Origin of the sequence: Leifsonia xyli subsp. cynodontis DSM 46306, assembly GCF_000470775.1 — a bacterium.
GTDB classification, from domain to species: Bacteria; Actinomycetota; Actinomycetes; order Actinomycetales; family Microbacteriaceae; genus Leifsonia; species Leifsonia cynodontis.
Genome location: NC_022438.1, coordinates 171185 through 227624 on the forward strand (window position 1 = coordinate 171185; position 56440 = coordinate 227624).

44 protein-coding genes, 3 tRNA genes and 14 pseudogenes (1 of these 61 only partly in view) are annotated in these 56440 nt (G+C 69.1%); 35 read left to right on the forward strand and 26 right to left on the reverse strand.

What is annotated here, in order from left to right; all coding sequences use genetic code 11:
- The 3 genes and pseudogenes from O159_RS00805 to argG all read left to right on the forward strand — a co-directional run.
- A protein-coding gene (locus O159_RS00805; protein WP_021753884.1) for an agmatine deiminase family protein crosses the window boundary here: on the forward strand, positions 1-1022 show its 3' portion. Its footprint begins 13 nt before the window's first position; only the last 1022 of its 1035 coding nucleotides appear in the window; its start codon lies beyond the left edge, outside the window; the stop codon is at positions 1020-1022.
- Positions 1022-2669, forward strand: a pseudogene (locus O159_RS00810) (amidase). Before O159_RS00805 ends, O159_RS00810 begins: the two are co-directional and overlap by 1 nt.
- 154 nt (positions 2670-2823) lie before the next feature.
- On the forward strand, positions 2824-4260 hold the full coding sequence (gene argG / locus O159_RS00815) for an argininosuccinate synthase (RefSeq protein WP_021753886.1): 1437 nt from the start codon (positions 2824-2826) through the stop codon (positions 4258-4260).
- A 255-nt stretch (positions 4261-4515) separates the two neighbouring features.
- Here argG and O159_RS15175 read toward each other — a convergent pair.
- A pseudogene (locus O159_RS15175) lies at positions 4516-4614 on the reverse strand (response regulator transcription factor); the annotation flags it as partial.
- A 135-nt stretch (positions 4615-4749) separates the two neighbouring features.
- On the opposite strand from O159_RS15175, the gene O159_RS00825 reads away from it, so the two are divergent.
- Genes O159_RS00825 through O159_RS00840 form a run of 6 tightly spaced genes read left to right on the forward strand, consistent with a single transcriptional unit; the run spans position 4750 to position 8225 of the window.
- Complete coding sequence (locus O159_RS00825) at positions 4750-5220, forward strand: hypothetical protein (protein ID WP_021753888.1); 471 nt, start codon at positions 4750-4752, stop codon at positions 5218-5220.
- Entirely contained in the window at positions 5217-5588 is a 372-nt protein-coding gene (locus O159_RS13000) for a hypothetical protein (protein WP_021753889.1), read from the forward strand. The genes O159_RS00825 and O159_RS13000 overlap by 4 nt, the downstream gene beginning before the upstream one ends.
- Before the next feature lie 8 nt (positions 5589-5596).
- A complete protein-coding gene (locus O159_RS13005; RefSeq protein ID WP_021753890.1) occupies positions 5597-5980 on the forward strand; it encodes a peptidoglycan-binding domain-containing protein in 384 nt (127 codons plus the stop codon).
- A gap of 60 nt (positions 5981-6040) precedes the next feature.
- Complete coding sequence (locus O159_RS13010) at positions 6041-6328, forward strand: efflux RND transporter periplasmic adaptor subunit (RefSeq protein WP_021753891.1); 288 nt, start codon at positions 6041-6043, stop codon at positions 6326-6328.
- Entirely contained in the window at positions 6325-7026 is a 702-nt protein-coding gene (locus tag O159_RS00835; protein WP_021753892.1) for an ABC transporter ATP-binding protein, read from the forward strand. The genes O159_RS13010 and O159_RS00835 overlap by 4 nt, the downstream gene beginning before the upstream one ends.
- Positions 7023-8225, forward strand: a complete 1203-nt coding sequence (locus O159_RS00840) for an ABC transporter permease (RefSeq protein WP_021753893.1) — start codon at positions 7023-7025, stop codon at positions 8223-8225. Before O159_RS00835 ends, O159_RS00840 begins: the two co-directional genes overlap by 4 nt.
- A 129-nt stretch (positions 8226-8354) precedes the next feature.
- On the opposite strand, the gene O159_RS00845 is transcribed toward O159_RS00840, so the two are convergent.
- The 3 genes and pseudogenes from O159_RS00845 to O159_RS00855 form a co-directional block, all read right to left on the reverse strand.
- Positions 8355-9737 (reverse strand): pyridoxal phosphate-dependent decarboxylase family protein, encoded by a 1383-nt coding sequence (locus O159_RS00845; RefSeq protein WP_021753894.1) that lies wholly within the window; start codon positions 9735-9737, stop codon positions 8355-8357.
- A gap of 1185 nt (positions 9738-10922) precedes the next feature.
- A pseudogene (locus O159_RS00850) lies at positions 10923-11921 on the reverse strand (IS481 family transposase).
- A gap of 112 nt (positions 11922-12033) precedes the next feature.
- Positions 12034-13743 (reverse strand): DEAD/DEAH box helicase, encoded by a 1710-nt coding sequence (locus O159_RS00855; protein ID WP_021753895.1) that lies wholly within the window; start codon positions 13741-13743, stop codon positions 12034-12036.
- A 248-nt stretch (positions 13744-13991) separates the two neighbouring features.
- Between O159_RS00855 and O159_RS00860 the strand changes: the two genes are divergently transcribed.
- Positions 13992-15461, forward strand: coding sequence for a phytoene desaturase family protein (locus tag O159_RS00860; protein ID WP_021753896.1), 1470 nt, complete (start codon positions 13992-13994; stop codon positions 15459-15461).
- A gap of 174 nt (positions 15462-15635) precedes the next feature.
- Here the strand turns inward: O159_RS00860 and O159_RS00865 are convergent, their stop codons facing one another.
- The 4 genes from O159_RS00865 to O159_RS00880 all read right to left on the reverse strand — a co-directional run bounded on the left by O159_RS00865 (position 15636) and on the right by O159_RS00880 (position 19290).
- A complete protein-coding gene (locus tag O159_RS00865) occupies positions 15636-15977 on the reverse strand; it encodes a hypothetical protein (RefSeq protein WP_021753897.1) in 342 nt (113 codons plus the stop codon).
- Between the two features lie 286 nt (positions 15978-16263).
- Positions 16264-17853 (reverse strand): alpha/beta hydrolase, encoded by a 1590-nt coding sequence (locus tag O159_RS00870; protein WP_021753898.1) that lies wholly within the window; start codon positions 17851-17853, stop codon positions 16264-16266.
- Entirely contained in the window at positions 17828-18394 is a 567-nt protein-coding gene (locus O159_RS00875; protein ID WP_021753899.1) for a hypothetical protein, read from the reverse strand. The genes O159_RS00870 and O159_RS00875 overlap by 26 nt, the downstream gene beginning before the upstream one ends.
- Positions 18395-18531: 137 nt before the next feature.
- On the reverse strand, positions 18532-19290 hold the full coding sequence (locus O159_RS00880) for an IclR family transcriptional regulator (protein ID WP_021753900.1): 759 nt from the start codon (positions 19288-19290) through the stop codon (positions 18532-18534).
- A 92-nt stretch (positions 19291-19382) separates the two neighbouring features.
- On the opposite strand from O159_RS00880, the pseudogene hutH reads away from it, so the two are divergent.
- The 4 genes and pseudogenes from hutH (at position 19383) to O159_RS00900 (ending at position 26191) form a co-directional block, all read left to right on the forward strand.
- Positions 19383-20947 (forward strand): annotated as a pseudogene (gene hutH / locus O159_RS00885) (histidine ammonia-lyase).
- A gap of 135 nt (positions 20948-21082) precedes the next feature.
- A pseudogene (gene hutU, locus O159_RS00890) lies at positions 21083-22751 on the forward strand (urocanate hydratase).
- Positions 22751-24462 (forward strand): annotated as a pseudogene (hutI, locus tag O159_RS15420) (imidazolonepropionase). Before hutU ends, hutI begins: the two co-directional pseudogenes overlap by 1 nt.
- Positions 24463-24631: 169 nt before the next feature.
- Positions 24632-26191, forward strand: a complete 1560-nt coding sequence (locus O159_RS00900; RefSeq protein ID WP_043993869.1) for a sugar ABC transporter ATP-binding protein — start codon at positions 24632-24634, stop codon at positions 26189-26191.
- Here O159_RS00900 and O159_RS13615 read toward each other — a convergent pair.
- The 3 genes and pseudogenes from O159_RS13615 to upp form a co-directional block, all read right to left on the reverse strand.
- A pseudogene (locus O159_RS13615) lies at positions 26163-26738 on the reverse strand (helix-turn-helix domain-containing protein); the annotation flags it as partial. The gene O159_RS00900 and the pseudogene O159_RS13615 overlap by 29 nt on opposite strands.
- Positions 26739-26850: 112 nt before the next feature.
- Positions 26851-27543, reverse strand: a complete 693-nt coding sequence (locus O159_RS00910; RefSeq protein WP_021753905.1) for a winged helix-turn-helix domain-containing protein — start codon at positions 27541-27543, stop codon at positions 26851-26853.
- A gap of 408 nt (positions 27544-27951) precedes the next feature.
- Positions 27952-28585, reverse strand: a pseudogene (gene upp, locus O159_RS00915) (uracil phosphoribosyltransferase).
- 38 nt (positions 28586-28623) lie between these two features.
- Between upp and tadA the strand changes: the two are divergent.
- Complete coding sequence (gene tadA, locus O159_RS00920; protein WP_021753907.1) at positions 28624-29091, forward strand: tRNA adenosine(34) deaminase TadA; 468 nt, start codon at positions 28624-28626, stop codon at positions 29089-29091.
- Positions 29092-29165: 74 nt separating this feature from the next.
- Here the strand turns inward: tadA and O159_RS00925 are convergent, their stop codons facing one another.
- Positions 29166-30128 (reverse strand): cation diffusion facilitator family transporter, encoded by a 963-nt coding sequence (locus tag O159_RS00925; RefSeq protein WP_021753908.1) that lies wholly within the window; start codon positions 30126-30128, stop codon positions 29166-29168.
- A 22-nt stretch (positions 30129-30150) separates the two neighbouring features.
- Between O159_RS00925 and proC the strand changes: the two genes are divergently transcribed.
- Positions 30151-30999 (forward strand): pyrroline-5-carboxylate reductase, encoded by an 849-nt coding sequence (gene proC, locus O159_RS00930; RefSeq protein WP_021753909.1) that lies wholly within the window; start codon positions 30151-30153, stop codon positions 30997-30999.
- Positions 31000-31051: 52 nt separating this feature from the next.
- Here proC and O159_RS00935 read toward each other — a convergent pair whose 3' ends face one another.
- The 3 genes from O159_RS00935 to O159_RS00945 form a co-directional block, all read right to left on the reverse strand.
- Complete coding sequence (locus tag O159_RS00935) at positions 31052-31840, reverse strand: dimethylarginine dimethylaminohydrolase (RefSeq protein ID WP_021753910.1); 789 nt, start codon at positions 31838-31840, stop codon at positions 31052-31054.
- A 536-nt stretch (positions 31841-32376) separates the two neighbouring features.
- Positions 32377-33048: a potassium channel family protein gene (locus O159_RS00940; protein ID WP_021753911.1), complete on the reverse strand. Its 672-nt coding sequence runs from the start codon at positions 33046-33048 to the stop codon at positions 32377-32379.
- Positions 33041-34471, reverse strand: a complete 1431-nt coding sequence (locus O159_RS00945) for a TrkH family potassium uptake protein (RefSeq protein ID WP_043993870.1) — start codon at positions 34469-34471, stop codon at positions 33041-33043. The genes O159_RS00940 and O159_RS00945 overlap by 8 nt, the downstream gene beginning before the upstream one ends.
- A 72-nt stretch (positions 34472-34543) precedes the next feature.
- On the opposite strand from O159_RS00945, the gene O159_RS00950 reads away from it, so the two are divergent.
- From O159_RS00950 to O159_RS00970, 6 genes and pseudogenes are all read left to right on the forward strand, one after another.
- Positions 34544-34966 (forward strand): ArsR/SmtB family transcription factor, encoded by a 423-nt coding sequence (locus O159_RS00950; RefSeq protein WP_021753913.1) that lies wholly within the window; start codon positions 34544-34546, stop codon positions 34964-34966.
- 101 nt (positions 34967-35067) lie between these two features.
- Positions 35068-35904 (forward strand): annotated as a pseudogene (locus O159_RS13620) (IS5 family transposase); the annotation flags it as partial.
- Between the two features lie 62 nt (positions 35905-35966).
- Positions 35967-36176 (forward strand): helix-turn-helix domain-containing protein, encoded by a 210-nt coding sequence (locus O159_RS00960; protein WP_021753914.1) that lies wholly within the window; start codon positions 35967-35969, stop codon positions 36174-36176.
- 70 nt (positions 36177-36246) lie between these two features.
- Complete coding sequence (locus O159_RS13625; RefSeq protein ID WP_003792170.1) at positions 36247-36345, forward strand: 30S ribosomal protein bS22; 99 nt, start codon at positions 36247-36249, stop codon at positions 36343-36345.
- A gap of 117 nt (positions 36346-36462) precedes the next feature.
- Positions 36463-36732: a glutaredoxin family protein gene (locus O159_RS00965; RefSeq protein WP_021753915.1), complete on the forward strand. Its 270-nt coding sequence runs from the start codon at positions 36463-36465 to the stop codon at positions 36730-36732.
- Positions 36729-37031 carry a Dabb family protein gene (locus O159_RS00970; RefSeq protein WP_021753916.1) on the forward strand — a complete coding sequence of 101 codons (303 nt, stop codon included), beginning with the start codon at positions 36729-36731 and terminating at the stop codon, positions 37029-37031. Before O159_RS00965 ends, O159_RS00970 begins: the two co-directional genes overlap by 4 nt.
- Positions 37032-37101: 70 nt before the next feature.
- Here O159_RS00970 and O159_RS00975 read toward each other — a convergent pair whose 3' ends face one another.
- Both O159_RS00975 and O159_RS00980 read right to left on the reverse strand, forming a co-directional pair.
- Positions 37102-37803 carry a GntR family transcriptional regulator gene (locus O159_RS00975; protein ID WP_021753917.1) on the reverse strand — a complete coding sequence of 234 codons (702 nt, stop codon included), beginning with the start codon at positions 37801-37803 and terminating at the stop codon, positions 37102-37104.
- Complete coding sequence (locus O159_RS00980) at positions 37803-38477, reverse strand: GntR family transcriptional regulator (RefSeq protein WP_021753918.1); 675 nt, start codon at positions 38475-38477, stop codon at positions 37803-37805. The genes O159_RS00975 and O159_RS00980 overlap by 1 nt, the downstream gene beginning before the upstream one ends.
- Positions 38478-38609: 132 nt before the next feature.
- On the opposite strand from O159_RS00980, the gene O159_RS00985 reads away from it, so the two are divergent.
- Positions 38610-39023 carry a hypothetical protein gene (locus O159_RS00985; RefSeq protein ID WP_021753919.1) on the forward strand — a complete coding sequence of 138 codons (414 nt, stop codon included), beginning with the start codon at positions 38610-38612 and terminating at the stop codon, positions 39021-39023.
- A 55-nt stretch (positions 39024-39078) separates the two neighbouring features.
- On the opposite strand, the gene O159_RS00990 is transcribed toward O159_RS00985, so the two are convergent.
- Positions 39079-40389 (reverse strand): isochorismate synthase, encoded by a 1311-nt coding sequence (locus O159_RS00990; protein ID WP_236609511.1) that lies wholly within the window; start codon positions 40387-40389, stop codon positions 39079-39081.
- 112 nt (positions 40390-40501) lie between these two features.
- On the opposite strand from O159_RS00990, the pseudogene O159_RS00995 reads away from it, so the two are divergent.
- From O159_RS00995 to O159_RS01005, 3 genes and pseudogenes are all read left to right on the forward strand, one after another.
- Positions 40502-41287 (forward strand): annotated as a pseudogene (locus O159_RS00995) (demethylmenaquinone methyltransferase); the annotation flags it as partial.
- A gap of 380 nt (positions 41288-41667) precedes the next feature.
- Entirely contained in the window at positions 41668-42747 is a 1080-nt protein-coding gene (locus O159_RS01000) for a polyprenyl synthetase family protein (protein WP_021753922.1), read from the forward strand.
- Positions 42748-42765: 18 nt separating this feature from the next.
- On the forward strand, positions 42766-44136 hold the full coding sequence (locus O159_RS01005; RefSeq protein ID WP_021753923.1) for an FAD-dependent oxidoreductase: 1371 nt from the start codon (positions 42766-42768) through the stop codon (positions 44134-44136).
- Between the two features lie 62 nt (positions 44137-44198).
- On the opposite strand, the gene O159_RS01010 is transcribed toward O159_RS01005, so the two are convergent.
- The 3 genes and pseudogenes from O159_RS01010 to O159_RS16155 form a co-directional block, all read right to left on the reverse strand.
- Entirely contained in the window at positions 44199-44480 is a 282-nt protein-coding gene (locus tag O159_RS01010) for a hypothetical protein (protein WP_021753924.1), read from the reverse strand.
- Positions 44477-45280 carry an SGNH hydrolase domain-containing protein gene (locus O159_RS16150; protein ID WP_330216851.1) on the reverse strand — a complete coding sequence of 268 codons (804 nt, stop codon included), beginning with the start codon at positions 45278-45280 and terminating at the stop codon, positions 44477-44479. Before O159_RS16150 ends, O159_RS01010 begins: the two co-directional genes overlap by 4 nt.
- 96 nt (positions 45281-45376) lie before the next feature.
- Positions 45377-45874, reverse strand: a pseudogene (locus O159_RS16155) (acyltransferase family protein); the annotation flags it as partial.
- 128 nt (positions 45875-46002) lie between these two features.
- Between O159_RS16155 and O159_RS13630 the strand changes: the two are divergent.
- Positions 46003-46793 (forward strand): annotated as a pseudogene (locus O159_RS13630) (IS5 family transposase); the annotation flags it as partial.
- Here O159_RS13630 and O159_RS01025 read toward each other — a convergent pair.
- The 3 genes from O159_RS01025 to O159_RS14845 all read right to left on the reverse strand — a co-directional run bounded on the left by O159_RS01025 (position 46787) and on the right by O159_RS14845 (position 48309).
- Complete coding sequence (locus O159_RS01025) at positions 46787-47188, reverse strand: acyltransferase family protein (protein ID WP_021753927.1); 402 nt, start codon at positions 47186-47188, stop codon at positions 46787-46789. The pseudogene O159_RS13630 and the gene O159_RS01025 overlap by 7 nt on opposite strands.
- 431 nt (positions 47189-47619) lie before the next feature.
- Positions 47620-48108, reverse strand: coding sequence for a YajQ family cyclic di-GMP-binding protein (locus O159_RS01030; protein WP_021753928.1), 489 nt, complete (start codon positions 48106-48108; stop codon positions 47620-47622).
- A 57-nt stretch (positions 48109-48165) separates the two neighbouring features.
- On the reverse strand, positions 48166-48309 hold the full coding sequence (locus O159_RS14845) for a hypothetical protein (RefSeq protein WP_169725631.1): 144 nt from the start codon (positions 48307-48309) through the stop codon (positions 48166-48168).
- Between the two features lie 175 nt (positions 48310-48484).
- Between O159_RS14845 and O159_RS01035 the strand changes: the two genes are divergently transcribed.
- The 4 genes and pseudogenes from O159_RS01035 (at position 48485) to O159_RS01055 (ending at position 51489) form a co-directional block, all read left to right on the forward strand.
- Positions 48485-48566 (forward strand) — tRNA-Tyr (locus O159_RS01035).
- Between the two features lie 564 nt (positions 48567-49130).
- On the forward strand, positions 49131-49388 hold the full coding sequence (locus tag O159_RS01045) for a hypothetical protein (protein WP_169725643.1): 258 nt from the start codon (positions 49131-49133) through the stop codon (positions 49386-49388).
- Between the two features lie 441 nt (positions 49389-49829).
- Positions 49830-50641: pseudogene (locus tag O159_RS01050) on the forward strand (inositol monophosphatase family protein).
- Positions 50642-50853: 212 nt separating this feature from the next.
- Positions 50854-51489, forward strand: coding sequence for a M23 family metallopeptidase (locus tag O159_RS01055; protein WP_021753930.1), 636 nt, complete (start codon positions 50854-50856; stop codon positions 51487-51489).
- A 35-nt stretch (positions 51490-51524) separates the two neighbouring features.
- Here the strand turns inward: O159_RS01055 and O159_RS01060 are convergent, their stop codons facing one another.
- Positions 51525-53255: a glycoside hydrolase family 13 protein gene (locus O159_RS01060; protein WP_043993874.1), complete on the reverse strand. Its 1731-nt coding sequence runs from the start codon at positions 53253-53255 to the stop codon at positions 51525-51527.
- A 231-nt stretch (positions 53256-53486) separates the two neighbouring features.
- Between O159_RS01060 and O159_RS01065 the strand changes: the two genes are divergently transcribed.
- From O159_RS01065 to O159_RS01080, 4 genes and pseudogenes are all read left to right on the forward strand, one after another.
- A tRNA-Thr gene (locus O159_RS01065) sits at positions 53487-53558 on the forward strand.
- Between the two features lie 37 nt (positions 53559-53595).
- A tRNA-Met gene (locus O159_RS01070) sits at positions 53596-53669 on the forward strand.
- A gap of 372 nt (positions 53670-54041) precedes the next feature.
- The gene (locus O159_RS01075) at positions 54042-54926 is read left to right on the forward strand and encodes an ROK family protein (protein WP_021753932.1); all 885 of its coding nucleotides are present in this window, start codon (positions 54042-54044) and stop codon (positions 54924-54926) included.
- A 327-nt stretch (positions 54927-55253) separates the two neighbouring features.
- Positions 55254-56252 (forward strand): annotated as a pseudogene (locus O159_RS01080) (IS481 family transposase).
- Here the strand turns inward: O159_RS01080 and O159_RS15425 are convergent.
- Entirely contained in the window at positions 56249-56440 is a 192-nt protein-coding gene (locus O159_RS15425) for a hypothetical protein (RefSeq protein WP_021753933.1), read from the reverse strand. The pseudogene O159_RS01080 and the gene O159_RS15425 sit on opposite strands and share 4 nt — an antisense overlap.

Genomic DNA, 56440 nt, shown 5'->3' on the forward strand with positions numbered 1-56440 from the left:
TGCCCGCTGAGACCGCAGCGCACGAGCGCACCTGGATGGCCTTCCCGCGCGCCGGGATCACGCTCGGCGAGAACGACGCTTCCGCCGAGGAGGCGTACGCCGCCTGGACGGCCGTCGCCCACGCGGTGGCCGAGTTCGAGCCGGTCGCCATGGTGGTCGACCCGTCCGAGAGCGAACGCGCCGCCCGGATGCTCGGCTCCCACATCGACCGGGTCGAGGCGCCGCTGGACGAGTTCTGGATGCGCGATGTCGGCCCCACCTTCGTCGTGGACGACGAACGCCCCGGTGTGCTCGGCGCGGTCGACTGGACCTTCAACGGCTGGGGCAGCCCCGCCTGGTCGCAGTGGCGGGCGTCAGCGGAGATCGCCCGGTTCCTCGCGGAGCGGATCGGGGCTGAGCTCATCAGCTCCGTGCTGGTGAACGAGGGCGGCGGCATCCACGTCGATGGCGAGGGCACCGTGCTGCTGACCGAGACGGTGCAGCTCGACCCGCGCCGCAACCCGTATGCCGACAAAGCCCGCGTGGAGGCCGAACTCGCCCGGACCATCGGCGCGACGCACGCGGTCTGGCTGCCCCGCGGCCTGACCCGGGACTACAGCGCGTTCGGCACGAACGGGCATGTGGACATCGTGGCGGCCATCCCCTCGCCCGGCCGCCTGCTGCTGCACACACAGCGGAACCCCGGGCACCCCGATTTCGTGGTGTCGCGCGAGCTGCGCGCCTTCCTCGCGGGCACGAGCGACGCGGCCGGCCGGCCTTGGGAGATCGTGGAGCTGCCCGCCCCCGAGACCCTCCGCGACGAGGAGGGCTTCGTGGACTGGAGCTATGTCAACCACCTCGTGGTCAACGACGGCATCGTGGCCTGCGGTTTCAGGGAGGGGCGCGCCGACGCAGAGGCGACCGCGATCCTCGAGGCCGCGTATCCGGGCCGGCGGGTGAGGATGGTCGACTCGCGGCCGATCTTCGCGCGGGGCGGCGGCATCCACTGCATCACCCAGCAGCAGCCGGCGGTGACGGGCTGATGGCCGAGGTCGCCGAGGCCTCGATCGCCGAGTTGCGGAGGATGCTGCGAAGCGGAGAGACGACGGCCGTGGAGCTGGTGGATGCCTACCTCGCTCGCATCGACGCCTACGACAGCGCCGGGCCACGGCTCAACGCGGTCGTCGTCCGGAACCCCGAGGCCCGCGTCGAGGCCTGCGCCTCCGACGAGCGCCGGTCCCGCGGGGTGACGCTCGGACCACTCGACGGCATCCCCTACACCGCCAAGGACAGCTACCTCGCCCGCGGCCTGACCGCCGCCGCCGGATCGCCGGCGTTCGAGCGTTTGGTGGCCCAGCGCGACTCGTTCGCGATCGAGCGTCTGCGCGCGGGCGGCGCGATCCTGCTCGGCCTCACGAATATGCCGCCGATGGCGACTATCTGACCGCCGCCTTCGGCTCGGGGTCGTCCAACGGCTCCGGCACCGCGACAGCGGCGAGCTTCGCGGCCTTCGGCCTGGCTGAGGAGACCTGGTCGTCGGGCCGCGCGCCCGCCTCCAACAACGCTCTCTGCGCCTACACGCCGTCGCGGAGCGTCATCTCGGTGCGCGGCAACTGGCCGCTGGTGCCGACGATGGATGTGGTGGTCCCGCACACCCGCACGATGGCGGACCTCTTCGACGTCCTCGACGTGATCGTCGCCGACGATGCCGAGCAGCGCGGGGACTTCTGGCGCGCGCAGCCCTGGGTCGCGATCCCGCGCGCGTCGGAGATCCGCCCGCCGTCGTATCCGGCGCTCGGGGTGGGCGCGTCCTTGGCGGGGAAGCGTGTCGGCGTGCCGCGCATGTACATCGACGCCGACCCCCTGGCCGGCACCGCCCCGAATCCGGGCATCGGCGGCCCGACCGGACAGCGCATCCACACCCGCGCCTCGGTGCTGGCGCTCTGGGAGGCCGCCCGGCGCGACCTGGAGGCCGCGGGCGCGAGCGTGGTCGAGACGGACTTCCCGGTCGTGTCGAACTACGAGGGCGACCGCCCGGGCGCGCCGACCATCGCCACCCGCGGCCTCGTCAGCCCGGAGTATCTGCGCCGCGAGATCGTGGACCTCGCGGCCTGGGCCTGGGACGATTTCCTGGCCGCCAACGCCGGCCCCGCCCTGAACACGCTCGTGAACGTCGACGGCGCGCGCCTCTTCCCCCGCCCGCCGGCGCGCTCCCGGACCGCTACGACGGCTTCGAGGACGACATCGCGGAATACCCGGCCTGGGTGCGCGCGCACCCGGGAACCTCGCTGACCGACATCCCGCAGCTGGCCGACGGCGTGCGCGCGCTCGAAGAGACCCGCCGCATCGACCTTGAGGAGTGGCTGCGCGCCCTCGGTCTCGACGCCGTCGCGTTCCCCGCCGTCGCGGACGTCGGCCGGGCCAACATGGACATCGACCCCGCCTCCGCCGACCTCGGCTGGCGCAACGGCGTCTGGGTAGCGAACGGGAACCTCGTTCCGCGCCACCTCGGCATCCCGACCGTGACCGTGCCGATGGGCACGATGGCAGACACGGGCATGCCGGTGGGACTGACCTTCGCGGGGCGGGCCTACGACGACACCGCTCTGCTGACGCTGGCGGCGGCCTTCGAGGCGACCGGGGCGCGCCGGACGGAACCGCGGCGGACGCCGCGGCTTGTCCGCCCGTGAGCCCCCGCCTTTTCCCCCGATAAAGCGGATGGAAACGGAGGGGAATCCGACAGAAGAACACCACGCTATCCTCCTTTTCCTGCCGATAAGGGACGTGTCGTCTCTCATCCCCTCCTTTTCCGCCCCTCTCAACGGAACCTCTAAGCTGGAGGGCGTGTCCAAAGTCTTGAGCAGTCTTCCGGTCGGTGAGCGAGTCGGCATCGCGTTCTCGGGGGGTCTCGACACCTCTTGCGCGGTCGCCTGGATGCGCGAGAAGGGCGCCGTGCCCTGCACCTACACGGCAGACATCGGCCAGTACGACGAGCCGAACATCGAGGAGGTCCCCGGCCGTGCCACCGAGTACGGCGCGGAGATCGCCCGGCTCGTGGACGCCAAGCGCGCACTGGTGGAGGAGGGCCTGATCGCGCTGCAGTGCGGCGCCTTCCACACCCGTTCCGGCGGGAAGACCTACTTTAACACCACCCCGCTCGGCCGGGCGGTCACCGGCGTCATGCTGGTGCGCGCGATGAGGGACGACGATGTCGAGATCTGGGGCGACGGCTCCACCTACAAGGGCAACGACATCGAGCGCTTCTACCGCTACGGCCTCATCGCCAACCCGCGCCTGCGCATTTACAAGCCGTGGCTCGACGCCGCCTTCGTGGAGGAGCTCGGCGGCCGCAAGGAGATGAGCGAGTGGCTCGTCGCGCGCGGCTTCCCTTACCGCGACGCGACCGAGAAGGCGTACTCGACCGATGCGAACATCTGGGGCGCGACGCACGAGGCGAAGCGTCTGGAGGAGCTGGCCGCGGGTCTGGACATCGTGGAGCCGATCATGGGCGTCGCCGCCTGGCGCGAGGACATCGAGGTCGCCCCCGAGACGGTGAGCGTGCGCTTCGAGTCCGGCCGCCCGGTCGCGCTCAACGGGATCGAGTTCGCCGACCCGGTCGCCCTGGTGCTGGAAGCGAACGCCATCGGCGGACGCCACGGCCTCGGCGCGTCCGACCAGATCGAGAACCGCATCATCGAGGCGAAGAGCCGCGGCATCTATGAAGCGCCGGGCATGGCCCTTCTGCACATCGCCTACGAGCGACTCCTCAACGCCGTCCACAACGAGGACACCGTCGCCAACTACCACACCGAAGGCCGCCGCCTCGGCCGCCTGATGTACGAGGGCCGCTGGCTCGACCCGCAGTCGCTCATGCTGCGCGAGTCCCTGCAACGCTGGGTCGGCTCCGCCATCACCGGCGAGGTCACCCTGCGCCTGCGCCGCGGCGACGACTACACGATCCTCGACACCACGGGCCCGGCGCTCAGCTACCACCCGGACAAGCTGTCGATGGAGCGCGTCGGCAACGCTGCGTTCGGCCCGGCGGACCGCATCGGCCAGCTGACCATGCGCAACCTGGACATCGCAGACTCGCGCTCCCGGCTCGAGCAGTATGCCGCCGCCGGCCTCATCGGCGGGCCCACCGCCGAACTCGTCGGCAGCCTGGAGACCGGAAGCGCACGAGCCATCCTGGAAGGGGACGTCTCCCCCGCCGCCGACGCCCTCTCCCGCGAGATCGACGCTTCCTCCGAGGGAGCCGCCTTCGACGCCGGGACCGACTGACCGGCCCCGTTTCGCCCCTTCAGCGCGTCGGCGGTCGCCCTCGCCGTCGGGGTGCTGGTCGCCGGGGTGGGAGCGGTTCCGGCTCAGGCGACGAAGCCGGGCGTCGTGCCCATCGAAACGGTGAAGGGCGACTTCGGCTCGAAAACGCACTTCTTGTATTCCGAGTCCCTGAAGAAGGATGGGAAGAAGATCGATGCAGGACTGGGGGATCTCATCACCGCAGAGAACGGGACGTTCGCCAAGACCGCGAAAGCCGCCGCCGTGGACCACATCCGCCGCGATGGTCTCCAGGCGCAGCCCGGTCTTGATCGCGTCGGCGAGATACGGCTCGTCTTCGACCACCAGGACGCGCATCCGTCACCCTCCTCATCCGCAGGCGACCATTCCAGCACAGCGGGCATAAAGAAAAGGTGAAGGTTTCTGTGAACGCGACGGCAACATCCCTCCCTGTGGACTGGGGCCATCACAACCGAACGCAAGGAGAAAACTGTGATCACACGACGGGGAACCAAGAACTCGATCTTCCTCACCGCCGCGGCCATCGTCTCGGCCGTGGGGCTGCTCTCCGGATGCTCGGCGGCCGCACCGAAAGCGACGCCGAAGGCAGACGCGAAGCTCTCCGCCGAGGAGTACTCGATCGCTCTGAAGAAGTGCATGAGCAAAGAAGGCGTCGAGACGAAATCGATCAGTGGCGGCAAGGCGATCCGCATGGACTCCGGTGCGGAAGCCGCCATGGAGACCTGCACGAAGAAGCTGGGCACGCCGCCGCAGGCGGAGAACACGCAGAGCCCCGAAAAGACCAAGGAGGAGACACTCAAGACGGCGAAGTGCCTGCGCGAGAACGGGGTGGATGTCGAGATGAAAGGCGACTCATTCACCATCAAGAGCGACCTGCCCGAGGAGGCCGCCAAGAAGTGCCTCGGCGACGTCCCGGGCGCTCCGGCGGGAGCAGTCAAGTGACCCCGGCGGAGACCACGACCAGAGCCAGCGACCCGGCCACGAGACCCCGCCTGCGCCGGCGCGGCCTGCTGATCGGCGGAGCGGGCATCGTGACGGCCGTCCTCTGCGCGGGCGGGGTGGACGCGTTCGCCGGCACCAGCGGAGGCGACGCCCCCGCGGCGAAAGCGGCGCCCGCCCACACGGCGCCGATCGAACGCGGGACGCTGCAGGGGTCGGTGAAGGCGACCGGGACGCTGTCCTTCGGCGGGGGCCGGACGATCGGCGCCGCGGCCGGTGGGACCGTGACCGAACTGCCCGCGCCCGGTACGAGACCGTCGACACCGGCGGCAAGCTCTTCGCCATCGACAACAAGCCGACGTTCCTGCTGACCGGCGAGATGCCGGCCTTCCAGAGCTTCGAGTCCGGGATGACGAACGGCCCCGATATCGCAGCCCTCGAGGCCAGCCTCAAGAAGCTGGGATTCCTCACGCGGGAGCCGGGCAACCGGTTCACCGGGTCGACAGCCGAGGCGATCAAACGCTGGCAGAAGGCGACCGGCCAGGAGACGACCGGAGCCATCCCGTTCGGCACGGTCGTGTTCGCATCCGGTCCGGTGCGCGTCGGGGAGGCGAAAGCGCACCTCGGCGACCAGGTCGGCGGAGGCGGCGCGCTGCTCGACGTGACGGACACCGCCAAACGCGTGGATGTCGATGTGAAGCTCAGCGACCAGAGCGTCGCGGCGGTCGGCGGAAAGGTCGGGGTCGACCTGCCGGGCGGCTAGACCACGACCGGCACCATCACGTCCGTCGGCGTTCCTGTCGAGCGCGGGGAAGAGAAGAAGATGGTCGTGCCTGTCGTGGTCGCGCTGGACGACCCCGGAGCGACGGGAACGCTGCAGCGGGCGTCCGTGACGGTCTCGTTCCCCTCCGAGAAGCGCGAGAATGTCCTCTCCGTTCCGGTGTCGGCACTGCTGGCGCTGCGGGGCGACACCTTCGGCGTGGAGGTCGTCGTCAAGAACGGGACGACGAAGCGCGTCCCGGTCAAGACCGGCGCCTTCATCGACGGCCGGGTCGAGATCTCCGGCGACGACATCGCGGACGGCGAGAGAGTCGTGGTGCCGTCGCTATGAACGAGATCGTCTCCCTGAACGGCGTCGAGCGCAGCTACGGCCAGCCGCCCGTACGGGCCTGCGCCGGGGTCAGCCTCTCCATCCAGCGCGGTGAGCTGGTGGCGATCGTCGGGCCGAGCGGCTCGGGCAAGTCGACGCTGCTCAACCTGATCGGCACCCTCGACCGGCCGACCGCCGGCAGCGCCCGCATCGACGGCCGGGAGGTCGCAGATCTCTCCGACCGCGAGCTCTCGGCCCTCCGCGCCCACCGCATCGGGTTCGTGTTCCAGCAGTTCCACCTCACCGAGGGCGTCACCGCGTTGGAGAACGTGGCGACAGGGCTGCTCTACCTCGGAATCCCGGCGCGGAAGCGCCGTGCCCTCGCCGAGAGGGCGCTGCGCCGGGTCGGGCTCGGCCACCGCCTCGACCACCTGCCCAACCAGCTCTCCGGCGGCGAGCGCCAGCGCGTCGCCATCGCACGGGCCGTCGTCGCCGATCCGCCGCTACTGCTGGCGGACGAGCCGACGGGCAACCTCGACAGCGCCGCGGGCGAGCGGATCATGGAGCTGCTGCGGGAGCTGAACGCGCAGGGGACGACCATCCTGGTCATCACCCATGACGCGGACATCGCGCAGCAGCTGCCCCGGCAGATCGCCATCCGCGACGGCCGCGTGGTCGCCGACTCCGCCTCGGACCGCCGGGCGGGGGTGGCCGCATGAGCGCCGCAGAGACGACTTCTCTGCCCGCCTCCCGGCTCCTGCCGGGCGATGTGCTGCGGCTGGGCACAGCCGGTCTCCGAGCGCGGCCGGTGCGCGCGGTGCTCTCCGCCCTCGGAATCGCCATCGGAATCGCCGCGATGGTCGCTGTCGTCGGCCTCTCGGCCTCAGCCCAGGCGAAGGTCGGCCAGCAGCTCACCGCGCTCGGCACCAACCTGCTGAGCGTCCAGCCCGGCGAATCGTTCTTCGGCGAGAAGAGCAAGCTGCCACGGGAGTCGGCCGGGAAAGTGGGGATGATCCCCGGCGTGGAGGCCGTGGGTGGCGTGTCCACGCTGAGCGGGGACACCTACCGGAGCCGGCTCATCTCGCCGGGCGAAGGGGTCGGGGTCGCGCCCACGGCCGCGGACATCGGCCTGCTGAAGGTCCTCCGCGGCACCGTGCGCTCCGGCGCCTGGCTGAACGAAGCCACCGGAGCGTTCCCGGCCGTGGTCCTCGGCTCCACCGCGGCCGAGCGGCTCGGTGTCGTGACGCCCGGCGCCCAGATCTGGATGGGCGGGCGCACGTTCACGGTCGTCGGCATCCTGAACCCGCTCCCGCTCGCCCCCGAGCTGGACACCGCGGCGCTGATCGGCAAGCGAGTGGCCGCGGACGTCTTCGGATACCGCGGCAATCCAACGACGGTCTACGAGCGCTCCAGCGACGCGTCCATCTCCGCGGTTCGCTCCGTTCTCGGCCGCACAGTGAGTCCGCAGGCGCCCAACGAGATCAAAGTCTCCCGCCCCTCCGACGCCCTCCATGCCAAGAGCGCCGTCGACGCGGCGTTTACCGGGCTGCTCGTGAGCCTCGGCGCGGTCGCGCTGCTCGTCGGCGGCATCGGGGTGGCCAACACGATGATCATCTCGGTGCTGGAACGGCGGCGCGAGATCGGGCCGCGGCGGGCGCTCGGGGCGACGCACAGCCACATCCGCTCGCAGTTCCTGGCCGAGGCTCTACTGCTGTCGCTGCTGGGCGGCGTGGCGGGCACCGCGCTCGGCGCCGCGGTCATCGCCGCGATGTCGGGGGTGAACGGCACACCGTTCGTCCTGCCGGCAGAGGCTGTTGGGGTGGCGATCGGCGCGACGCTGGTGATCGGCGCTCTCGCCGGTCTGTACCCGGCGATCCGGGCGGCGCGCACGCCCCCGACCGCGGCGCTCAGCTCCTGACGCCGGCACGGGAGGAGGCCGCTTTCTCCAGAGGAACCGCTCCCCGGAGCGGGACAGACTTTTCCGTCCCGCTCCGGGAGTGGTTCGCTCCTTCCGCGGGGACCCTCTCTGCGCTCCCCGGGGCGCCGGTCACATGCTGTCGAGGATGTCCACCAGGTCTTCGTACGTCGTCAGCGGGTTGAGCACCGCGAACCGCGTGTTCGGCAGGCCGGCGTGGGAGCTCGGCGTGACGAACGCGCGCTGTCCGTCCAGCAGCCGCGCCGACCACAGGGCGTAGTCCTGCTTGGTCCAGCCCTCGCGCTCGAACACGACGATCGACAGCTGCGGGCGGCGCACGAGGCGGAAGCCGTCGCGCCGCTCGATCTCCGCCGCGATCCGCTGCGCGAGCCGGAGGGACGCGGTCACAGCCTCCCGGTACGCGGCGGCCCCGTGGCTGGCGAGCGAGAACCAGAGCGGTAGGCCACGCGCCCGCCGGGTAAGGTGCGCCGCGTAGTCGGACGGGCTCCAGGAGGAATCCTCGGTCAGCGTGTCCAGGTACTCGGCGTGCTGCGTGTGCGCGCGGCGGCCCGCCTCCGGGTCGCGGTAGATCAGCGCGCACGCGTCGAACGGCGCGAACAGCCACTTGTGCGGGTCCACGATCACCGAGTCCGCGCGCTCGACGCCGGCGAAGCGCGGCCGACCGAGCGGGGAGAGCATCCCGGCCAGCCCGTACGCGCCGTCGACATGCAGCCAGAAGCGGAACTCGTCTTTCAGGGCGGCGATCGAGGCGATGTCGTCGACGATGCCGAAGTTGGTGGAGCCGCCCGTCGCAACGACCGCGAACACGGCGTCCCCGTGCTCCTGAAGCGCCCGGCCCACCGCCTCGCCGCTGAGCACGCCGGACTCGCCGGGCGGGACCGCGACCACCTCGACATCCATCACCCGCGCCGCCGAGGCGACCGAGGAGTGCGCCTCCGCGCTGCACACGATCGCCCACCGGCCAGGCGGGTCGCCCCGCTCGCTCCGGGCGTGATCGCGGGCGGCGACCAGCGCGGAGAGGTTGCCGAGGGTGCCGCCCTGCACGAACGCCCCGCCCGCGCCCTCCGGCAGCCCGAACTCGGCCGCGAGCCAGGTGAGCACCTGGTTCTCCGCGTAGACCGCGCCCGACCCCTCCAGCCACGACCCGCCGTAGACCGCGGTGGCGGACACCACCAGATCGAAAGCCGTGGCCGCTTTGGTCGGCGCTGTCGGGATGAAGGAGAGGTACCGGGGGTGGTCGGTCGTGATGCACGCCGGCGCCAGCACATCCTCGAACAGCGCGAGCGCCCGCTCGGCCCCCATCCCCTCCTCGGAGAGGGTACGCCCGGCCCGGCGCAGCAGCTCCGACTCCGGGAGCGGTTTGTCCAGGGGGGTGTCGGTGCTCAGGATGCGGCGGCGCGAGTAGTCGAGCACCAGATCCACCAGCGCGCGCGTCTCCGGGGTGACGGCGTGCATCCGGGCGGCGTCGGTGCGGGAACCGGCGATGTGGGACATGAAGACCTCCGCACGGAATCTTCGCACAGGCATTCGGCGAGAATGGGGAATCGCCCCGCGGACGGGCCGATCACACGGACGGCCCGGGGGTGGATGGCGCAGACTGCGCGCTGAACCTCGCACCTGGTCATACGGCAGCTGAGGAGAGAAGCCGAGCCTGATGAGGGCGAGGAAGAAATTTGCTCCGATTGATTTCTGATGGAAATATACCGGAAGAACGACATGGTATCGTTCGCTAGGTGTTGTTGCCGGGTTCTGCGCTTGGTGCTTGTTGAAGAATGAGGAAGACCCGCCGAGTGAAGACTATCCTTTTCGATGAAGCGACTGCGGACCGGCTCATCCAATACCTTGCGGGACGTGGCTCAGCAGTTGCGGAGCATGGGGTGGGACCGGTGGAACGCGGTGTCTCAGGCGATGAGCGATTTCTCTGGCGGGTACGCGAAACGCTTCGAGGCGGCCTGTGCGACCGAATCCACAGATCGTGGCGCTCTTGCGAGAGCTCTCGACGCGCTCGCTGACGACGTTGAGGGTGCGAAAGCCCAGGCACGGCTCGAGCGGGAGCGGATCGCCGCTCACGAGGCGTGGCAGGAACGCGTAGCCGAATGTGAGCGGGTGGAGAAGTTCGCTTTCTCCGGGGGCTTCCCGTCACTGGCCGTTTTTCCGGGCCTCGAGCCCAGCACGAGACCTCGTCGGCCGCCGGAGATCTCCGCCTCGTTCGGGCCTGGAATCAGAAACCGGTATGCAGGTGGCGGTGATGCAGGCGGGACGACTTCGGCGGCGCCGGCGAGCCTGCGGAGCTTTGTGTCGCGGTCACGAGCGCTGACGTCACGGATGAGCGCTGGCCGGTCCGATGTGCGCGGTGCGGTGGCCGCGTATACAGGAGCGTGTTCGTGGGCGCCGCTGTCCGTTTCGGCGCTGCTCACCGGATTCTCCCGGCTGATCGAGGAGAACCGGGCTGACGAAATCTGGATCGAAGATGTGGCTTCTGCGTTCGAAGCCGCCGGGAAGGGCGCGCTGGGCGACTTCGATGTGATGCTGGTGGTGAACGCCAGGCATCCCGAGGAGCTCAGTAAGCTGCTCCTGAGCGGAACGTTGACACAGGCTCAGATCGCGGCGACCTGGGCGGCCCTGACGAAGAGCGCGGACTTCGACGCCGAGAAGTTCATCAAGAAGCATTCATTCGAGCTAGGTGTGTTTCTCAGGGACGTTGGTCAATCTGCTGATGGGTGGCTGGCTGCCGATGGCGGTGTGGGGCCTGTGGTGATTGTAGGAGTGCAGCCAGGCCGGGAGTGCGTTGCGGCGGGCTGATTCGGAGTTGTAGTGCCGGGCGTATGCCCAGCCGTCGGCGAGGGTGCGGTGGAAGCGTTCGATCTTGCCGTTCGTCTGCGGATGGTAGGGCCGGGTGCGTTTCGGTTGGATGCTGAGCTCGGCGCAAGCGTCGCGCCAGGCGTATGAGCGGTATGCGGAGCCGTTGTCGGAGAGCACCTGTTCGACGGTGACGCCACGGCTGGCGAACCAGCCGACCGCTCGACGCAGAACAGCGATTGCAGTGGCGGCGGTTTCGTCGTCGTGGATCTCGGCGTAAGCGACACGGGAGTGATCGTCGATGACGGTATGAACGAACGCTGTGCCGGTGATCATGTCGCCGGTGATCCCGTGTTTCCCGGTCCGCTTCGCGGTGATGGCCTTGTTCCGCTCTCCCTGGAGACGTCCGACGTAGCGCCAGCCGCCACCGTCGGGGATGTTGCCGAGTTTCTTGATGTCGACGTGGATCATCGATCCGGGATGCTCGTGCTCGTAGCGGCGGGCGGGTTCGCCGGTGCGGACGTCGACGTGGCTGGGCCGATTGATCCGGCACCGGGAGAGGACCGTGTGAACGGTCGAGGCGGGCATGCCGAGCTGGGCGCCGATACCGACTGGTCCCAGCCGCTTCTTCCACCGCAGATGCACGACCTTGCGGACCAGTCTTCGCGGGGTCTTGTTCGGGCTGTGATGCGGCCGTGACGAACGGTCCAGCATTCCCGCCTCGCCCATCTCCACGTAACGACGAGCCCATCGGTCCGCGGTGCGTCAGGACACTCGGAAGTAGGTCGCCGCCGCAGCAACGGACCAGCCGTCGTCGACGACTTGGCGGGCCAGGCGGAGGCATTCGCGAGGAGTCAAAGCAGCATTAGCGTGGGTCACGAGGACCTCCTAAGTCATCGAGTGCAGGGAAACTAGACAGCCCCACTCTCGACCGGGAGGTCCTCACCCATCTATCGCGTCACACCTCAACCAACGTCCCTGAGCAGCACACCTAGCGCGCGCCAGACTCGCCCTGCGCGATGGCGAACAGGATGCCGTCGCCGGGAGCGGCCGGGACGAAGTCCGCCTCGATCTCGGCGCGCTGCAACAGCTCGCCCATTCGGCGCTGGCGCTGGCGCGGGATGAGAGTGACGACGGTGCCGCGCTTGCCCGCGCGACCGGTGCGGCCGGAGCGGTGCAGGTAGGTCTTGTACTCGTCGGGCGCATCGGCCTGGATGACCAGGTCGATGTCATCGACGTGGATGCCGCGGGCCGCCACATCCGTCGCCACCAGCACGCTCACGCGACCGCTGGTGAGCTGCGCGAGGTTGCGCGTGCGGCGGGACTGGTTGAGGTCGCCGTGCAGGGAGACGGCCGGGATGCCGGCGTCCTCCAGGTTGTCGGCGAGCATCTCGGCGAATGCGCGGGTGCGGGCGAAGATCAGCGTCTTGCCGCCGCGGTCGGCCAGCTGTTCGATGATCGCGCCCTTCTCGCGGTGCTCGACCACGAGCACGCGGTGGTCGATAGCCGAGGAGTCCTGGTCCTCGCCCGCCACCTCATGCACCGACGGATCGACCAGGAACTCGTCCACCAGCTGTGCGACGCCGGAGTCGAGCGTGGCCGAGAAGAGCAGCTTCTGGCCGCCGTCGGCGGTCTCGCGCAGGATGCGCTGCACCGGTTCGAGGAAGCCGAGGTCGCACATGTGGTCGGCCTCGTCCAGAACGCTGATAACGACCTGGCTGAGATCGAGCCGACCCTGTTCGACGAGATCCTCGATACGGCCGGGCGTGCCGATCACGATGTCGACTCCGCGCTGAAGAGCGCCGACCTGCCGCCCCTGGGGCACACCGCCGTAGATCTGCGTGGTGAAGAGACCGACCGAGCGGGCGATCGGCTGAACGGTGCGGTCGATCTGGAGGGCCAGCTCGCGGGTCGGCGCCAGGATGAGCGCCCGCGGAGCCCGGCCGCTCTGACGTTTGCCGCCGGACTTGCCACTCTCGGCCCACAACCGCATGAGCCGCTCCACCATCGGCGCACCGAAGGCGATCGTCTTGCCAGAACCGGTGCGCCCGCGGCCGAGCACATCCCGGCCGGCGACGATCTCCGGTGCGGTCGCGGCCTGGATCGGGAACGGCGTCTCGGCGCCGAGCTCGGCCAGTGCCCGGACGATGTTGCCGCCGAGGCCGAGGCTGGCGAAGGTCACGCCGTCCACATCCTCGGCGCGGGTCGCCTCGGCCTGCAGCCGATCGAGCACGACATCGTCCTGCGGGGCGAAGCGCTTCTCCTGACGCGACAGGGAGAAGGAGTTGCGGCGGGGACGGTCGCGGCGGTCGCCGAACGGGCGAGCGGGACGGTCGTCATCGTGGCGCGGACGCTCAGCGCGGTCGAAATCCCGGCGGGGACGGTCAGCGCGCTCATCGAGATCCCGGCGCGGACGCCCGGCCCGCTCCGGCCGGCCGGTGTTCGCGCGGCTCTCCCACTCGCGCTCGGTGCGGCGCGCGTCCTTTCCGCGCGGCTCCCAGTTCGGGCGCTGCTTGCCGCCGTCCGCGCCGCCATCGCGACGGCCGTGCGGGGAGCGGCCGCGGGCGGCGCGGTCCTCGGCGCTCCAGCGGGACTTCTTGGGGGTTCCGGCCTCCTCGGCGCGATAGCCGCGGTGCTTGGGGCTGCGGCTGCCGGCGGCGGGCTGGCCGCTGCGGCTGCCGTTCTTCTTGTGTGGGGGCATTCTCGTGTCTCTTCCTGGGCTGTTCGGGGTGCGCGGCGGCGCGCACAGAAGCGCGCCGGAAGTTCCCCGGCTGTCTTCGCCCGGGACCGTTCACTGAGTGATGATCCGCACACCGATCGGGGCGGAACCGGCCCACTTGACTGACAAACCCATCCGCGCGTCGAACGGCGCGGTGTCAAGAGCCGACTTTCCCATGATACCGGATGGTGGCTGGGAACGAGCAGAGCGCAGCAGGGTATACAGGAGTCATGGCTTCCCTGGACGCGATCGTCGTCGGCTCGGGACCGAACGGACTCGCCGCCGCCGTCACCCTGGCGCGGGCGGGGCTCGCCGTGCGGGTCTACGAGCGCAACAGCACCGTGGGCGGCGGCCTGCGCACCGAAGAGCTCACCCTTCCCGGCTTCCGGCACGATGTGTGCGCGGCCGTGCATGCGATGGCGGTCTCGTCCGGCTTCTTCCGCTGCTTCGGCCTGACCGAGCGGGTGCGGTTCGTGACCCCCTCCGCGTCCTACGGGCATCCTCTCGACGGCGGCGCGGCGGCGCTGGCCCACCGGGACCTCGACCGGACGGTGGAGGCGCTCGGCCGCGACGGAGCCGCCTGGCGCGCGCTGCTCGGCCCGCTGGTGCGGAACGCGGACGCTGTGGCGCAGTTCACCGGCTCGGCTGTGCTCCAGCCGCCCCGGCACCCGCTCGTCGCCGCCCGCTTCGGGCTGAGCGCGATCGCGCAGGGCGGCCCGTGGTGGAACCTGCCGTTCCGCGGGGAAGCCGCCCCGGCACTGCTGGCGGGGGCGTTCGCCCACGCGACGCTCCCCCTGCCGGCCGTCGCCGCCGCAGCGGCGGGCCTCGCACTCGCGACCCAGGCCCACGCGCGCGGCTGGCCCCTCCCCGTCGGCGGTTCGCAGTCGATCGCGGACGCGCTGACCGCCGACCTCGTCGCCCACGGCGGCGACGTGGTCACCGACGCCGAGATCACCTCCCTGGCCGACCTCCCAGACGCCCGCGCGATCCTGTTCGGCACGCACGTCGCCGTCGCCGCGAAGCTCGGCGAGGACCGGCTCGCACGGGGCTACCTGCGCCGCGTCTCGCGCTTCCGCGGCGGCAACGGCGTCTTCAAACTCGACTTCGCGCTCTCCGGCCCGGTACCGTGGGCGAACCCCGAACTCGCCGAGACCGCGACCGTCCACCTCGGCGGCACCCGCGGCGCGATCGCCCGCTCCGAGCGCACCATCGCCCGCGGACGCGAGAGCGATGATCCGTACGTGCTCGTCTCGCAGCCGTCCCTGTTCGACAGCACCCGCGCCCCGGCGGGCAGACACGTCCTGTGGGCGTACACGCACGTCCCACGTGGCTCGACCTCCGACCGCAGCGCGGCGATCATCGCGCAGATCGAACGGTTCGCCCCGGGCTTCCGCGACCTCATCCTGGCGACCGCCGCCAAGACCGCCCACGAGCTGCAGCAGTACAACCCCAACGACATCGGGGGCGACATCTCGGCCGGAGCCACGGACTTCCGCCAGCTGATCGCCCGGCCGGTCGCCGCCGCCGACCCCTGGCGCATGCCCGGCCGCGGCCTCTATCTGGCCTCCGCCTCCGCCGCTCCGGGTCCCGCGGTCCACGGCCTGCCCGGCTACTACGCGGCCCGCAGCGCCCTCCGCCACGAGTTCGGGATACGGCGGATGCCCTCGCTGGCCTCCGCCGCCGGACCGGCCGGCCCGTGACCGGAGGAGGCGCAGGGGCGTGAGCCGCACCTCGCCCTCGCCGGGCCGAGGCATCGCACACGTTCACGCCTCCCCGGCGGCGAAGGCTCCCGGCAGAGGGCGGCCGGACCGGGTCGAGGTTTCTCAGGCGGGCGGCGACGCGGCGGGACGACGAGCACGGGCCGGGTGAGCAGGTCAGGGAATGGGGCTCGGCGGGAGCGTCGGGATGGTGGCTTCGATGGTGCGGCGGTACTCGTCGAGGACAGTCTCGTGGGTGGAGCACACGGTCTGGATGTTGATGCTGACGATCTCGTTGCTGGCGAAGAGGCCGACCTTTGCGCCGTCGGCACGGTCGCCGCGAATGTTGGCGTCACGGTAGCCGTCAGAAAGGATGCGGTAGGGAACGACGGTGCTGACCGTGAACCCGTGTTTCTGCCAGACCGGCGTGACCCGATCAACCAGGACCTTCGGGTCCACACCGAGGTCATGGCTGATCGACGCATACAGACGGAGCGGAGCGGGGTCTCGTCGTCCCATACCGCAAAGCTCGGGCGGATCTTGCATGATGACCTCCGGCGTCCACAGCGTGCCACCGCCATCGGCTTTCGAGCCAAGATACCAACCGTCCGGAAGACAGTGCCCTCTCGGGTGATATCGACCAGATCGAGCGCCTGCTCCCGAAGCTCGGTGAGGGTCCTCTGCGGCCCCCGCTGAGGCGGAGGCTCGGAAAGGACGGGAACGGACACACACCCTCCTAAAAGCAACACGGACAGGAATGCAGCCACCAGAGCGGCGGGACGGCGGGTGCGGGCGGTGGTGCGGTTCATACGATCGGGCGGGTGGGAGCGCCGGGCTTGCCGGGGGCGAGCGGTGCGGGAGGCTGCAGGTCGAGCGGGGGGATATAGCGGGAGCCGAGGGTGAACTGATTCTCGGTGGGGGTGAGGCCCCCGACGACTTTGTCTGTCCGGCCGGTGCTGGTCGCCGCCATGTTCCTGAGCGCCTCGGTGCCTTTGTCGAAGTAGCCGTGCCCGGCGGGTGGGACGGCGTTGAGCGGGTTCGGGGAGAGCGGGGCGAGGTCCTTGCCGAGGGGGTTGTGACCGCGGACGGGTTTGAGGTCGCCGGAACCGTCGGAGGAGAACGACTGCGCACCGGTGATGACGCTGCCGGCGGCCGAGGCGGTGCCGGGGTTCGGATTGGGGCGGATGGCGAGCGCGGCCCCGGTCGGGGCGAGGATGTCGTACCGGGCGTTCGTGGTGTAGACGGCGGGTCTCCCGTCCACAGCGGCGACTTTCAGCCTGGTCAGGTCGGGGGCGGTGCCGACGTCGATGCCCGCGGAGCCGATCAAGGTGATCGAGGAGACCGGGATGCGCACCTCGGTGAGCGCGTTCACCGCGGTGGTGGTGCCGTAGGAGTGGGCGACCACGCCGATCGTCGGCGCGGCGGGGCCCGAGGCGGTGCGCACGGCGTGGTTCCCGTCCAGCTCCGCGGCCAGCCGCAGCGACCCGGCCCGGGCATGGGCGGGGCCGAGGACCTGACCGAGGTTCGAGAGGTCCGCGGTAGGGGTGTCGTAGCCGAGCCAGGAGACCACCGCGTGCGAGCGGACCGGGTCCAGCCTCCGCTGAGCGGCGAAGAGGTTGCGGGCCGATTGCGACCAGTTCTCGGCCGCCTCCGACGCGTCGAACCCCATCCCGGGAACGCACCAGGTGGTGGTGTCCGCGGTGTCGGGGTCGCCGTAGCCGACCACGACCATCGGCACCGCCGCCCCCGGATTGAACGCGATCAGCAGAACCGGTGCGCCTTTGAGTTCCGATCGACCATGCAGCGCCTTTCCCAGCTTCTCCAGCGTCGCCGCCTGCACCGGGGTGAGGTCTTTCCGCGCCGCCCATTCCGCGTAGAGGGCCCGGTTGGCGGTGTCCCGCACCGCGTAAGGGATGCCGGGGAGGTTCCCGATGACGGCCCGGGTGAGGGTCGTGAACGCGGTCCGCACGGCCGGGGTGAGGTCCGTCCACCAGGCGGCGACCGCGACCGGGTCGGGCGGAGTGATCCAGAACGCCTGCACAAGCTCCGGACTGCCCGTGAGCAGTGCCCGCAACTCGGCCGGAGTGATCTCTGTGAGCAGCGCCAGCAGATCGGCGGCGGTCGGCGGAGCCAGCTTCCCCGTGCCCGCGCCGAAGACCGCCCACACGGTCGCGCCTGGCGCTGCGCCGCTCCCCGCCTCCTCGAAACCGACCGCGACCGCCTCCAGCCAGGCGGTGTCGGAGGCGTTCTGGCCGAGCCAGCGCTGGAGGGAAGAGACGAGCGCGGAGCCATCGAGGCGGCCCCACCGGCAGCGGGCCTCGACGTCGTCCAGAGCGGCGCGGACCCGGGCCAGGGAGCCCCTCACCTCGTCATCGAGCGACCGCGCCACCGCCACGAAGGCGCGCAGCTCCCCCCGGGCTGGCCGAAACCAGCCCCTTCCCGGTCCGGCCGTGTGCCGTCCCGGGCCGCGGCAGATCGGCGCGGCCAATGGTCACCGCCGCCGTGTGCGATGGCGCGGGAGCGCCGGGCCCGGGACGCGGATCGGTGAGGAACCCCACGACCGCGGTCGCCGGCTGCCCCATCCCGGCGTACACCTTCTCACGCAGCCGCTGCCGTGCCTGCCACTCCCGCACCTCGGAACGCCGCCGGTCCTCCGCGAAGGCCGCCGCCGCGAGGTCGTCCGCCGCGTGGCCGAGGGCACGCAGCGCCGCGCAGAGCCGCGACGCCTCACGACCGGCCTCGGCCAGAGCCCGCTCGAACAGCTCGGCGAACAGACCACGGAACTCGGCCCCGGCCTGCCTGCCGGCCTGCTGCCGCGCGCTCTCCCGCGTCTCGATCGCCGCCGCCGCCGAACGCACGACCTGATACAGGTCATCGGTCACCCGCACATCGAAGACAAGCGCCCGGACATCGTCATCGACAGAAACACGGTGCATAGAGCATAAAATACAGGACGCAGCATCGCCGGGCGACGCGAATCCGCCGAACGAGCCGCCCGGCCACGGGTCCGGGGCGCTGTCGCAGCGAGGCGCGGCCGTGCGCCGTTCCCCGGAAGCCGCGTGCGGCCGATCGCTCAGCTCCTGCGGATGCGCCGGGAGAGCTCGGCGGCGGCGGCCCGGACCCGCTCAGCCAGCGCGTCCCACTCCCCGGGCGGGACGCTCTCGCGCGGGAAGGTGACCGCGATGCCGGCCGCGGGCCAGCCGGCGTGGTCGCGCACCGAGACGGCGACGGAGGCGAAGCCGGGCGTGACATCGCCGTCCTCGGTGGCGTAGCCGCGCTCGCGGGCCTCCGCGACGAGCCGCTTCAGCTCGCCGTAGCTGCGCGGCCCGGCGCCGGTGCGGTCCTCGAAGGCGTCGCGGTCGGGATAGAGCGCTCGCAGCTGACCAGCCGGGAGCGAGGCGAGGAGGGCGCGGCCGCTCGCCGTGAGGTGCGCGGGCAGACGCACGCCGACCTCGGTGACCAGGCGGGGCCGCCGCGGAGCGCGCTCCTCCACGATGTAGACGACATCGCGGCCGTGGAGCACGGCGACGTGGCCGGACTCGCCCAGCGCGTCCACGAGCCCGGCGACGATCGTCCGGCCGAGACGGCTGAGCGGCTGCTGCCGGGAGAACGCGCTCGAAAGCTCGTAGGCAGCGACCCCCAGGCCATAGCGGTGCGCCTCCGGGAAGTGCAGGACGAAGCCGTGCTCGCCCAGCACGGTCAGCAGGTGGTAGTGCGTGGAACGCGGGAGCGTCAGCGCGGTGGCGATGCTCGCGGCCGGCACAGGTCCGCGCTGACCGGCGAGATGGTTCAGGATGCGGAGGGTGTTCTCCGCAGCGGGGACTTTGCTCACAGGACTCGCCTCCACCCTCTGAGTCTGGGATACCAGACACCGGACACCCTACAGCCACGGTGCCCCCCAGCCGGCCGGCGCATGATCGGAGCATGCTCACCACCGCACCCGCACCCGCAGCCGCAGCCGTCGCTCTCGGCGCGCGTCCGCTCACGATCGCGGAGGTCGTGGCCGTCGCCCGCCACGACGCGCCCGTCACGCTCGATCCCGGCGCCCTGGACGCGGTCGCCGCGTCCCGCGCCATCGTCGAAGCCCTCGCCGACGACGTCGAGCCGCACTACGGCATCTCCACCGGCTTCGGCGCGCTCGCGACCACGTTCATCCCCGTCGCGAGCGCCGCGCGCAGTTGCAGGCGAGCCTCGTCCGCTCGCACGCCGCGGGCTCGGGCCCCGAGGTCGAGCGCGAGGTCGTCCGCGCCCTCATGCTGCTGCGCCTCGCCACGCTGATGACCGGACGCACCGGCGCACAGCGCCGGACCGTGGAGACCTACGCAGCCCTCCTCAACAACGACATCACGCCGGTGGTCCGGGAGTACGGATCGCTCGGCTGTTCGGGCGATCTCGCGCCGCTCGCCCACTGCGCCCTCGCCGCGATGGGCGAGGGCGAGGTCCGTTTCGCCGGGGAGCTGCGCCCGGCCGCTGCGGCCCTGGAGGCCGCCGGCATCCAGCCCGTCGTCCTGGCTGAGAAAGAGGGGCTCCCCCTCATCAACGGCACCGATGGGATGCTGGGGATGCTGTGCCTGGCCCTCCACGACCTCGGCAGGCTCCTCACCACCGCCGACATCGCCGCCGCGATGAGCGTCGAGGCGCTGCTCGGCACCGACGCCGTGTTCGCCGACGACCTGCAGCGGCTTCGCCCGCAGACCGGCCAGGCCATCTCCGCCGGGAACCTGCGCGCCTTGCTCGCGGGCTCCCCCCTCCTCGCCAGCCACAAGGGGCCGGAGTGTACGCGCGTGCAGGACGCGTACTCGCTGCGCTGCGCCCCGCAAGTACACGGTGGCGCGCGCGACACCCTCGCGCACGCCGGCCTCGTGGCCGGCCGCGAACTCGTCTCCGCGATCGACAACCCGGTCCTGACGCCCGATGGACGCGTCGAGTCGAACGGGAACTTCCACGGAGCGCCGGTGGCGTATGCGCTCGACTTCCTGGCGATCGTGGCGGCGGATGTGGCGAGCATGTCCGAGCGCCGCACCGACCGCTTCCTCGACCCGGCCCGCAACCAGGGGCTGCCACCGTTCCTCGCCCACGAGGTGGGGATCGACTCTGGACTGATGATCGCCCAGTACACTGCGGCGGGCATCGTCTCGGAGCTCAAACGGCTCGCCGCTCCCGCATCGACTGACAGCATCCCCTCGTCCGCCATGTAGGAGGATCATGTGTCGATGGGCTGGGCCGCGGGCCGGAAGCTCCGCCGTGCCGTCGACGGCCTGACCCGGGTGCTCGCGATCGAGGCGCTGACCGCCGCCCGCGGTGCGGACCTCCGTGCGCCGTTGCAGCAGGGCCCCGCGACCGCCGCGGTGACCGCCGTCCTGCGCCAGTCGGTGGCCGGTCCCGGTCCCGATCGCTCACTGTCCCCCGAGATCGAGGCCGCCGTCGCGCTCGTCGCCGCCGTCGCGCTCGCCGACGGCGCCGAGCGCCTCCTCGGCCCCCTCCCCTAACCCCCTTAACCCCGATCCCCACCCCCGCCCCGCCCAACCATCGCTTCCTCACTTGTTCCGGGATTGAGGCCGGAAAAGCCGGAAGAAGCGAGGAAGCGATGGGGGAGTGACGAAAGAAAGAAAGAGAGAACGAAAATGCAGGGAGCGAGAGAAGTGTACGCGGCGCGCGGCAGCGAACTGAGCGCCAAGAGCTGGCAGACGGAGGCCCCGCTGCGAATGCTGATGAACAACCTCGACCCGGAGGTCGCCGAGCGCCCCGACGACCTCGTCGTCTACGGCGGCACCGGCCGGGCGGCCCGCAGCTGGGAGGCCTACGACGCGATCGTCGAGACCCTCCGCGACCTGGAGCCCGGACGAGACGCTGCTCGTCCAGTCCGGCAAACCCGTCGGTGTGTTCCGCACGCACGAGTGGGCCCCGCGCGTGCTGATCGCGAACTCGAATCTCGTCGGCGACTGGGCGACCTGGCCCGAGTTCCGCCGGCTCGAGGCTCTCGGCCTCACGATGTACGGCCAGATGACGGCCGGCTCCTGGATCTACATCGGCTCCCAGGGCATCCTGCAGGGCACCTACGAGACCTTCGGCGCGGTCGCCCGCAAACAACGGTTCGGCGGCACGCTCGCCGGGACCCTCACCCTCACCGGCGGCTGCGGCGGGATGGGCGGCGCGCAGCCGCTCGCCGTCACGCTGAACGGCGGCGCTGCGCTGATCGTGGATGTCGACCACGCCCGGTTGCAGCGGCGCGCCGACCGCGGCTACCTCGACGAGCTGACCGACGACCTCGACGAGGCGATCGGCCGGGTCACCGCCGCGAAGGAGGAACGCCGCGCTCTCTCGGTCGGGCTCGTCGGCAACGCGGCCACCGTCTTCCCGGAATTGCTGCGCCGCGGCGTGCCGATCGACATCGTGACCGACCAGACCAGCGCCCACGACCTCCTGAACTACCTGCCCGAGGGCGTCACCGTCGCGGAGTGGCACGAGAGAGCCGCCGCCGGCCCCGAGGCGTTCACGCTCGCCGCGCGCGCCTCGATGGCCAAGCAGGTGCAGACGATGGTGGAGTTCCAGGATGCCGGGGCCGAGGTGTTCGACTACGGCAACTCGATCCGCACCGAGGCCCAGCTCGGCGGCTACGAGCGGGCGTTCGACTTCCCCGGCTTCGTGCCCGCCTACATCCGGCCGCTGTTCGCCGAGGGCAAGGGCCCGTTCCGCTGAGTCGCCCTCTCCGGCGACCCAGCGGACATCGCCGCGACCGACCGCGCCGTGCTCGAGCTCTTCCCGGAGGATGAACACCTTCGCCGCTGGATCGCGCAGGCCGGAGAGAAAGTCCCGTTCGAGGGCCTTCCCGCCCGCATCTGCTGGCTCGGCTACAAAGAGCGCCACCTCGCGGGCCTCAAGTTCAACGAGATGGTCACCTCCGGCGAACTCTCCGCCCCGATCGCGATCGGACGCGACCACCTCGACTCCGGCTCGGTCGTCTCGCCCTACCGCGAGACGGAGGCGATGGCGGACGGATCGGACGCGATCGCCGATTGGCCGCTGCTGAACGCCCTCCTGAACACCGCCTCCGGCGCCACCTGGGTCTCGCTGCACCACGACGGCGGAGTGGGCATCGGGCGCAGCATCCACGCGGGCCAGGTCGTCGTGGCCGACGGCACCCGGCTGGCCGCGGAGAAGATCGAGCGCGTGCTCGTCAACGATCCGGGCACTGGAGTCATGCGACATGCCGACGCCGGCTACGAGCGCGCGACCGAGGTTGCCCGTGAGCGCGGCTTGCGCCTCCCGATGCGGCAGAGGGCGACGGTCTGATGCCGCGCGCGACGCTGCTGACCGGGATCGGCGAGCTCGTCACCCTGGACCCTTCCCACCCAGGGCCGCTCGGCGTCCTGACCGACGCCGCGCTGTTCACGGTGGGGGCCGGGTGGAGTGGACCGGGCCCGCGTCGGCGGCGCCGCGCGCGGACGCCGACGAGATCGTGGACGCGGAAGGGCCCGCCGTCCTCTCCGGCTTCGTCGACAGTCACACCCACCTCGCGTTCGGCGGCGACCGCTCGGCCGAGTTCGAGGCCAGGATGGCCGGCCGGGCGTATTCCAATGGGGGCATACGCAGCACGGTCGCGGCCACTCGCAGCGCAACGGAGGACGAATTGCGGTCCCGGCTGGCCCGTCTGGTCGCAGAGCTCCGCGCCCAGGGAACCACCACGTTCGAGATCAAGAGCGGCTACGGCCTGACCGTCGCGGACGAGGAACGCCTCTTGCGCCTCGCCAGCGAGGTCACCGGCGAGAAAACATTCCTCGGCGCGCATGTGGTTCCGGCGGAGTACGCTGCCGACCCCGATGGCTACGTGGACCTCGTCACCGGACCGATGCTGGACGCCTGCGCCCCGCACAGTCGCTGGATCGACGTCTTCTGCGAGACCGGCGCCTTCACCGTGGAGCAGTCGCGGCGCGTGCTCGCCGCCGGTGCGGCGCGCGGGCTCGGCGTCCGGGTCCACGCCAGTCAGCTCGGGCCCGGGCAGGGCGTCGCCCTCGCCGTGGAGCTGGACGCCGCGAGCGTCGACCACCTCACCTACCTGACCGATGCGGATGTGGAGTCGCTGGCCGCTTCGGACACGGTGGCGACCCTGCTGCCCGGCGTGGAGTTCTCGACCCGCCAGCCCTACCCGGACGCGCGCCGTCTGATCGACGCGGGTGCGCGGGTGGCCCTGGCGAGCGACTGCAATCCGGGCTCGTCGTTCACCTCCTCCGTGCCGTTCTGCATCGCGGAGACGACCTCGATCGCGGAGGCGGCGGCCAAGGCCGGGGTCAAGAAGTTCATCAAGACCAACGCGCAATCCACGCTCGCCAAGCAGATCTCCGACATCCAGGACCTCATCGCCCAGGGCGCGGATGTGCTCATCGTCGCGCCGCTCAACTCCGACGGGCTGAAGCCCGCGCTCCAGGCCGCCCGCAAGAAGAACATCCCGGTCATCACGGTCGACCGCAAGCTCAACGCCAAAGCCTGCTCGGACTACGTCTCGTTCCTCGGCTCCGATTTCGTGGAGCAGGGCAGACGCGCGGCCGACCAGCTGATCGCGGGCACCGGCGGCAAGGGCGATATCGCCATCCTGCTCGGCGCTTCCGGCAACGGCGTCACCATCGACCGCACCAAAGGCTTCGTCGACCAGCTCAAGGCCAAGGGACCCGGCCTGACGGTCGTCGCGCAGCAGACCGGCGACTTCGCCCGCGACAAAGGCCAGTCGGTGACCGAGCAGCTCTTGCAGGCGCATCCCGACATCACCGCGATCTACGCGGAGAACGACGAGATGGGCCTCGGCGCGCAGGCGGCGATCATCGCGGCCGGGAAGACTCCGGGCAAGGACATCCAGCTCTACTCGATCGACGGCACGAGGAACGCCGTCGAGCAGATCGCCGCCGGAGCCTACAACGGCGTCATCGAGTCCAACCCGCGCTTCGGGCCGCTCGCCTTCGCCACACTGAGCTCTTTCCTCGCGGGCGACCCGGTCGGGCAAGCATCGTGATCGAGGACGGCGCGTATGACCCGTCCAACGCCGCGAACAAGGTCGGCGCCGCCTACTGAGCGGGGCCACCCGCTGAGCCCACGGCGGGGCGCGGACGGCGATGCGACCGTGCCCCGCCTCCGGCGCACCCTGCGACGCCCACTCCCACAAGAAAGGCCAACGCGTGACGATGGAGTCCGCTCTCCGCACGATGACACCCGTCCTCGAAGCCCGCGGAGTGACCAAACGGTTCGCCGGCGTGACGGCGCTGAACGCGGTGAACTTCCGTCTCGCCCCCGGCGAGAGCCTGGCTCTCATGGGCGAGAACGGCGCCGGCAAGTCGACGCTGATCAAGGTGCTCACCGGGGTCTATCAGCCCGATGACGGCGAACTCCTGCTGAACGGCGAGCCCACGGCGTTCGCCCGGCCGCTCGACGCCCAGCGCTCCGGCGTCAGCACCATCTACCAGGAGATCACTCTGGTGCCGCTGATGTCGGTGGCGCAGAACATCTTCCTCGGGCGCAAGCCCCGGAACCGTCTGGGCCTCATCGACTTCCGCCGGATGAACGCGCAGGCCACCGCGCTGCTGGCGGGGTACGGCATCCACGTCGACGCCCAGCGGCCGCTGCGCTCGCTCCCCCTCGGCATCCAGCAGATGGTGGCCCTGGCGCGCGCGGTGAGCATCGACGCGCGGGTGGTCATCATGGACGAGCCCACCTCGTCGCTGGAGGCCCGCGAGGTCGAGACGCTCTTCCGGGTGATCGGGATGCTGCGCGCGCAGGGCATCGCGATCGTCTACGTCCATCACCGGATGGACGAGATCTACCGGGTGTGCGACACGGTCGCCGTGCTGCGCGACGGCAGCGCCGTCCACAACGGCCGGCTCGACGCGCTCTCCCGCGTCGAACTCGTCTCGCTCATGCTCGGTCGCTCCGTCGAGAAGCGGACGAGCGCTGCGGCGGACACTGCTGCGTGGGCAGAGAGCGGCTCCGCTCCGGTGCTGGTCGCGACCGATCTGAGCCGGCAGCACCAGATCGACGGAGTGGGGCTGTCGATCCAGCCCGGCGAGATCGTGGGCCTCGGGGGCCTGCTCGGCTCCGGCCGCTCGGAGACGCTGAAGGCGATGGCCGGGGTCATGCGCTTGGATCGCGGGCGCGTGGCGGTGGACGGCAAAACCGTGCGCAGCGGCTCGATCGCCGCGGCCATCCGGGCCGGGATCGTGATGCTGCCCGAGGACCGCAAGGCCGAAGGGATCGTGCCGAACCTCTCGATCCGAGACAACATCGTGCTGGCCGCGCTCCCGCGGCTCTCCCGCTTCGGCTTCGTCTCCCAGCGCAGGCAGGATGCCGTGGTCGATGTCTTCATGAGACGCCTGAGCATCAAAGCCTCCAGCGCCGATCAGGCGGTCTCGGAGCTCTCCGGCGGCAACCAGCAGAAGGTGATGATCGCCCGCTGGCTGGCGATGAGCCCCCGTGTGCTGCTGCTGGACGAGCCGACGCGCGGAATCGACGTCGGCGCGAAGGCCGAAGTCCAGGGGCTCATCGACGAGCTGGCCGGCGAAGGGCTCGCGATCGTGCTGGTCTCCTCCGAGATCGAGGAGGTCATCGACGGGTCCGACCGGGTGATCGTGCTGCACGAGGGCAGCGTCGCGACCGAGCTCACCGGCGTCCACGTCAACGAAGAACAGCTGCTCGCCGCTCTCGCCGGCGACGCCGGGAAGGAACGGTATGAACGAACGCTGTGCCGGTGATCATGTCGCCGGTGATCCCGTGTTTCCCGGTCCGCTTCGCGGTGATGGCCTTGTTCCGCTCTCCCTGGAGACGTCCGACGTAGCGCCAGCCGCCACCGTCGGGGATGTTGCCGAGTTTCTTGATGTCGACGTGGATCATCGATCCGGGATGCTCGTGCTCGTAGCGGCGGGCGGGTTCGCCGGTGCGGACGTCGACGTGGCTGGGCCGATTGATCCGGCACCGGGAGAGGACCGTGTGAACGGTCGAGGCGGGCATGCCGAGCTGGGCGCCGATACCGACTGGTCCCAGCCGCTTCTTCCACCGCAGATGCACGACCTTGCGGACCAGTCTTCGCGGGGTCTTGTTCGGGCTGTGATGCGGCCGTGACGAACGGTCCAGCATTCCCGCCTCGCCCATCTCCACGTAACGACGAGCCCATCGGTCCGCGGTGCGTCAGGACACTCGGAAGTAGGTCGCCGCCGCAGCAACGGACCAGCCGTCGTCGACGACTTGGCGGGCCAGGCGGAGGCATTCGCGAGGAGTCAAAGCAGCATTAGCGTGGGTCACGAGGACCTCCTAAGTCATCGAGTGCAGGGAAACTAGACAGCCCCACTCTCGACCGGGAGGTCCTCACCCATCTATCGCGTCACACCTCAACCAACGTCCCTGAGCAGCACACCTAGAAGAGGTCGGGCGACGGCGCGCTCGCGTGGCGGATGGAGACGTCCGCGTGCCGGTCGAAGCGGTAGCCCACCCCGCGCACGGTGCGCACGATGTCCTCGTAGCGGCCGAGCTTGGAGCGCAGCCGGCGGACGTGGACGTCGATGGTGCGCTCGTTGGGCACCTCGTCCTCGTCGGCGGCGGCCCAGAGCGAGGAGATGAGTTCCACACGCTCGATCGTGCGGCCCTCGCGCAGCACCAAGTACTGCAGCAGCTCGAACTCCTTGTACGTCAGCGCGACCGGCTGGTTGTCGAGGACGAGGCGTTTGCGGGAGATGTCGATGACCACGCCGGAGGAAGCGCGGTCCTCGTCCTCGTCCACCGCTCTGGTGTGGCGGTGCTTGGCGATGGCGGCCGGGTCTTGCAGGGCGAGGCGCACGACATCCACATCCCGCCCGCTTGCGCCGGCCGGGGCCAGGGCCACGGCGGCGTAGGTCTCGGACTCGGGCGCCAGCTCGGCGGTCAGCTGTTTCAGCGCCTCCACGATGCGGCCGAGGTCGGTGCCGGCGGAAGCGGCCTTCAGCTCGTCGATGCCGACATAGAGGACGAAGCCGCGGGCCTCGGCGCCCTCGGGGACGGCGCGGATGCGCGGGGGGACGGCAGCGGCGGGCTGTGCGGCGGGTCGGAGGGTGTCGATGGTGGCGAGAGACATGGGAGGGAGTCCTTCGGATGACGATGATGTGCCGGTTCCCGGTACGACGAGCTCCACGATTCGTGGAGGGGAGGCCCGGGGTTTTCCGGTGTTACGAGAGGTCCCCGTTCAGAAGGGGATGGATGCGCGGGTGCGTTCGTGTGGCGCGCCCGGGGAGCTGTGCCCGGCGTCGACGCGCGTTACGCGTCGGAGGGCGACCGCTCGGCGAAAGGGTCGTCAGGTCAGCGACACATTCGGCAATGCATGACCGATTCGCGGCCGGCCATCATCATGCCGGCATCCCCAAGGGCCTCGAAGGAGGTCAGGGTACGCGAGTTGTCCATCATGGTGAGAAGTAAACCGTCTTGTGACTCGCGGTGTCAAATCGTTACGGAAGGGTGTGCCCGTCGCTGACGGCCGAGTACACACCTAGACGGTGCCGTACAAGCGGTCCCCGGCATCGCCCAGGCCGGGGACGATGTAGCCGTTCTCGTTGAGACGCTCGTCCAGCGCGCCCAGGACGATGGTCACATCCCGCCCCTCGGTCGCCTTCTCGAGCGCCTCCAGGCCCTCCGGGGCGGCGAGGACGCAGATGGCGGTGACATCCACCGCATTGCGCTTGAAGAGGAAGTCGATCGCCGCCCCGAGCGAGCCGCCGGTGGCGAGCATCGGGTCGAGCACGAAGCACTGGCGTTCGGAGAGGTCCATCGGGAGGCGCTCGGCGTACGTGGTCGGCTCGAACGTCTCCTCATTGCGGGCCATGCCGAGGAACCCGACCTCGGCGGTCGGCATGAGGCGCACCATGCCCTCCAGCATCCCGAGCCCGGCGCGCAGGATTGGGAACGACCAGAGGCCGCGGCTCGCTGATGGCCACCCCCATCGTGGAGGTGACCGGCGTCTCGATCTCGACGGGCTCGACCCGGACCGCGCGCGTCGCCTCGTAGGCGAGCAAGGTCACGAGCTCTTCCGTGAGCGCCCGGAATGTCGGAGCCGGTGTCTCCTTGTTGCGAAGCACGGAGAGTTTGTGAGTGATCAGGGGATGGTCCGCAACATGCACTCGCATAGGCTCAAGGGTAGTCGAATCATCCCGGGAGGAAGCCCGTGCCCCTGCCTGTCCCCGCCGCGTACGAGGAGTGGATGCGGCGCGCCCTCGCCGACGCCGCCCGCGCGGCCGCGACCGGCGACGTGCCCGTGGCCGCCCTCGTGGTGGACGCCGGTGGGCGGGTCATCGGAACGGGACGCAACGAGCGCGAACTGCGCCACGACCCGACCGCGCACGCGGAAGTGCTCGCCCTCCGCGAGGCGGCCTCCTCCCGCGTGGACTGGAATCTGGAAGGCTGTACGCTCGTCGTCACCCTCGAGCCCTGCGTGATGTGCGCGGGCGCTATCCTGGCCGCGCACATCACGACGGTGGTGTTCGGGGCGTGGGACGAGAAAGCGGGTGCGGCGGGATCGCTGTACGACATCCTGCGCGACCGCCGGCTGCCCGCCCGGTCCGAGGTCTACGCGGGGGTGCTGGCCGAGGAGTGCCGAGCGCTGCTGCTGGCTTTCTTCGAGGCCAAGCGCTGAGCCATCGGCACACGGCCACGGAGACGGTCAGCCCGGGAGGGGCGCTGGGGCCGGGCCGCAGGATGGCGTCGTCGTCACTCCAGCCCCTTGATGACGATCGCGTCGGTGGGGGGATTCCGTTCGTCCGGGTCGACCCAGACGTCCGGTTCGACGTAGATCACGCGGGCTGTAGGAACAGCCTCGCGGACCCGCCGCTCGACCGCGTCGATCACCGCCGAGACCTCCGCGAGGCGGCTCTCGCCGGACATCGCGACCTTCGCCCCGACGAGCAGTTCGTCGGGGCCGAGGTAGAGCGTCTTCATGTGGATGATGCGCTTGACCTCGCCGCCACGGAGCACAGCCCGCTCGATCGCGGCGGCGTCCGCGTCCGACGCGCCCTCGCCGACCAGCAGGCTCTTCGTCTCGAAGCCCAGGACGAGGGCGACGACGATCAGCAGCGCGCCGATGAGGAGCGTGCCGATCGCATCCCACACGGCCTCGCCCGTCAGGACGCTGAGGCCGACGCCGATCAGCGCGAACAGCAGACCTGTGAGCGCGGCGACGTCTTCGAGCAGCACGACGGGCAGCTCGGGGGCCTTGGCGCGTCGGATGAACTGCGGCCACGACATGCTTTGTTTGTGCGGCCGGGACTCGTGGATCGCCGTGCGCAGCGAGAACGACTCCAGCCCGATCGCGATCAGCAGCACGAGCAGCGGCAGCCAGGAGTTCTCGAGAGGGTGCGGGTTCGTGAGCTTCTCGACGCCCTCGTAGAGCGAGAACACGCCACCGACGGAGAACAGGACGATGGAGACGGCGAAAGCGTAGACGTAGCGCTCCCGACCGTAGCCGAACGGATGCTCCCGGTCCGCCTTCTTCTTGGCGCGGCGGCCGCCGAGCAGCAGGAGTAGCTGGTTGCCGGAGTCTGCGAGCGAGTGGACGCCCTCTGCGAGCATCGAGGAGGAGCCGGAGAAGAGCCAGGCGATGAGCTTCGTCAGCGCGATCCCGAGGTTCGCGGAGAACGCCGCGACGATCGCCCTGGTGCCACCTGATGCGCTCATGGCCTCATCCTAGGATGGCCCCATGACCGACACGCAGCGCCTCACCCTGCCGACCATCGCCATGCTCGGCGCCGGATCGATGGGCCGGGCCATTCTGTCCGGCCTCACCGCTCCCGGCGTGACCGTGACCGGCGGCATCCGTGCGACCAGTCGCTCTGCTGCCAACGCCGAGGGGCTGGGCGAGCTGCCCGGCGTCACCGCGTACGCCACCGAGGCCGATCCGGGCGCCAACCGTCTGGCTGTGGCCGGCGCCGAGATCGTGGTCGTGGCCGTCAAACCCGGGATGGTCCCCGATCTGCTGCGCGAGATCGCCCCCTCGCTCACTCCCGGGGCCGTCGTGGTGAGCGTCGCCGTCGGTGTGACCACCGCGACATTCGAGTCCCTCCTGCCGGAGTCCGTGGCTGTCGTCCGTTCGATGCCGAACACCCCCGCCGTCGTCGGCAGGGCCGTCACCGGCATCAGTGCCGGAGCCCGTTCGGAACTCGATGACCTTGCCCTCGTCCGCTCCCTGTTCGAGACCGTCGGCGAGGTGGTCGAGGTCCCTGAGTCGCAGCTCGACGCTCTCGGCACCATCTCCGGCTCCGGGCCCGCCTATGTCTTCTTCCTCGTCGAGGTCCTCACCGCCGCCGCCCTCGAGAAGGGCTTCACACCCGAGCAGGCGCGCACCCTCGTGAACGGCACCTTCCTCGGCGCCGCCGACCTCCTCGTCGCCTCGGGCGAGGGCCCCGCCGACCTCCGCCGCCGCGTCACCAGTCCCGGCGGCACCACCGAGCGCGCCATCGGGGTCCTCGCCGCCGCTGACCTCCCCGCCCTCTTCGCCCGCGCCACCGACGCCGCCCTCGCCCGCTCCCGCGAACTCGCCGCCCCCTGACCGGCCATCTCTTCCTCACTTCTTCCGCCCGACACGCCGTACCGGGCCGGAACTACTGAGGAACCGATCGCGCGAGCGCGCGGCGGACGGTGAGGATGGCGCGCGGGATGGGCGGGGCCAGGTCCGCAGACGTGACGAACACGGTCTCCCACCCCGCGGCGGCCAGACGCTCGCGACGGTAGATGTCCTGCTGATAGAGGGCGCGATCCGTCCGGTGGTGGTCGCCCTGGTATTCGACCGCGACCCGCCGCTCCGGGAAAGCGAGATCGACCATCGCGACGAAGCTCCCCCGATCGTGGACGCGATAGTTGAGCTCCGTTCCGGCAGCCCCGCCGCGATCAGTTCGACCCGGAGGCAGGACTCCTGTGGAGACAGCGGGCCATATCTCACCAGGTCGAACGCGAGCCGCAGGTTCCGCACACCCGGCCGCCGGCCGTGACGCCGCAGCGCCGCGAACAGATCCTCGGTCGTCGAGGGTGTCGGGATGCCGGAGTAGGGCTCGTCGCCCGTCACGATGAAGTTCCCCGACAGCGACAAGGTCCGGCACCGGCAGCACGCCGGAGAGCTGGGCCCAGGTGTCCTCCGCGGAGAGGCAGCGCAGACCGTCGATGTGGACGACGCGATGCCCGGCGGACCTGAGTTCGTGTGGCACCACTCCGCGCACCCGCGACGGCTTCCGTGGCGCGAAGACGGCCACATGCACCGAGCGCGGCCGGTGCTGCCAGGGGAGCGGCAGACCGTGGAGCACAGCCGCGCTCGCGTGGCTGAACACCTCCCCCTCGCGGTCGCGGGCGGCGTACGCGCGGCACAGTGCGCGGTGGTCGCCGAGGTCGGCGTCCATTGTCCTGACCCCGCGGAACGGCCGCTGCAGATCCGCCCGGTAGAGCCGGTGCCGCGTCAGCCCGGCCGACCGTGCCTGTGCGTAGGTGAACCCGTCGGCCGGGAGCTCGCGGGCCGGTGGTCCCTTGGCCGGCGCTCTCCCTGTCGGCGCACCTCCTTGAGGTGCCCGCTCCTGAGGTGCTCGCTCCTGGGGCGTCTGCTCCTGAGGCGCTCTGTCTTTCCGTGCCCTGTTCTGCGGCACGTCTCCTGCCCGCGCTCCGTTTGTCGGCACGTCACCCGCTCGCGCCCCGCCCTTCAGCGCCCTGTTCTGCGGCGTGCCGTCCGCTCGCGCCCCGCCTGTTCGCGCCTCGTCCGTTCGTGCCCAGCCCCCATCCATCCGCCCTATCCGCCCGTTCGCCCCCTGCGCTCTTTGTCCCCCTGGGTCCATCTTGACCCCCTCGCGCTGCCCCCGGGACTTTTCCACAATCCAGCCATCTGTTCCTCACTTCTTCCGGCGAAAAGACGCGAAAAGAGCGGAAAAGGTGAGGAGCCGATTGCTTAGGCGTCGAGGGCGGCGAAGCGTTCGATGTCGGCGGAGGCGCCGGAGACGATGATGAGGTCGTGGTTGGAGACGACGGTGTCGGCGGTGGCGTAGGTGAACGGCTTGCCGGGGGACTTCACCCCGACGACCGTGATGTTGTGCTTGGTGCGCACGCCCGATTCGGTGAGGTTCAGCCCGCGGATGGGCTTCGGCGGGTACATCTTCACGAGCGCGAAGTCGTCGTCGAACTCGATGAAGTCGAGCATTCGTCCGGAGACGAGGTGGGCGACCCGCTCGCCGGCTTCCGCCTCAGGGTAGATGACGTGGTTGGCGCCGATGCGCTCGAGGATCTTGCCGTGCGACTGCGAGATCGCCTTGGCCCAGATCTGGGGGATGCGAAGGTCGACCAGGTTCGCGGTGATGAGCACGCTCGCCTCGATGGACGAACCGACAGCGACGACCGCGATGGAGAAGTCCTCCGCGCCGATCTGCAGCAGCGTCTCGACCGAGCGCGCATCCGCCTGCACGGTGTGCGTCACGCGGTCCGCCCACTTCTGCACGAGGCCGGCGTCGGTGTCGATGGCGAGGACTTCGCGGTTCAGGCGGTCCAGCTGACCGGCCGTGGCCGCGCCGAAGCGGCCGAGGCCGATCACCAGGACGGGGGCGTTGTGCTTGATCCGGTCAACCAACGAGCGGCCTCTCCTCGGGGTTCTGGTAGAGCTGTTTGCGCTGGCTCTGGGCCAGCGCCGCGGCGAGTGTCACTGTACCAACGCGGCCGCAGAACATCGTGGCGGCCATGACGTAGACGCCCGCGTCGGGCAGCTTCTCGGTGAGACCCGTGGACAGGCCGCAGGTCGCGAACGCCGAGATGACGTCGAAGAGCACATGGTCGAGCGGCGCTTTGGTGATCTGCAGGATCAGGACGGCGGACACCGCCACGATCGTCGCCCCCCAGAGCGCCACCGCGACCGACAGCCGCAGCACGTCCACGGGGATGCGTCGCCGGAACGCATCCATCGGCTCCACCCCGCGCGCTTCCGCGACGGCCGCGAGGAACAGCACCGCGAGCGTCGTCACCTTGATGCCGCCGGCGGTGGAGGCCGACCCGCCGCCGATGAACATCAGCATGTCGGTCACCAGCAGGCTGGAACCGTGCAGGTCGTCGATGTCGATGGTCGAGAACCCGCCCGATCGCGCCATCGTGGACAGAAAGAAGGACTGGAAAACCGTGTGCCCGGCGTCCATGCCGCCGAACGTCTGAGGGTTGTCGTGTTCGAGCACGATGTACAGCGCGGCGCCCACGACCAGCAGGATGACCGACATGAGCAGCGTCAGCTTGACGTGGATGGACCACCGCCGCCGCTTGCGTCGCAGCTGGGACGCGATGGCCAGGATGACGGGGAACCCGATGGCCCCGAGGAACACGCCGATCATGAGCGCGCCGAGGAACCAGACGTCGTTCACGAACGGCGTCAGCCCCTCGGCGTTCGGCGCGAAGCCGGTGTTCGTGAACGCCATCGCCGAGTAGTAGACGCTCTCCCAGAGCGCCATGCCGACGCTCGTCCCCGCGATCAGCATCCGCGGGAAGAGCAGCACGGCGACGAGCCCCTCGATGACGACCATGCTGATCGCGACGGTCCGCAGCAGCTTGCCGACGTCGCCCAGCAGCACCGCCTGGCCCTCGGCCACCGGCCCGGAGTGCATGCGCAGCGGGTTGCTGTCGCTCGCGGCTATCAGCTTGGCGCGCAGCCCCAGCCGACGTGAGATGACGAGCCCCAGGATGCTCGCCATCGTCAGCACGCCGACGGCGCCCACCTGCACGCCGAGATAGACCAGCAGATGCCCGAACACCGACCAGTGCGTCGCCATGTCCACGGTGGAGAGCCCTGTCACGCAGATGACCGAGACCGCTGTGAACAGCGAGTCGGCCAGTCCGGTGACGTGCCCGCTCGCCGCGGAGATCGGCAGCGAGAACAGCAGCGTGAACACCAGGATCAGCGCGGCGAACACCAGGATGGCGAACCGGGACGGGCTGCGCTGCGCGAACCCGTTGACCGCCGCGCGCACTCGCCCCACGGGCGTGATGGTTCCGCGCCGGACCGCCCGCGTCATGCGCATCGAACGTTCCTTCCACCGAGAGCTTCCGACATGGTACTCCGACAGCGGGGCGACTAGCCTAAGGGCATGGCCGACATCTTCGACGTGATCGCCGACCCGACGCGGCGCGACATCCTGAGAGTGCTGCTCGAGCGCAACTCGGATGAGACCTCGCCGGCCGGAGAGATCTCGGTCTCGGAGATCGTGGCGCGGCTGGAACTCAGCCAGCCGACGGTGTCCAAGCATCTGAAGGTGCTGCGGGAGGCCGCGCTCGTCGTCGTGCGAGAGGAGGGTCAGCACCGCTACTACCGCATCGACCCGACGCCGCTGGAGGCTGTGGAGGATTGGGTCATCCCGTTCACCACCGCCGACATGGATGTGTCCGCCCTCTCCGCCCAGCTCGCGCAGGAGACTCGCGAGTTCGCCAGCACGGTCGGCAAGGTGCTCGCCGACACCCGCCACCGCGTCGAACGGGTCACGCCCAAGAAGTGGCGTCGCGACGAGTGCTGACCGTCACCGCTTGCCGCCGGGGCGGAGCGGCTCTAGTAGAGTTCCTTAGAGGTGGTTTCAGTAGTCGGCGTGGCGGTGGTTGTTGTGGCTGGTTAGCGGGGATGCTGGTCGAGTGTCGACGCTTGCTGAGGATCGGTTCATTACGGATATGTTGTGGGAGCGGCTGGAGCCGTTGATTCCGCCTCGGCCGCCTGTGGTCAATGGGCGGGCTGGGCAGCCTCGGGTTCCTGACCGGAAGGTGTTCGCTGGGATCGTGTTCGTGCTGCTGACGGGGATCCCGTGGAGAAGCTCCCGCCCGAGTTGGGGTATGGGTCCGGGGTCACTTGTTGGCGGCGTCTGCGTGAATGGTCCGAAGCGGGCGCGTGGGATGCACTGCGGAAGATCATGCTCGACGAACTCGGCCAGGCTGGCATGATCGACTGGTCAAGAACCTGCCTGGACTCCGTAAGTGTCCGGGCGAAAAGGGGGGCGATCTCACTGGACCTAACCCCACGGATCGTGGGAAACGGGGCACCAAGTACCATGTCCTGACCGACCGCAACGGACTCCCGCTGCATGTGGAGATCTCCGGCGCCAACCGACACGACTCCATGCTCGTGGAACCTGTGTTAGACAACATCACCGCGATCAAGGGCGTCGGCCGCGGTCGGCCCAGACGCCGCCCGGTTATCTTCCACGCCGATAAGGCTTACGACAACCGCCGCGTCCGCTGTTACCTGCGTTGTCGTGGGATCAAGGCACGCATCGCACGAATCGGAGTCGACTCCAAACAGTGACTGGGTAAACACTGTTGGGTAGTCGAACGCACCATGGCCTGGATCCTCGCCTTCCGGAAACTCGCCACTCGCTACGACCGCACCGCCTCAACGATCACGGCGCTCGTCGCTCTAGCAATCGCGATCACCAGCGCCCGCAAACTCACCAAAAACGACTACTGAAACCATCTCTTAGCGCCCGTCGGGTCGACCCGAGTAGCATGGCGGGCGAGAGAGGACGGTCGATGGATCACGATCCCGGTTCGAGCGCGTTGCGCGACGTGCGCTTCCTGACGGTCGCCGAGGTTGCCGAGATGATGCGCGTCTCGCGGATGACCGTGTATCGGCTCGTGCATTCCGGGCAGCTGCCGGCCATCCGGTTCGGGCGTTCGTTCCGGGTGCCGGAGTCTGCTGTCACGCAGGTGCTCGAGCAGGGTGTCGCCGGCACCGCGTGACGTCCGGTAGACTGAGTGCTTGTGTCGCCGCGCATCCCGCGGCAAGCCCCCCAATTTTTGTGAGGTCTACGTGGGTTCCGTTATCAAGAAGCGTCGCAAGCGTATGGCGAAGAAGAAGCACCGCAAGCTTCTTCGCAAGACGCGCCACCAGCGTCGCAACAAGAAGTAGACCACAGCGTCTGCGGCTCAAGCGTCGGTCCTTCACGGCCTGGCGCTTTTTGCTGTCACCGCTTCGTGCCGGGGCTCGGTCAGCGCAGCGGCTGCCGTCCTCGCTAGGCTGGATGCCGTGCCTCCCGCCTCCCGCGTCCTCGCCCTCATCGGCAAACCCGGGTGCCATCTCTGCGATGACGCCCGCCGTGTCGTCGCGGCGGTGGTCGCCGGCCTGCCGGAGGGCGCTCCGGCCGTCACGGTCGAAGAGCACGACATCCTGCGGGACCCCGTTCTGCACGAGAAGTACGTCGAGGAGATCCCGGTCGTGCTGATCGACGGCCGGACGCACGCTTTCTGGCGCGTCGATCCCGCGCGCCTGCGCACCGCACTCCTGGAGGACCGATGACCATCCGCAACGTCGTCATGTGGAAGCTCGCGACCGAGGACCCGGCCGAGCGGGCCGAGCAGGCCGCGCGAATCAAGGCGGGCCTCGAGTCGCTGCCCGCGGCGGTGCCGGAGATCCTGAGCTTCGAGGTCGGGATCGACGCGCTGTTCCCCGGGGACAATCACGATGTCGTCCTCATCGGTGACTTCGCGGACGCGGAGGCATTGCAACGTTACATCGACGCCCCCGCTCACAAGGAGGTCGCCGGGTACATCCGCACTGTCGTCGGCGGGCGTTCGGCGGTCGATTTCGAGCTCTGAGCCGGGTCCGGCGGCACGAAGAGCGCCCGGTGCCGTCTGGCGCCGGGCGCTCTCCGCGATTGTCGGGGCGTCAGATGATCGGCGCCTCGTCGATTTCCGCGTTCGTCCGCCGGTAGTCGGCGACGAACTGGTCGTACGTGGGCTCGAAGAGCGCTTTGATGAGTTCGCCGGTCTTGTCGCCGTCCTTGGCCTTGGCCGCGTCGAAGATCTCGGAGACCTGCTCCGCGATGTCCTCCGTGGCGAACGGAAGATGCCACACCGACACATAGCGCAGCAGCTGCGGGCCCAGACCTTCGCTGATCGCGAGCAGCGCCTGGTTGTGGCTGTCGCGCTCGAACTCGAGGAAGAAGTCGTTGAGGGCCTGACCGAGCGCGGGGAGCTGCCCGGACTTCGCCGTCTTCCTGACCTGCTTCAGCGCCTTTTCGAGGCGGCCGATCGCGGCGCTGTCGAGGGTGGGCACCGCCGTTCGGGCGGCGTATTCGTGCAGCAGTCCGGATGTGTAGACGGCCTCGTCGATCGCGCGCAGGTCGATCGGGGCGACCCGGGTGTACCGGTTGGGCGCCATCTCCACCAGGCCGATGTCGGCGAGTTTCATCAGGGCCTCGCGGATGGGGGTGCGCGAGACGCCCAGCCAGGTGGTGAGCTTCTCGTCGAGCAGGGTCTCGCCCGGCTCGAGCGTGCCATCCAGGATGCCCTCGTAGAGGCGGTTGTAGACGACGTCGCGCAGGAGCTGACGCTCGACGGGCGCGGTGTCCTTCACGGGAAGTGGCATCAGCTGTTCCTCTCCAGTGCCTCGAATTCCTCCACGACGGTGATGAGCCCCTCGTTCCAGTAGCCGGCGACGCCCTGCGCGACCGCCTTTCCGTCGCCGGCCATGGCCGCGTCCACGATCGGTCCGACGAAAGGCTGCGCCTTCTCGAACGCCTCGGATGTCGGCGCGACGATGAGCGCTCGGCGGACTTCGGGGAGGTGGCGATTGGCCAGGCGGGCGATCGTCTTGTTGTCCAGGCGCCGGACGAAGACGTTGATGAACGACTCCGTGAGCGCCCGGTCGCGGTCGAGTCTGTCCGTGCCGCCGGAGATGCGCTCCTGGAAATCGCGCAGCTTCTGTTTGTCGGCGTCGGTCAGGAAAGGGGTCGCATCCCGTGCGACACCGCTCAGCAGAGTTCCGGTAGTCTCGATCAGGCCGCGCAGGCGTGCCGGGTTGATCGGGGTGACTCTGGTCCGTTTCTGCGGCAGGATCTCGACGAGACCCATAGCGGCGAGCTGGTTGAGCGCTTCGCGGACAGGTGTTCGGGAGACACCCGCCCACTTTTCGATCTCAGCATCGTACAGTTGTTCGCCGGGTGTGAGGTCCCCACCGACGATGGCGTCAAGAAGCCGTTCGAAGACTTCGTCTCTGATGAGCCGTCGGGGACTGACGGCTTCAGTAATGGGTACAGGCATACATGAATATTACATCCACCTGCTCGGGATTCCAATCCTGCATCCTCAAGCGTGTTGAAATCGCTTGAGTGAGGATACTGAGCTTGATCCGATCCCGTTCCCGCTGTCGTCGGTCCCGGCTATGCTGACCGCATGTTGCCGAATCTGCCGCCGCGTTTGTGGCGGGCCCGGACGATCGGCGGTTGGCTGGCGCTGGCGACCGGGTTCGCCCCTGGGCGCCGGTCGCGCTGGCTGCCGGATGTTCCTGCCGGGCTGCGGGCAGTCGATCTCGGTCCCTCGCCCGATCCGCTCGGCCGCCCCGGACTCGCCGCCAGAGCGATGCGCCGCCACGCGGTCCGCTCGCTGCGGGAGCTGCTGCTCAGTCAACGCGAGATCGACGACCTGCGCGGCCCCGACCTCGATGCCCGTGTGATCCGCCTGCTCAGCCGCAGGGCCAGGACGGCGTGCGGCGCTGGATCGACGAACGACCCGGACGATCTGCTGCGTGTCTGGCCGCTGGCGGCCTACGATGTGGCCACGGAGAAGGCCCGGCTGGCCGCAACCTGAGGCCGTGCCGATCGGCGGTGGCGAGCCGGACTGGGCCGGGTCCGGACGGGCGGCCTCAGCCGAACGCCTCCACGATCGGCCGGAACTTTATGGTCGTCTCCGCCAGTTCGCGATCGGGGTCGGAGTCGGCGACGATCCCGGCGCCGGCGTAGGCTGTCAGGTCGCCGTTCTCCCCGAGCTGGGCGCAGCGCAGCGCGATGGCCCACTCGCCGTCGCCGTCGCCGCCGACCCAGCCGACCGGGCCGGCGTAGCGGCCTCGGTCGAACGGTTCGAGCTCGCGGATGAGCGTCACGGCATCCCGCGTCGGCGTGCCTGCCACCGCGGCGGTCGGGTGCAGGGCGTCGGCGAGGTCGAGGGAGCTGGAACCGTCGCTGAGAGTCCCGGCCACGTCGGTGGCGAGATGCCAGAGATTCGGCAGTTTGAGCGTGAAGGGGAGGTCGCTGGCCGCGAGGTCGGCGCTGTGGGGGCGGAGTGCCCCGATGACGCTCGCGACAGCGAACCGGTGCTCGTCCTGGTCCTTCGCGGAGGCCGCGAGCGTGTCGGCCGCCTCCCGGTCGGCTGCGGCATCCCGGCCCCGGGACATCGTGCCCGCGAGGACGCGAGCGGTCACCGTGCCGTGGTGGACGCGCACCAGTGTCTCCGGAGAGGAACCGATCAGCCCGTCCACCGCGAACGTCCAGCAGCCGGGGTAGCCGAGCGCGAGCTCGGCCAGCGCCCGTCTGGCGTCGGATTCGAGTGGCAGGTGCGCCAAGAGATCGCGGGCGAGGACGGCTTTCGCCAGCCCGTGCTTCCGGATGCGGTCCACGGTGGTCGCCACGGCTTTGCGGTAGCCGTCTTCGCTGAGCGATCCGGGGAGGAAATTCAGGCGATACTCGTCGCCGAAGGCGGTGGGCCGGGGGACCGCGGGCGCGGCGAGGTCCCTTTTCTCGGGTTCGGCGGCTGTGCCTGCTGCGGCGGCCTCCTCGGCGTCGATCGGGCGGATGTGCGTCACCCAACTGCGGCCGCCGCGGCGGCCCACCACGCACTCCGGCACGATCATGGTGCTCGTGGCCGCGCTGTCGTCGGCGAACGCGAATGTCCCGAAAGCGACTAGACCGGTGCCCGGAGTCCGCACGCTGTCGGCCACGATGGCGGCGTCCACCGTCGCGCGCCACGCCGCCGATGCCTCCCGGATGCGGTCCGCCCCGGAGAATTCGAGCCGCAGCGCCTCACCGATCCCGGCCATCCCCTCACCGTTGCGGAGCCAGACCAGCGGCCGGCGGGAATCGAGGAACGGGATCAGCTGGTGGACGTCATCGAGTGGCGTGGTCTCGACCGAGAGAACCGTCACGTCCGTCGCCCGTCGTGCCGTCCCGTGTGCAGTCACCCGGCAAGCCTACGCCGGGGACGCTGGGTGTCAGATGCGCACTGGCTGACGGTTCTTCGCGTTCGAGGGCACCCGGAATGCACGTACTCACGGCGCAGCCTAAGCTGGTGTGGTGAGTAAGGCCGACCTCAGCAAGCAGCCCGTGCAGGTCGCCGCCATGTTCGATGAGGTCTCCACCCACTACGACCGGACCAACGCCGTCCTCTCGATGGGTAATGCGGCCCTCTGGCGAACGGCGACGACCCGAGCCGTTGGCCCTCTCGCCGGCGAGACCATTCTCGACATCGCCGCGGGCACGGGAACCTCCAGCGCCTCCCTCGCCCGCAACGGCGCCCGCGTCGTCGCGGCGGACTTCTCTCAGGGCATGATCGAGGTTGGCCGCCGGCGGCAGGCCGGCAACCCATTCGTCACCTTCCAACAGGCCGACGCCACTGACCTCCCGTTCCCCGACGACACCTTCGACGCGGTCACCATCTCGTTCGGCCTGCGCAACATCGTCGACCCGCGCCGGGCGCTCGCGGAGTTCTACCGCGTCACCAAGCCGGGCGGCCGTGTCGTGATCTGCGAGTTCTCCCACCCTCCCGTGGCTCTCATCCGCAGCGGGTACACCGTGTATCTCCGCTGGGGGATGCCCGTGCTGGCTCGTGTGGCGAGTTCCAACCCGGCCGCGTACGAGTACCTGATGGACTCGATTCAGGCCTGGCCGGAGCAGCCGGAGCTTGCGGCGTGGCTGCGGGAGGCTGGATATCAGGATGTGGCCTGGCGCAACCTGACGGCGGGGATCGTGGCGTTGCACAGGGGCTGGAAGCCGCTCACCGCGAAGGCGGTCCCCGCGGTGGAGGAGTCTGTGCCGGAGAAGCCTGTGCCGGAGCAGTCTGTGCCGCAGAACTCTGCGCCGGGTGAGTTTGCGCCGGATGAGTCTGTGCGGGGAAAGCCGGCGCCGGACAGCTCGGCCGCTGCGACATCTGCGACGGCGAAGCCCGCCACTCAGAAGTCCGCGCGCGCGAAATCTGAGACCGCGACGTCTGAGAGCGTGAAGCCCTCCCCCCGGAAGTCCACGTCCGCGGAGTCGGCGGCCGCGAAGCCGGCGACTGCGGCTGCGCCCGCGAAGCTCTCGACCCGGAAGTCCGCTCCCGCGAAACCCACCGTCAACAGATCGACGGACTCGGCGGGAGAGTCTTCCGGCTCGGTGGGAAGGTCCTCCGGTCGCGGGGCGGCATCCGGGGGAGACACTGGTTCCGAATACTCATCGTCCGCCATCCCACCCGGGGGGGAGCAGTGACACGAAGCGTTCCGGCCCTGAGGCGTCCCGCGACTCTGACCGGTCAGCTGGGCTTCACCGAGCGGATTTTCGCGCGCGGGGAGGCCCGGCAGGTCGCGACCGCCGTCGACGACGGGCTCGCGCTGGTCGAGGAGGCACTGCACCGGGAGATGCGGTTCGCCGACAACCTGGCCGATGTCACGACACGCTATCTGCTCGAGGCGGGTGGGAAGCGCGTACGGCCGATGCTGACACTGCTGACGGCCCAGCTCGGGAAGGGGAACACGCCTGAGGCGGTCCAGGCGGCGCAGGCCGTCGAGATCACCCATCTCGCCTCCCTCTACCACGATGACGTGATGGACGACTCGCAGATGCGTCGGGGGGTCCCGACCGCGCAGTTCGTGTGGGGAAACTCGGTGGCGGTGCTCACCGGTGACCTGTTGTTCGCGCGCGCCAGCAAACTGGTCTCCTCGCTCGGTGAGCGGGCCATCCAGTTGCAGGCCGATACGTTCGAGCGCCTCTGTCTCGGGCAGTTGCATGAGACCATCGGGCCGCAGGACGGAGAAGACGCGGTCGCCCACTACATCCGGGTGCTGGAGGACAAGACCGGCTCCCTGATCGCTGTGGCGGCTCAGATGGGCATCGTGTTCTCGGGCGCCGACTCTTCCTATGAGGAGCCGGTCGTCACTTTCGGCGAGAAGATCGGCGTCGCGTTCCAGCTCATCGACGATGTCATCGATCTCTCGTCGGAGGGTGTGGCCGAGACCGGCAAGACCCCGGGCAACGATCTGCGCGCCGGTGTGGCGACGTTGCCGGTGCTGCGCTTGCGGGAGCGTGCGCTGCGCGATCCCGAGGCCGCCGCTCTGCTGGACCGGTTGGAGCGGGATGTGATAGGCACCGCCGGCGACGGCGAGGTCACGCCCGAGGCGACGGCGGCGATCGCGGCACTGCGCGAGCACGAGGTGACGCGTCAGACGCTGGAGGAGGCGCACCGCTGGACGCGCGAGGCGGTCGAGGCGCTGGAGCCCCTGCCGGAAGGCCCTGTCAAGAAAGCACTGGTGAGGTTCGCCGACACGATCGTCGAACGTTCGAGCTGAGCGAGAAGGAAACAACGCATGACCAAACTCCGACTGGCCATCGTCGGGGCCGGCCCCGCCGGGATCTACGCTGCTGACATCTTGCTCAAGGCCGAACGCGGATTCGATGTCTCGATCGACCTGTTCGAGGCGCTCCCCGCCCCGTACGGACTCGTCCGTTACGGCGTCGCGCCGGACCACCCGCGCATCAAGGGCATCATCACGGCCCTGCGCGACGTGCTCGACCGGGGTGACATCCGCATTTTCGGAAACGTGACCTATGGCGTCGACATTACCCTGGATGACCTCAAACGGCACTACAACGCCGTCATCTTCGCGACCGGCGCTGTCCGCGATGCCGATCTCGACATCCCGGGCATCGGCCTTGGCGGCTCGTACGGTGCCGCGGACTTCGTGAGCTGGTTCGACGGCCATCCGGATGTGCCGCGCACCTGGCCCCTGGATGCGAAATCGGTCGCCGTGATCGGCAACGGCAATGTCGCGCTCGATGTTTCGCGCATCCTGGCCAAACACGCCGACGATCTGCTTCCGACCGAGATCCCGGACAATGTCTACCGGGTCCTGCGCGATTCGCCCGTCACCGATGTACACGTCTTCGGCCGGCGGGGACCTGCGCAGGTGAAGTTCACTCCCCTGGAACTGCGCGAGCTGGGTGAGTTGCGGGATGTGGACATGATCGTCTACGACGAGGACTTCGACTACGACGAGCAGTCCCGGGCCGCCATCGCCAGCAACAAGCAGGTGATGGTGATCGATCGCGTGCTTCAGCAGTGGCGTCAGCGCGAGGCCGGCCGGGCCTCCCGTCGGCTGCACCTGCATTTCTACGCCAAGCCGCTCGAGGTCGTCGGCGACGAGGACGGAAACGTCCGTGCCTTCCGATACGAGCGCACGGAGCCCGACGGCGAGGGCGGGACCCGTGGCACCGGCGAGGTGCGCGAGCTCGATGTCCAGGCCCTCTACCGCGCGGTCGGCTACTTCGGCTCGCCGCTGCCCGGAATCCCGTTCGACAAGAAGCACGGCGTGATCCCCAACCACGAGGGCCAGGCGCTTCGCAAGGGTGACAACGAGCGCATGTACGGCGTGTACGCGACCGGGTGGATCAAGCGCGGCCCCGTCGGGCTCATCGGCCACACGAAGTCGGATGCGATGGAGACGATCAAACATGTGATCAATGATCAGGGCAATTGGTGGTCGCCCATCGACCCCGCCGAGGAATCTGTGGAGAACCTGCTTCGCGAGCGAGGTGTGGAGTACACGAACCTCGACGGCTGGCACAGCCTCGACACCCACGAACAGGCGCTGGGCGCTGAGCAGGGGCGCGTCCGGATCAAGGTCGTCCCGCGTGAGGAGATGGTGCGGGTGTCCAACGGGGCGGTCGTCGAGAGCTGACCCCCGCCCGGGGCCGTGGCGGTCATCGGCGGAGGTCCGCGACCGCCACGGCGATTTCTGGCTTACTCGACCAGTTCGTCCGTCGGTGTCTCCGCGGTCGGTTCCTCTGTTGCCGGGGTCTCTGTGGGTGTCCCTCCGGCCGGAGCGCCCGCCATCAGCGCGGCGAAATCCTCCCAGATCACCGGGACGATGTCCAGCACGAACGCAGCGCTGGGGTGCCACGCGTCGAACTTGATTAGCGTGGTGCCTTCGAAGATCGGGCACCGGCCCTTGACGCAGAACCAGTCCTGGTTCTGCACGACCGTTCCATTGTGCTTCTCCATGACGGCGGAGAGCATCTTCATCGTCCGCGTGTAGTCGGAGCCCGAGACCTTCGTCTCGCACTCCTTCGGCCCGGTGCGGGGGGAGAGTAGCAGGTCTCGACGCTCGCGCCGTACGGGGGCGGTGGGAGGACGGTGATGCTCTTGTAGGAGCCGTTCAGCTTCGTGAGCTGCGCGTCGAACGCCGTCTGCCACTCATTGAGGGTCGCGGATTTGCCCGTGTCGAGTGTCTTGTTGCGGAGGTAAGTGTTCGCAACGATGACCAGGTCGGGATTGGTCGATGTAACAAGCTCGACTTCGGCATCCCTCCGCTTCTCGCAGGCGTCGGCTGCCGCAGCTCTATCGCCCAGACGCAGGTCGATGAACGGGCAGGCGTAGAGCGCAGCGGTTTCGAGCTTCCATTCACCCTGACCGAAGACCTCGGCGAGTCCGGGAAGATAGGCCGCCGCGATCGAGTCTCCGACGAGCACCGCCGTTTTCGGGGCGGCCGGGTCTCCGAAGGTGCAGGATTCCCGCTTGTATTTGAAGGAGGAGCACTCGTCGAAGCGGGGATCGAGCTGCGGGCCCTTGGGGTCTCCTGGATCGGTGTCCAGCTGGGGCCAGCTGGTCGCCTGAAGGGCGGTGCTCAGCTTGGCCTGGAGTTCCGTCTTCGCGGCGCCTGTCTCGCCTCCCTGACCCGTCGTCGTCTCGGGGGCTGTCGCTGTCGCTGTCGCACCGGCGGACGGCATGTTGTCAACGGCCTGAGCGGAGCCGGCTCGGTTGACTGTGAACGCGGCCACAACGGCGAGACAGCTCACTATTGTGAGTGCGCCGAGTCCGACCATCCGGAGGCGCTGGATGCTGGTGGCCGAGCGGCGCTTGCCGGGTTCCAGCCAGCTCGACTTGCGCACCGGTTCCTCGACGAATCGGTAGCTCAGAGCCGCTAGAACGAAGGAGACCACGATGGCGACGATCGCGGGGATCGGCGTCCCCTGCCCGGGGAGACCGCGGAATCCCTCGGTCACGAGGATGATCGCGGGGAAGTGCCACAGATACAGCGAGTAGGAGATGTCGCCGATGTAGCCGGAGACCGGGTTCGTCAGCGGGTTCAGCGCGGCGAAGCGGCGGGGCTGCCACGGGAAGGCGAGGATCAGCGCTGTCGAGAGCACAGCGAGAGCGGACCACGGCGCGGGCAAACCGGACGTGGCCGGGGTGACGAACGCTGCGACCAGGATTCCCACGAAGCCGATGCACATGGCAAGTGGACGGAACCAGGCGCCGGCCCGGGAGAAGAGCGGCATGGAGAGGGCGATGACACCGCCGAGCAGGAGCTCCCACAGCCGGGCGGGCGTGATGAAGTAGGCGCTTCCCGGGTCGCTGATCGTCAGCGAGAGCGCGGCGGCGAACAGCAGCACAGTCACCGCCAGTGCGATCAGAGTGACGGCGGCGCGGCGGAACCGCGATTTAGAGGTGGTTTCAGTAGTCGGCGTGGCGGTGGTTGTTGTGGCTGGTTAGCGGGGATGCTGGTCGAGTGTCGACGCTTGCTGAGGATCGGTTCATTACGGATATGTTGTGGGAGCGGCTGGAGCCGTTGATTCCGCCTCGGCCGCCTGTGGTCAATGGGCGGGCTGGGCAGCCTCGGGTTCCTGACCGGAAGGTGTTCGCTGGGATCGTGTTCGTGCTGCTGACGGGGATCCCGTGGAGAAGCTCCCGCCCGAGTTGGGGTATGGGTCCGGGGTCACTTGTTGGCGGCGTCTGCGTGAATGGTCCGAAGCGGGCGCGTGGGATGCACTGCGGAAGATCATGCTCGACGAACTCGGCCAGGCTGGCATGATCGACTGGTCAAGAACCTGCTTGGACTCCGTAAGTGTCCGGGCGAAAAGGGGGGGCGATCTCACTGGACCTAACCCCACGGATCGTGGGAAACGGGGCACCAAGTACCATGTCCTGACCGACCGCAACGGACTCCCGCTGCATGTGGAGATCTCCGGCGCCAACCGACACGACTCCATGCTCGTGGAACCTGTGTTAGACAACATCACCGCGATCAAGGGCGTCGGCCGCGGTCGGCCCAGACGCCGCCCGGTTATCTTCCACGCCGATAAGGCTTACGACAACCGCCGCGTCCGCTGTTACCTGCGTTGTCGTGGGATCAAGGCACGCATCGCACGAATCGGAGTCGACTCCAAACAGTGACTGGGTAAACACTGTTGGGTAGTCGAACGCACCATGGCCTGGATCCTCGCCTTCCGGAAACTCGCCACTCGCTACGACCGCACCGCCTCAACGATCACGGCGCTCGTCGCTCTAGCAATCGCGATCACCAGCGCCCGCAAACTCACCAAAAACGACTACTGAAACCATCTCTTATAGCAGAGCACGAAGAGCGTGAGCAGCGTGAGCGGCCAGACGAGGTAGAACTGCTCCTCGACGGAGAGCGACCAGAAATGCTGAAGCGGCGAGGTCGCCGCGCTCTGGTTGAAGTAGTCTGTCTGCTGGATCGCGAATCGCCAGTTGGAGACGAATCCGAGAGCGCTCAGCCCGTCCCAGAGCACTGACTGGAACCGGCCGGACCCGAGGAGGAGATACGACGCCGCGATCGTCGCACCGATCACCGTCGCCGCCGCCGCCGGGATGAGGCGCCGGATGCGTCGACGGTAGAACGCGAAGAACTTGATCCTGCCGGTGGAGTCGACCTCGCGGTAGAGAATCGAGGTCATCAGGAAGCCGGAGAGGACGAAGAAGACGTCCACACCGATGAAGCCGCCGGCTGGCTACCCGAACGCGTGGTTGGCCACGACCAGCAGAACGGCGAGGGCGCGCAGTCCTTGGATGTCGTGTCTTTTGATGCCGGGTTTGGCAAGTGAGCGTGCCTCGGGCAAAATGGCTCCTCGGGTGGTGGATTTTGCGGATACGAGCTTCCGAAATCTCAATTTCACCACACGATTTGTGTGACCCATTTGGGGGGTTGGTGTGATGCCGGATGGTTCGCTGTGGCCGGTCCGCTGGCTCCCATCCATCTCGCGGCTGACCGTCGTGCTGGCGCGCCGTCGCCGAGTGCGGACCCTCCGACTGGCGCCGACGGCCGTGGGCTGGGGCGTTTGCGCGAAACGTTATGCTTCTGCCACACTGGCCGCTGCGGCGGCAGGATACGCGCAGGTCGCGCGGTGAATGTGCGGGTGGTCTACCGGAAGTTCACGAACTGCAGCGCGACATCCAGGTCCGCGCCCTTCAGCAGCGCCATCGTCGCTTGGAGGTCGTCCCGGCTCTTGGAGCTGACCCGGAGCTCATCGCCCTGGATCTGGGACTTGACGCTCTTGGGCGCCTCATCGCGGATGAGCTTGCCGATCTTCTTGGCGGCGTCTTGCTCGATGCCGTTCTTGAGGCTGATCTCCAGGCGGAATTCCTTGCCCGACGGGTAGGTGGCGCCTGTGTCGAGGGATTTGAGCGTGATGCCGCGCTTGATCATCTTCGATTCGACCACTTCGAGCACCGCTTTCACGCGCTCTTCGGTGCTGGCTTTGAGGAGGATCTTCTCGCCGCTCCATTCGACCGACGCGCCGACGTTCTTGAAGTCGTAGCGTTGGTCGACTTCCTTGCGGGCCTGGTTGACCGCGTTGTCGGCCTCCATCTTGTCGACCTTGCTGACGATGTCGAACGAGGAGTCTGCCATGATCCGGGTCCCTTCGATTGCTCGGGGTCCCAGTGTAGCCGGGCGGCGGGGAGCGGCTCAGGCCGTCTGCTCCAGTTCGGCGAAGTAGGTGATGTGGCAGCCGTCGTCGGAGCACTCGTCGCACAGGGTGATCTCCTCACCGTGCTGGTACGGGTCGGCTCCGGTCCCGTCGCACCGTTCGCAAATCTCCAATGTCCTCATGCCGACGATTCTGCGCCCGGCCACCGACATCGCTGGAACGAGACCGGGAGTGTCGCGAAGTGGGGCTTCGGACCGAGGCCGGCAGACCTCCGCCGCCGATTTCGCAGGAAGCCGCGCGGCAAGTATCCTTATATCGCGCCTTCGGTCAGCAGTGGGCTGGTGACCGGGAGCGAACGGCGAGTTACCCAAGCGGCCAAAGGGATCTGACTGTAAATCAGCTGTCTACGACTTCGGGGGTTCGAATCCCTCACTCGCCACCGAGAGCTGTTCGTGGATCTCGCAAAAGTTATCCAGGAAACTCGCAAAGCACAGAGAAACGTCCCTGGTTCGGGGGCGTTTCTCGTTTCCAGGCCGCTCGCAGACGGAAACGTCGAACTCGGCGCGGTCGCGAAGGAGGCGTGATGGACACTCGCAGCGCACGCAGAGATCATGCCCGGCCATCGACGCCCGAGACGTCGCGAGCCGCCAGGTGACAGCGGAAACCACGCCGTCTCGCTGGGTGGGCGCTGCTGCTGACGGTGGTGGGATTCGATGCCCTCGCGATCGCTTTCACGTCCCAACTGTTGTGGATGAGCGGCGGTTACACGGTGTTCCGTGGGTCGGCCTTCGTTCTCGCGGCCGCCTTCGTCATGTGTACCTTGTGCGCCGCCGCCCGAATCGTGATCGTGCGACACAGCGTGAGCCTGCGAGACTCCCGCCTGCTGTGGAGCGCGATCGGGGTTCTGGAATCCGTGCTCGCCTTGTCCTGCCTCTGTCTGGGCATGGCGAACAGCAGCTACCGCCTGTGTTAGATCGCCGCATTCGCCGCTGGCTACATGCTGATGAACGCGATCATCCAGGCCGTCCTGATGGTCCTCTTCCGACGGGGCCGCGGCCCCGTCATCGCAGGTCTTGTGCAGCTGGTCGCCGCTCTTGTCGTGCTCGCTTTGACACCCGATGTCTGGGGGAGCAACGACGTTCTCGGCGACCTCATCGTCTTCGTGGGCGCAGCGCTCCTCGCGGCGGAGATCCCTGCCGCTCTTGCGGGACTTGCGTTCCCACCCCAGACACCTCGGAAGCCTGACGCGTTGCATCGTTGAGCTTCGCGTTGCTCGTCCTCTCGCATCGTTCCGGCGAACGACATTCACAAGTCGACGGACGTGGCACCCGCTCGAGCCCAGGTGGGTCAGCCACGCCCAGGACGCTCGACCAGAAGACGAAGCGGCGGTTGCTCGGCGGAGATCAACGACTCAACCTGTCCGCTGCGTGGGCGCTACGCTTTCGCGTCGTCGTCCTCTGCGCTATCGGTGGAAGCGGTGATCCTCTCCCGTTGAGTCTTGATCGGCAGAAACCCGGTACTCGCGGCAGTGCGTGGGCGAGCGCGACCGGTCCTGGAAGCGTGTCGGCCCGGTGCGCACCGACGGAGGCGTGGCGACACACCAGGGCCACTCGAGCCTGCTGGACGCGCCATCGTCAGGGGCTGAGGTCGATGTCCCGGTGTCTTCGGCAGCTCAGCGCAGCGTTTCTGGGATGCTGGACCTATGCCTTCCACTGCTGAGCTTCTCGACATCGCCGTCACGGTCGCCCGCCGTGCCGCCGCCCTCGCGCAGCAGCGGCGTCGTGACGGTGTCGAGGTCGCGGCGTCCAAGTCCACGCTGACCGACATCGTGACAAAAGCCGACCGCGAGGCGGAGTCGCTGATCCGGGATGCGCTGGCGGCGGCGCGGCCCCGGGACGGGTTCCTCGGGGAGGAGACCGGGCGGACCCAAGGAGCAGCGGGCTCACCTGGGTGGTGGACCCGATCGACGGGACTGTCAATTACTTCTACGGCATCCCCGCCTATGCGGTGAGTGTCGCGGTGGTGGAGGGCGAACCGGACCCGGCGAGCTGGGTGGCGCTGGCGGGGGCGGTGGCCAACCCGGAGTCGCGGGAGGTGTTCACCGCTGTCGCGGGGGCCGGGGTTCGGCTCAATGGGACGGCGCTGCGGGTGAACGAGGGCGTCGAGCTTCCGCTGGCGCTGGTTGGGACGGGGTTCGGCTACGACGCGGCGATGCGCATGCGTCAGGCGCAGTTCGTCGCCGAGCTGATCGGCCGGGTGCGGGATGTCCGACGCATGGGGGCTGCGTCGCTGGATCTGTGCGGACTCGCGGCCGGACGGCTGGATGCGTATTTCGAGCGGGGGCTGAACCCATGGGATCATGCAGCCGGGGCGCTCATCGCCCGCGAAGCGGGGGCGCGGGTCGGCGGAAGGGCGGGCGGCGCAGAGGGCCGAGAGCTCCTGATCGCGGCGGCTCCCGGACTGTACGAGCAGTTGGACCCGCTGGTCCAGCGTTTTTACGCGGGGTGGGAGTGAGGGCGGCTCGGATGAGAGTCTCAGTTACCAATTTGTTATATTAGATGGGGTGTGCCCCTGATCCGATCTGAAAACACCCTCCACCTGCCGGGAGCGACGGGCTGTCGAAGAGGCTGTGCCTCGTGAACCCGTGCGGGCATTCAGCCGCGGGGTGACCTTGTTGGCGATGACTTCCGTACTCGGCATGGGGGGTCGCGACTTCCGTTCCGGCGATGTCGCTGCTGACCGAGGAGCAGATGCGAACGAGCGCCGCCGCACACTTCTCCAGCCGCTCGGTGACCGAGGGAGAGCAGCAGGCGCTCGACCAGGTGACACTGGACGCCGGGACGCCGGTCGTGCGCGAGAGCGGCGGTGTCACCTCGAAGCGGCAGATCGCCGATCTCTACTCGATGCGGATCGCCGACACCTTCACGAACGACCCGAACGGCGCCATCCAGTGGCCGTTCCCGGTCGGGGTCCCGATCTCGTCCTTCTTCGGACCGCGGACGGCGCCGACCGCTGGCGCGTCCAGCAACCACCTCGGTGTCGACTTCACTCCGGGCGCGGGCGTGCCGATTCGGATCATCGCGGACGGGGTGGTGCGCGATGTGGTCACACGCGGCGATGGCTGCGGCGTGAACGTGACGATCGACCACATGATCGGCGGCAAGCTCGTCAGCAGCAAGTACTGCCACATGCAGACGGGGTCCGCGCGGGTCTCCGTGGGCCAGCGGGTGACGGTCGGAGAGATCGTCGGCCTCGTCGGCAACACCGGCGTGTCGACCGGCGCGCACCTCCACCTTGAGATCCGCCTCAACGGGATCGACTCGGTCGACCCCTACGCCTGGCTCAAAGCCAACGCCTCCTAGCGGGCGCTGCGCCGAGCCGGGGCAGAAGGCAGGTTTCAGGCGCGGAGCCAGGCAGTGGTGTCCTGGGGGAGGGAACGGCCATCGAGAGGGCCGCTCACGAGGATGACGTCGCCCTCCGGCAGCGGCAGCGGGGTGGCGCCCATATTGACGACGACCGTCACCTTCCCGGAACGGAATGTCAGGGTGTCGGGGCCGGTCTCCACCCAGGAGAGCGCCCCGAAGGCGAGATCGTGCGCGCGGCGGGCGGCCAGCGCATCCCGATACATCGTTAGCGTGGAACCGGGGACGTTCTCCTGCGAGGAGCGGGTGTGCTCCGCCCAGGAGGCGGGCTGGGGCAGCCAGCTGGCTGAGCCGGGACCGAAGCCGTACGAGGGATCGGCGCCCTCCCACGGGATCGGAACGCGGCAGCCGTCGCGGCCGTAGCGCTCGCCTCCGGTGCGGAACCAGGTCGGGTCTTGCCGTGCGCTGTCGGGGAGGTCGATGGCCTCGGGCAGGCCGAGCTCCTCGCCCTGGTACAGGTACGCGGAACCGGGCAGGGCGAGCATGAGCGCGGTCGCGGCGCGGGCGCGGCGGAGTGCGAAAGCGGGGTCCGGGATGCCCGTCGACAGTGGGCCGATGCCGTGGCCCTGCAGGTTCTCGCCGGTCAGGGCGAGGCGTGTGGCATGGCGCACGACGTCGTGGTTGGAGAGGACCCAGGTGCTCGGCGCACCGACGCTGCCGAAGACGCCGAGGGAGCGGTCGATGACTGTGCGCAGGGCCGCCGCGTCCCACGGGGTCTTCAGGTAGCCGAAGTTGAAAGTCTGCTGCATCTCGTCGGGGCGAACCCAGCGGGCGAGCTTCTCGAGCGGCTCGACCCAGGCTTCGCCGCAGAGGACCCGGTCGCCCTCGTACTCGGCGAGCACTGTGCGCCAGTCGCGGAAGATCTCGTGTACGCCGTCCTGCGCGAAGTAGGGCGGGGTCGGCGGCTCCTCGTCGGCGTGGCCTCCGATCTGCGGCTCCAAGCCGACGCCACTGGCCGTCCCGCCCATGCTGCCCCTCTCGACGGGCGGGGTGTAGTCGGGCAGTCCCGGCTCTTTGATCATGCCGTGGGCGACATCCACCCGCACGCCGTCGACGCCGCGATCGAGCCAGAAGCGCAGGATGCCGCGGAACTGCTCCCAGACCCACGGGTTCGTCCAGTCCAGGTCGGGCTGCGACTTGTCGAAGAGATGCAGATACCACTCGCCGGGCTCGCCGTCGGCCTCGGCGACCCGGGTCCAGGCGGGGCCGCCGAAGATAGACTCCCAGTTGTTCGGCGGCAGCTCGCCGTGCTCGCCCTTGCCTTCGCGGAAGAGGTAGCGCCCGTGCTCCTCGCTGCCGGGGCCGGCGGCCAGGGCGGCCCGGAACCACTCGTGATCGCTGGACGAGTGGTTCGGGACAATGTCGATGATCACGCGCATCCCCAGGTCGTGCGCGGTCGAGAGCAGCCGGTCGAGGTCGGAGAGAGTGCCGAAACGCGGGTCGACGTCGCAATAGTCGGCGACGTCGTAGCCGGCGTCGCGCTGCGGAGAGGTCTGGAACGGGGAGAGCCAGATCGCATCGACACCCAGGTCGCGCAGCGCCGGAAGACGGTGAGCGATTCCCGGCAGATCGCCCATCCCGTCGCCGTCCGCGTCCGCGAACGAGCGCGGGTAGATCTGGTAGATGACGGCGGAGCGCCACCACTCGCGCCCGGGCGTGCTCGGAGAGAGGGCGCTGGAGGGGGATGCGGGGGTCGGGATGCGGATCACCTGTTTCGAGCGGAGGGATGGGTGGTCGGTCCCGCGAGCTCAGACGGCCGCGGTGTCGTCGGCGTTGCTGGACATCCTAACCGCCTCTCGCTGTCCGGTCCGCCGGGTCGGCGTTCCCTCGCGTGACGGGGCCGGTGTCAGGCCGGAGGTGGTCCGAGCCACTCCCTCCGGGATGCTATTCTCTTACGGTTGCCGAAAACGTCCGCGCCCTGGCCAGGACCCGGCTCCGCCCCCTTAGCTCATTGGTAGAGCACTTCCTTGGTAAGGAAGAGGTAGTGGGTCCGATTCCCACAGGGGGCTCCGTCTCCCCGATCGCCTCGCGATCGCAGGAGACCGCGGCGGGGTAGCTCAGGTGGTTAGAGCACACGGCTCATAATCGTGGTGTCGCGGGTTCGAGTCCCGCCCTCGCTACAGAATCAGCGATCCCGGTCTCCTCAGAGGCCGGGATTCGTCGTTTAAGCGGCCGCGGGTCTTCGGCCTCGCCGGTCAGGTAGGCTTCCATACCGTCGAATCCCGCTGCCAAAGTGCATAACGTCGCTGAGCACACCGCTAACGAGACCATCACGACCACTCTCCTCACCATCGGTGGTAGCGCGTGACACCTTCCGCGCAGCGATGGGCGACGGGCCCTCCTGACTCGACAAACCGGGCTCGCCGAGTGATCGGCTGCCGCCATCCGGCACATCGCTGACCCGGTGGAACCTCGCTGCGCGGGCTGCGAGTCGGCTACCGTTCACTAGGGACGGCGGGTGCGCCGCCGGGACAATGGAGGATGGTGGGCCGATGATCGCGGGTATCGAGACCGGAGGGACGAAGATCGTCTGCGGCGTTGCGGAGCGGGGGAACCCGGCCGAGCCCGCACAGACGCGGCGGTTCCCCACGACCACACCCGAGGAGACGCTCGGTCGCATCGCCGACTTCCTCCACGAGGTCGGTCCTGTCGAGGCCGTGGGGGTGGCCTCCTTCGGACCGGTCGACGCCGATCCGTCCTCGGCCCGGTTCGGCTGGATGACCTCGACGCCGAAGCCAGGCTGGGCCGACACGGATGTGCTCGGCGCGGTGCGCTCCGCCGCGAACGCACCGGCTGCGTTCGTCAGCGACGTCACCGGCGCCGCCATCGGCGAATTCCGTGCCGGCGCCGGGCAGGGCGCCCGCAATCTCGGCTACACGACCATCGGCACGGGCGTCGGTGTCGGGCTCATCCTGGACGGCCGCCCGGTGACGGGGAACGGCTGGCCGGAGCTGGGGCATCTTCTCGTGCGGCGCCACCCTGCCGACCGGTTCGCGGGCAACTGCCCATACCACGGCGACTGCCTCGAAGGACTGACCGCCGGGCCGGCCGTCAGCGCCCGGTGGGGAGCCGACGCCTCCTCGTTCTCCGCCGATGTGCGCGACGAGGCGTTCGACATCCTGGCCTACTACATCGCACAGCTCGCGGTGACGACGGTGCTCACGCTGGGACTCGACAGGATGGTGCTGGGCGGTGGCGTGATGCTGGCGCCCGGGCTGCTGGAGCGGGCCCGGCCGGTGCTGTCCGCCATCGCGGGTGGCTACGGGCCGCCCCAACTGGCCTCGGGCGACCCCCGCGATCTGCTCGTCGCGCCGGGTCTCGAGGGCTCCTCCGGGCTCGTGGGGGCGCTGAGCCTCGCCGCGGACCTCGTGGCCTGACGCCCGGGGTCGAGCCGGAATCCTCGTGCTGTCGGGGGATCGCCCTGGTGATCTTCTGTGAATCAGAATCGGTGCGGGCCGATTGTCCATAATGAGTAAGAAATTTTGTATCAGGCATGTACAATGGACGAAACCGAGCGCCGTGGAAACATCCGGCTCTCCGTAACGGATAGGAGACCTGAACGGGTACAGGACCTGTCCGGTCCGTGTATGCGTTGTGCTGCTCAGGGCAGTTGGTTGAGGTGTGACGCGATAGATGGGTGAGGACCTCCCGGTCGAGAGTGGGGCTGTCTAGTTTCCCTGCACTCGATGACTTAGGAGGTCCTCGTGACCCACGCTAATGCTGCTTTGACTCCTCGCGAATGCCTCCGCCTGGCCCGCCAAGTCGTCGACGACGGCTGGTCCGTTGCTGCGGCGGCGACCTACTTCCGAGTGTCCTGACGCACCGCGGACCGATGGGCTCGTCGTTACGTGGAGATGGGCGAGGCGGGAATGCTGGACCGTTCGTCACGGCCGCATCACAGCCCGAACAAGACCCCGCGAAGACTGGTCCGCAAGGTCGTGCATCTGCGGTGGAAGAAGCGGCTGGGACCAGTCGGTATCGGCGCCCAGCTCGGCATGCCCGCCTCGACCGTTCACACGGTCCTCTCCCGGTGCCGGATCAATCGGCCCAGCCACGTCGACGTCCGCACCGGCGAACCCGCCCGCCGCTACGAGCACGAGCATCCCGGATCGATGATCCACGTCGACATCAAGAAACTCGGCAACATCCCCGACGGTGGCGGCTGGCGCTACGTCGGACGTCTCCAGGGAGAGCGGAACAAGGCCATCACCGCGAAGCGGACCGGGAAACACGGGATCACCGGCGACATGATCACCGGCACAGCGTTCGTTCATACCGTCATCGACGATCACTCCCGTGTCGCTTACGCCGAGATCCACGACGACGAAACCGCCGCCACTGCAATCGCTGTTCTGCGTCGAGCGGTCGGCTGGTTCGCCAGCCGTGGCGTCACCGTCGAACAGGTGCTCTCCGACAACGGCTCCGCATACCGCTCATACGCCTGGCGCGACGCTTGCGCCGAGCTCAGCATCCAACCGAAACGCACCCGGCCCTACCATCCGCAGACGAACGGCAAGATCGAACGCTTCCACCGCACCCTCGCCGACGGCTGGGCATACGCCCGGCACTACAACTCCGAATCAGCCCGCCGCAACGCACTCCCGGCCTGGCTGCACTCCTACAATCACCACAGGCCCCACACCGCCATCGGCAGCCAGCCACCCATCAGCAGATTGACCAACGTCCCTGAGAAACACACCTAGTCGAGCCCTTCGGAGCCGACCGCGAGGACGCCTCTGAGACGACCGGCCGCGCCGAGCGCCTGCAACGCGAACGGCCCGGCATCCGTCTCGGCTTTCCCCGCGGCGCGCCGGCGGCTGCGCAGTAGGGCCTCGGCGGCGTCGGCGAGCGTCGAGCGCGACGGCACGCCGAGCGAGTCGGCCGGAGCCAC

Excerpts from the sequence above, each read along its gene's own strand:
- O159_RS13005 (WP_021753890.1), top strand. The coding sequence starts at position 5,597 with ATGCCGGCCTTCCAGAGCTTCGAGTCCGGGATGACGAACGGCCCCGAT.
- O159_RS13010 (WP_021753891.1), top strand. The coding sequence starts at position 6,041 with ATGGTCGTGCCTGTCGTGGTCGCGCTGGACGACCCCGGAGCGACGGGA.
- O159_RS00835 (WP_021753892.1), top strand. The coding sequence starts at position 6,325 with ATGAACGAGATCGTCTCCCTGAACGGCGTCGAGCGCAGCTACGGCCAG.
- O159_RS00840 (WP_021753893.1), top strand. The coding sequence starts at position 7,023 with ATGAGCGCCGCAGAGACGACTTCTCTGCCCGCCTCCCGGCTCCTGCCG.
- O159_RS00845 (WP_021753894.1), bottom strand. The coding sequence starts at position 9,737 with ATGTCCCACATCGCCGGTTCCCGCACCGACGCCGCCCGGATGCACGCC.
- O159_RS00855 (WP_021753895.1), bottom strand. The coding sequence starts at position 13,743 with ATGCCCCCACACAAGAAGAACGGCAGCCGCAGCGGCCAGCCCGCCGCC.
- O159_RS00860 (WP_021753896.1), top strand. The coding sequence starts at position 13,992 with ATGGCTTCCCTGGACGCGATCGTCGTCGGCTCGGGACCGAACGGACTC.
- O159_RS00865 (WP_021753897.1), bottom strand. The coding sequence starts at position 15,977 with ATGGGACGACGAGACCCCGCTCCGCTCCGTCTGTATGCGTCGATCAGC.
- O159_RS00875 (WP_021753899.1), bottom strand. The coding sequence starts at position 18,394 with ATGCACCGTGTTTCTGTCGATGACGATGTCCGGGCGCTTGTCTTCGAT.
- O159_RS00900 (WP_043993869.1), top strand. The coding sequence starts at position 24,632 with ATGGAGTCCGCTCTCCGCACGATGACACCCGTCCTCGAAGCCCGCGGA.
- O159_RS00910 (WP_021753905.1), bottom strand. The coding sequence starts at position 27,543 with ATGTCTCTCGCCACCATCGACACCCTCCGACCCGCCGCACAGCCCGCC.
- O159_RS00925 (WP_021753908.1), bottom strand. The coding sequence starts at position 30,128 with ATGAGCGCATCAGGTGGCACCAGGGCGATCGTCGCGGCGTTCTCCGCG.
- proC (WP_021753909.1), top strand. The coding sequence starts at position 30,151 with ATGACCGACACGCAGCGCCTCACCCTGCCGACCATCGCCATGCTCGGC.
- O159_RS00935 (WP_021753910.1), bottom strand. The coding sequence starts at position 31,840 with ATGGACGCCGACCTCGGCGACCACCGCGCACTGTGCCGCGCGTACGCC.
- O159_RS00945 (WP_043993870.1), bottom strand. The coding sequence starts at position 34,471 with ATGACGCGGGCGGTCCGGCGCGGAACCATCACGCCCGTGGGGCGAGTG.
- O159_RS00950 (WP_021753913.1), top strand. The coding sequence starts at position 34,544 with ATGGCCGACATCTTCGACGTGATCGCCGACCCGACGCGGCGCGACATC.
- O159_RS00960 (WP_021753914.1), top strand. The coding sequence starts at position 35,967 with ATGGATCACGATCCCGGTTCGAGCGCGTTGCGCGACGTGCGCTTCCTG.
- O159_RS00970 (WP_021753916.1), top strand. The coding sequence starts at position 36,729 with ATGACCATCCGCAACGTCGTCATGTGGAAGCTCGCGACCGAGGACCCG.
- O159_RS00975 (WP_021753917.1), bottom strand. The coding sequence starts at position 37,803 with ATGCCACTTCCCGTGAAGGACACCGCGCCCGTCGAGCGTCAGCTCCTG.
- O159_RS00980 (WP_021753918.1), bottom strand. The coding sequence starts at position 38,477 with ATGCCTGTACCCATTACTGAAGCCGTCAGTCCCCGACGGCTCATCAGA.
- O159_RS00985 (WP_021753919.1), top strand. The coding sequence starts at position 38,610 with ATGTTGCCGAATCTGCCGCCGCGTTTGTGGCGGGCCCGGACGATCGGC.
- O159_RS01005 (WP_021753923.1), top strand. The coding sequence starts at position 42,766 with ATGACCAAACTCCGACTGGCCATCGTCGGGGCCGGCCCCGCCGGGATC.
- O159_RS01010 (WP_021753924.1), bottom strand. The coding sequence starts at position 44,480 with ATGAAGATGCTCTCCGCCGTCATGGAGAAGCACAATGGAACGGTCGTG.
- O159_RS16150 (WP_330216851.1), bottom strand. The coding sequence starts at position 45,280 with ATGGTCGGACTCGGCGCACTCACAATAGTGAGCTGTCTCGCCGTTGTG.
- O159_RS01030 (WP_021753928.1), bottom strand. The coding sequence starts at position 48,108 with ATGGCAGACTCCTCGTTCGACATCGTCAGCAAGGTCGACAAGATGGAG.
- O159_RS14845 (WP_169725631.1), bottom strand. The coding sequence starts at position 48,309 with ATGAGGACATTGGAGATTTGCGAACGGTGCGACGGGACCGGAGCCGAC.
- O159_RS01045 (WP_169725643.1), top strand. The coding sequence starts at position 49,131 with ATGAACGCGATCATCCAGGCCGTCCTGATGGTCCTCTTCCGACGGGGC.
- O159_RS01055 (WP_021753930.1), top strand. The coding sequence starts at position 50,854 with ATGTCGCTGCTGACCGAGGAGCAGATGCGAACGAGCGCCGCCGCACAC.
- O159_RS01075 (WP_021753932.1), top strand. The coding sequence starts at position 54,042 with ATGATCGCGGGTATCGAGACCGGAGGGACGAAGATCGTCTGCGGCGTT.